Genomic DNA, 55,801 nt, shown 5'->3' on the forward strand with positions numbered 1-55,801 from the left:
CCTCGTCCTCCAACCCGGCGGAGCGTGCCTCCGCGACCCACGCGGCCAGCTTGGCGCGCAACGGGTCCAGGTCCTCGGGGGCGGCGGACCCCAAGGAGGCCTTGACGAAGGTGCCGGAGCCCTGACGGGCTTCGACGAGGCCGGCGAGCTCCAGCTCGCGGTAGGCCTTGAGCACGGTGTTCGCGTTCACGCCACTCGTGGCGACGACGTCGCGGACCGTCGGCAGCCGATCACCCGGCTGCAACCAGCCGAGCCTCAAAGCCTCCCTGACCTGCTGCCCCAGCTGCAGGTACGCGGGAAAACCGCTGCCGCGGTCAACGTGGAACTCGACCACGCACGCTCCCCAGATTGTTCTAGTCAACTAGCACAATAGAACACTTCTCGGAGTGTTGGGAAGCGACCCCGGTGGGGACATGGGGAGGGCCGCCGGGCGCGGGACAGGGGGTTCAGCGCCCGAGCGAGGCGAGGAGCGCACGCGCCTCGGCGTGCGTGTCCGGCAACTGTTCGACCCAGACCTTGGCGGGGCCGACCGGCCGGACGTTGGGGTCGTCGGCGAGCCGGTCGGCCGCCAGGACCCTGAGGTTCGACACTCTTCGCGCGAGCAGTCCGTCGCGCCTGACCAGCACCGCGGCCACGCACGGGCCGAGGGTCGCCAGCGTCTCGCCGCCGTCGAAAACGGTGCGCAACGCGTCCGACACGAGTGTCATCGCGACGACGCGGGACCAGCCCGATGCCCGGTGCACGTCGAGCCTCAGCAGGACGAGGGCGTAGTCGAGGGACGCGACCGGCGTCTCCCGGTACACCTCGCCCAGCCGCGTCCGCAGGTAGGCGGCAGTCGCCAGCCCGGTCAAGGGATCTTCGGCCGCGCAGTCGCCGGCCTGCTTCGTCACCACGTCCGCCCATCCCAGCGCCGTCATGCGCACCATCTGCGAAGGGAGCGCGTCGACGTCCGGCGACACGACGTGCGACGCGTCGGTCAGCACGGCGTGCAGCGCGGCCAGGTCCAGCAGCGTCTCGCTCAGGCCCGCTCCGGCCTCGGCGCGTGCGCGGCCCAGCCGGACCAGCGCGTCGCCGGGGTCGGCGTCCTCCAGCATCGCCGCGCACACGTCGTCGACCTCGGCGAGCGGCCAGTCTGCGGGGAACGCCCAGCCGGCGGCCATGGTGGCGGTCCGCCACCTCGACTTCAGCAGGCGTTCCGCTTGTGCGACACCCACCCGGTCTCCCTTCAGTTCGCCCGATTCCAGGTGGGAGACGCAGCCGTCGCTCATTCGTGACGCAACCCGCGCGGGGGATTGAGATGACTGCGCCAGGCGCCGTAAGTCACACTGGGCGCCGCGTGGGAGGGAAACAAAAACTGTGGCGATCGTTCCTGCAGACGTCCAGGGACCGAGCGACGCGGAACTCATCGAGTCCGTGCGCGGCGGGACCATCGACGCCTACGGCCAGTTGTACGAACGCCACGTCTCGGCGGCCTACAACCTCGCCCGCCAGTTGGCGCGCTCCCCCGCGGAAGCCGACGACCTCGTCTCCGAGGCGTTCGCGAAGGTCCTGGACACGCTCCGCGGCGGCCGCGGCCCCGACTCGGCGTTCCGCGCGTACCTGCTCACAGCGCTGCGCCACACCGCGTACGACAAGACCCGCCGCGACAAGAAGGTCGACCTCACCGAGGACATGACCGACGTCGCGCCGGCCGTGCAGTTCAGCGACACCGCGGTGGCCGGGCTGGAGCGGTCGCTGGCCGCCCGCGCGTTCGCCGCCCTGCCCGAACGCTGGCAGATGGTGCTCTGGCACACCGAGATCGAGGGCCAGTCGCCCGCCGAGGTCGCCCCGTTGCTCGGGCTGACGGCCAACGGCGTGTCCGCGCTCGCCTACCGCGCCCGTGAGGGCCTCAAGCAGCAGTACCTGCAGATGCACCTCGCTGACACGGAGGCGGAGCGCTGCAAGGCGACCGTCGACCGCCTCGGCGCCTGGACCCGCGCCGGCCTGTCCAAGCGCGAGGCGGCCCAGGTCGAGGCGCACCTCGACGAGTGCGGCCGGTGCCGGGCGCTGGCCGCCGAACTCGCGGACGTCAACGGCGCGCTGCGGATCTTCGTCGCCCCGCTGGTGCTGGGCGTCGGTGCCACGACGTACCTGCTGGCCGCCGGCACGACGACAGCCGTCGTCGGCGCCGGAGCGGCCGCGGGTGGTGCGGGCGCCGTGGGTGCCGCGATCCCCCGCCAACTCGTCACGGTCGGTGGTTCCGCGGCCGCCGTGGCCGCGGCCGTGGTGATCGCGCTGGCCGCCGGTGGCGGCGAGCAGCAGGCGCCGGTGGTGCAGGCCGTCCAGCCCCCGCCCGCGCAGACGCAGGTCCAGACGCCGAGGCCACCCGCACCGCCGGTTCCGCCCGCTCCCACCCCCACCACGGAACCGACGCCGCCGACGACCACGACGGAGCCGCCGCCCTCGGTGACCCCGCCCGCTCCACCGGCGCCGGCACCGGAGCCGCCCGCCCCCGAACCGCCCGCGCCCGCGCCGCCGGCACTCACGCCGACCACGCCGAGCGGGTTCTCGCTGACGCCGGGCGAGGAGCCCAAGGACTTCCCGATCACCGTCCGGAACACCGGCGGCACCGCGGCACCGCCCGCGAGCATGGTGCTGAACCTGCCGCCGGGCGTCGTGTCGACGGGCGGGCCGTCGGGCTTCGGTGCCGCGCGCCTGTTGCAGCCGGACGGCGCGACCGACCAGACGGTGAACTGCCCCGCCGGCACCGGCACGATCACGTGCGTGACGCCGCAGGGCATCGCGCCGGGCGGGCAGGCGACGTTCCACTTCCTGCTGAGGGCGACCGACACGGCCGTGCCCGGCACGATCACCGGTGTCATCAGCGCGGGCACGTCGGTCTCGGTCGACATCAGCGTCGAGGTCAACGTGCCGCCGGTGAACGACGACATCGACCTCTTCGTGAAGACGTGGGACCACGTGTGGTGGCACCACCCGCGTGCGGACGTCGAGGTGCGCAACAAGGGCCCGCGCGCGGGCACGGTGAAGCTGGACATCTCGTCGACGAAGGACCTCGTGATCTTCGCGCCGTACCGGCAGTGCACGCAGGTGGACAAGAGGTCGATCCGCTGCCTCGCCGACCTGGACAAGGGCGAGAGGTTCCGGATGTCCTTCTGGGCGTTCGGACGCCGCGGCGGGGACGTCACCGTGACGGCCGCGCTGGGCAACGCGACGAAGTCCGTGACCGTGACGATGAAGGGCTGGCCGGAGCACCCGCCGGGCGAGGAACCGCCGAACCCGCCGACGTCCACCACGACGGTGCCGCCGACGACCACGACCACCGAGCCCACGAAACCGACGCGGCCGACCGACCCCACGAAGCCGACCGAGCCCACCGAGCAGACGAAGCCGACCGTGCCGACCCAGCCGACGGAACCCTCGGAGCCGGAGGCCCCGCCGTCGACGACCCCGCCACCGTCCCTGCCCCCGTCGACGCCGCCGACGACCACCCCACCGACGAGGGAGGAGCCGTGCGAACCGCCGCGCGGCCTGCTTCCGGGGCTGATCGGCGGCCTGCTGGGGCAGCCTTCCTGCGAACCACCGCGAAGTTGATCAGAAGTTGATCTTTGATCGTCACTGAACGTGCAGGTCACGCACCTCTGTGTCGCGGTTGGTAACACCCGGAGACAGCGTCGTGATCTAGATCCGTAAGCTGGCGCGGTGCTGCCAGTCGTTCGCCGCGCCATGAGCCGGCTGCCGGAACCGGTCCAGTTCCTGATGCACAAGCACCGCGAGCTGATCCGGTTCGCGCTGGTAGGCGGCACGACGTTCCTGATCGACAACGGCGTCTGGTACGCGCTCAAGCTCACCGTGCTGACCGACAAGGTCGTCACGGCGAAGGTCATCGGCGTGCTGGTGGCGATCATCGCCTCGTACGTGCTGTCGCGCGAGTGGTCGTTCCACACCCGCGGCGGCCGCGAACGTCACCACGAGGCCGCCCTGTTCTTCCTGGTGAGCGGCATCGGCGTCGCGATCAACATCGCCCCGCTGTGGCTGTCGCGGCACCTGTTCGGCCTGCAGGCCCCGTTCGTCTCGGTCATGACCGAGGAGCTCGCGGACTTCGTCTCGGGCTCGATCCTCGGCATGCTGCTCGCCACCGGCTTCAAGTTCTGGGCGATGCGCCGCTGGGTCTTCCCCGACGCGGGCGCTCGGCCGGACCGGCGTGTTCACCCGATCTCCGTAGACTCGTCCCGTGTCTCTAGCCGAAACAGTGGTCTCCCGGTTCCCGGAACCGATCCGGTCGATCGCGCTGAAGCATCGTGAACTAGTCAAGTTCGCCCTGGTCGGGGGCACCTGCTTCGTGATCGACACGGTCCTGTTCTTCGGGATCAAGATCGTCGTCCTGCCGAACAACCCGGTCACGGCGAAGATCATCGCGACCCTGGTCGCCACGATCGTGTCGTACGTCCTCAACCGCGAATGGTCGTTCCGCACGCGCGGCGGCCGTGAACGGCATCACGAGGCCGCGTTGTTCTTTCTGGTCAACGGCATCGGCATCGTGCTGAACTCGGCTCCGCTGTACATCGCGCGGTACGCGTTCCACCTGCAGGAGCCGCACGTGTCGCGGCTCACCGAGGAGATCTCGGACTTCCTGAGCGCGCAGATCATCGGCACGCTCATCGCGATGGCGTTCCGCTGGTACGGCTACAAGAACTGGGTCTTCCCCGAGGAGAACTTCCGCAACGCCCGGCCGATCGAGGAGGAGAAGGAGCTCGGTCACTCCTAGCGGGGTGTGCTCGGCTTCTTCCAGGAGATCCCCACCACGTCCTGGGCCTTCGGCACCGGCAGGAACACGGCGAACGTCGCCGGCCTCGCCGTGGACAGCTCCAACCGGCCGCCGTCCGCGTCGACCAGCGCCCGAGCGAGCGCCAGGCCCACACCGGTCGAGCCGCCGCCGGAGACTCCGCGTTCGAAGATGTGCGCCGCGAGTTCGTCCGGTACGCCCGCTCCACCGTCGCTGACCTCTACGACGACGGTGCCCTCCTCGCTGCGTGCGGAGACCACGACCGACCCCTCGCCGTGGCGCAGGGCGTTGTCCAGCAGCACCCCGATGGCCTCGCGCAGGCGGGCGGGGGTGGCGCGGGCCAGCAGGCCGTCCGGGACGCGGACGCGCAGCGCCCGGCCCTGGCCCTTGACCTGCTCGCGCCACTCGTCGGCGATCAGGTTGAGCGCAGGCCGCAGTTCCAGCGGTTCGGCGCCGACGGCTCGGGCCGCGCGGGCGGCGGCGAGGAGTTCGTCCAGCACGGCGGCGAGGCGTTCGGCCTGTTCCAGGGCCGCGCGGGCTTCGGCGGCCGTCTCGGGTTCCGGGTGCTCGGCGAGGGCTTCCAGGCGCAGCTGAAGAGCCGTGAGGCGGCTGCGGAGCTGGTGGGAGACGTCACCGACCAGTTCGCGTTCGCGCTGGACCAGGCGGGCCAGGGCCGTGGCGGAGGTGTCGAGGGCATCGGAGACCGCGTCGAGTTCCTCGATGTTGTAGCGCTGCTCGTCGGCGCGGAAGTCGCCGGCACCGAGCCGGGACGCGCGGGCGGCCACGTGCCCCAGCGGGCGGGCAAGCGTTTGCGCCGTCACCAGGGCGACGACGGTGCCGGTGCCGACGGACAGCGCCAGCAGGAGCAGCACCAGACCTGCCACCTGGGCCTGCGAGGTGTGCATCGGGCCGGAGGGGATCTCCAGGCGGACGGTGCCCTGCTGCGCGATCGGCAGTTCGACGGTCAGCGGGTCGTCGCCCGGCGAGGGACCCGTGGACTTGGTGGTGCCCGCCGACACGACGGTGAGACGGCCGTCTGTCGGGATGGCGACCCGGACGGCCTCGATGTCGAGGCTCTGCTGCCTGGCGAGCTGGTCGTCGAACGTCGTCGCGATCCGCTGGGCGCTTTCGCTCAGGTCGGCGCGGGCCGTGTCCTCGACGAGCTGCAGCGCGGTGTAGCCGAGCGGGAGGCCCAGCACGATCCCGGTGACGGCGACGGCGAGCAGGATCGCCCGCAGGATCCGGCGGCGCACTAGTCGGCGTTGAAGCGGAAGCCGCGGCCGCGCACGGTCGCGATGCGCTTCTCCGCGGAGTTCGGGGTGCCGTCGCTGAGCTTCCTGCGCAGCCACGACATGTGCATGTCGAGCGTCTTGCTGCCCTTGAGGTCCGGGTCGTTCCAGACCTCCGACAGGATCTCGTCGCGGCTCACGACCTGACCCGCGCGCTGGATCAGCACCTTGAGCAGCTCGAACTCCTTGTTCGCGAGCTGGATCTCGCCGCCGTCGACGGTGACGCGGCGAGCGGCCAGGTCGACGCGCACGCCGTTGACCTCCAGCGTCCCCGGCGCACGGCGGCGCAGCAGCGCCCGGATGCGGGCCATCAGCTCGGCCAGGCGGAACGGCTTGGCGACGTAGTCGTCCGCGCCCGCGTCGAGCCCGACCACGAAGTCGACCTCGTCGGCCCGGGCCGTGAGCATCAGCACGGGCACGCCCCTGCCGCTCTGGCGCAGCCGCCGGCACACCTCCAGCCCGTCCATGCCCGGCAGGCCGAGATCCAGCACCAGGAGGTCGATGCCCCCGGCTATGGCGGCGTCGAAGGCACTTGGCCCGTCACTGACGACCTGCACCGAATAACCCTCCCGCGTCAAAGCGCGGGAGAGAGGTTCCGCGATGGCCGGGTCGTCCTCGGCCAGCAACACCACGCTCACGGGCCCAGCGTATTCGTGGAACGATCGCCGCGTGTCACGCCACGATGCTGATCTCGAACTGGCCCTCCGCCTCGCCGACGCCGCCGACGCGATCACCGCGACCAGGTTCCGCGCGCACGACCTCGCCGTCGAGCGCAAGCCGGACCGCACACCCGTCACCGACGCCGACGTCGCCGTGGAGGACGCGGTCCGTGCCGTGCTGGCTTCCGAACGCCCGGACGACGTCGTCATGGGCGAGGAGCGCGGCGGCACGCTGGACGCGTCCCGCGTCTGGGTCCTCGACCCGATCGACGGCACCAAGAACTTCCTGCGCGGTGTACCCGTCTGGGCGACGCTGATCGCCCTGGTCGAGGACGGCGTGCCGGTCGTGGGCGTCGTGTCCGCGCCCGCCATGAGCCGCCGCTGGTGGGCGGCCGCGGGCGGTGGCGCGTTCGCGTCGGACGCCTCCGGTGAGCGCGCGATCTCCGTGTCCGGTGTGCGTTCTCTCGAAGACGCCTACGTGTCGACGACCGACATCAAGTCGTGGGTCGAGTACCACTCCCGCGAGGCGTACCTGCGCTTGGTGGACGCGACCTGGGAGAGCCGCGCGTTCGGCGACTTCTACCAGCACTGCCTGGTCGCCGAGGGCGCCATCGACCTGGCGCCCGAGTGCGTGGCGAACCCGTGGGACATCGCCCCGTTCCAGGTCCTGGTGACCGAGGCGGGTGGCCGTTTCACCTCGTTGGACGGCGAGGAGCGCTACGACGGCGGCAGTGTGCTGACGTCGAACGGCCACCTGCACGAGGCGGCGCTCAAGCTGTTGGCACGGTGAGACTTCCGCGCGCGACCTGGGCCCAGGCGAGCCGGCCGAAGAGGTAGTGGCACGCCACGCTCTCGTCGTCGAACCGGGCCCAGTCGTAGCGGTTGCCCTGCTCCTGCCAAAACACCTCGTGGCCCTTGCCGTCATCGTCGGTGAGGAGGCACCAGCGCTGGTCCGCCTCCTCGCCGATGCTGACGACGTCGTCGGGCACGCCGATCCTGGTCAGCCACTCGGGCAGCGACTCGACGTTCATGCGGTGATCTCCGTGAGGTAGCCGAGCGCGACGAGGTCCGCGACGGGGTGGGTGGTGCGGTACCGGCTGCCACCACCGGGCTGGCCGAACCAGGGCGCGCTGATCGTGCGGTGAACCGGCAGGTCCCTGGTGACGCGGTACCTGCGGTACCCCTCGTCCGCCGCCTGGGGCGGCAGGGACCGCTGTGCGAACGGGGTGCCCGCCGCGCTCAGGACGCGGCCCTCCGGCGTGCCGAACCTGTCGAGTTCGGCGCCTGCCTGGAGGATCTCGGGCCGGCTGTCCTCGTAGCCGCCCTCGCGTTCCGCCGGCCAGCGCGGGGTGCCGTCCTCGTGCTGGAACAGGCTTTCCCAGTCGCGTTCGTGCATGCCCGCGAGCGGGTCGTGACCGGCCAGGAGCTCCTGCACGATCGGGTGGTCCTTGCCGAGACCCGCGCCGGGCTGCGCCGGTTGGGCGGAGGACGTGTCGATCGGCTGCGGGTGGTCGTCCGGCGCGAACCTCGGGACGGCCTGCTCCTCCGCCTGCGGGGGCGGCGGGAGCTGGCGAGCCGGCTTCGGAGCGAGGGACGGGGCCCGTCCGGCGCTCAGGAAGACGGCCATGAACCAGCTGCCGGCCGCGGCCGCCGTGTAGGTGTGGCGGGCGATCTCGCCGGCGATGCCGGGATTCGCCAGCGCCAGGTCGTTCCGGTTCTCCAGGCGGTCGCTCAGCGCGTGTGAACCGCCGGGGTCCACCGCCGCCAGCGGGCCCGAGGTGGTGGTCCCACCGGCTCCGAGGTCGACTTCAGCACCGGGCGCGGCCGGGCTGGCGATGGTGTCGCCGACCTGGCGTTCGCCGCGTTCCTCCACGGTCGCGACGTCGCCGTCCAGCAGCGCGTCCGCGGCGTCCTTCGCCAGGTCCTTGGCGGCGGAGTCCTTGGCCGCCACCGACGGTGAACTCTGTGCCTGGGCGGAGACCTGCGTGCCGGACTGGCTGTGACCCGGCGCCTGCACCTGGCCCGGCTGGGTTCCGGTCTGGCCGCCGAACTGGGTGGGCTGGTTGCCCAGCGCCTGGGTCGGTGCCGCACCGGCGAAACCGGTCTTGGCCGCGGCTGCCTGCGCACCCGCCTTGGCCTCACCCGGCTTGACCTCGCCGGACTTGAGTTCGGTGGCCTTCGCGTCCGCTGCGGGCTTGGCGGCCTGCTGGCTCTGCTGAGCGGCCTGAGCGGCCTGGCCGTGCTGGCCGGGCGCCTGCGCGGCACCCTGCTGCCCCACGACGGCACCGACCTGGGACGCCGCCACGGGAACACCACCGGCAGCACCACCGATCGGGCCACCGGCCGGAGCCGCGCCCATCGCCGGGGCGGCAGCGGGTGCGGCCTGAGCGGCGGGGGCCGATGCCTGGGGTGCGGACGGAGCCTGGCCGGGCAGTTCGCCACCCCGGACCAGGGTCGGGTCGAGCACGGCGGCGGACGCCTGGGTCGTGCCTTCGGTGATGGGGCCAAGGGTGCCCGCGACGCTCGGGATCGCGTCGGCCACCGGCTGCGCGACGGGCGCGACGACCTGGCCCACCGCCTGGCCGACCGCGTGGCCCGTGTCGGCCACCAGTCCGGGGATCGGGCCCTTGCCCTCGCCCCGGCCGGAGCCTTCGCCACGGCCTTGTCCGTCACCGTGGCCCTGACCGTCGCCGTCACCCCGGCCGTCGAAGACAGGACCGGTGCCGTCGCGGCCACCGGGTACCGCGTCCACCACCGGCTGCACGACGGCAGCAACAGGTGCGGTCACGGGAGCGGCAGCGTCGAGGACCGGCGCGGCGACCTCGGTCACGGCACCGACGACAGGTGCGAGTGGAGCCGTCACGGCACCGACGACAGGTGCGACCGGGGCGGTCACAGCGCCGACGACCGGAGCGACCGCTTCGGTCACGGGGGCGACCACGGCGGCGACGGGTTCGACGACGGGAGCGACCACACCGGCCACCGGGGCCACCACGCCGCCGACGATGTCCGTCACGGGCGACAGCAGGCCACCGGGGCCGTGGGCGCCGGGTGCGGTGTTGACGGGATTCGTGCCCTGACTCATGTCGATGCCGCTGTCCAGGCGGATCGCGGAGGTCAGCGTGCTCTGGAGGTTCGCGACGTTGGCCGCGGCACCCTTCGTCAACGTGTCGAGGCCGAGCAGCGCGGCGGGGTTGCCGGCGCTGGCCGAGGCCGTCGCGGCGTCGTTGTTCTTGGCCAGCGCGACGAGCTCGCGGACGATCTCGACCTTCGCGGCACCGACCTGCTTGGCGGCGTGGTCGAGACGGTCGGCGGCGGCGTGGCAGCCGCGGGCGGCGCGGTGGAAGTCGCCGTCGGGAGCCACGACCTTGGCCCAGCGACCGCGTGCGGCGTCAGCCGTGCCACCGGACATGCCGCCCAGCGCACGGTTCGCGGCACCGTCGGACGAGGTGCCGAGACTCTTGATCTTGTCGCCCGCCTCGCGCCACGCGGTGGCGCTGGAACGCATGGCGTCCTCGTCGGCCTTGGGCCACGAGACACCGGCCTTGGCCGCGACGGCGGTGAGTTCGGCGGGAAGCTCGATGCCCATGTCAGCCTTCCAACCTTCTCATCCCGGACGCGTTCTGCTCCTCGACGTGCCGGTACGTGGAGGCCGTCGCGGCGAGCTTGTCGCTCACGTCCCCCAACGTCGACGCGAGCCCCGACAACGCCCCGGTGGCGTCCCCGGACGGCCTCTCGTGCGAGGCGGCGAAGCTCTTCCCGACCGCGTCGTCACCCCAGCAGGCACCGAACGAGGCGAGCGCCCGGTCGAGCGACCCCGCGATCTCACCTGCCTGCCCCGCGAACCCCTTGAGCTCGCGAGCCCCGGCGTCCAGCCGCTCGAGGTCGGCCGAGTACCCGGTCATCGGACCCTCCTGTCGATGAGCTCGGAGTCGAGCCAGCTCTCCCGCTGCTCGTTGTCCTCGTCGTCGTCCCTGCGCCCGCGAACGGACTGGTACCCCAGATCAACGGTCTCGGTGTCGTCCACCGCGTACTCCGAGGGCTTGAGATCAGCCGTCCCGGCGACGAGCGCGGCAGGATCCGTGGCGGAGGGCAACACGGCACTCAACGCCTGATACGTGTCCTCGGCGGCACTGGCCGCGGCCGCGGCCACGGTCCGCACGATCAACTCGGCCAGCTGCTCCGGCCGATGCCTGCGATAGGCCGACTCGGAGAGCTCCAGCGCCACGAGCTTGCCGCCAGACCCCACGGTCGCTTGGACCGTCCCGTCAGGACTGGAGGCGCGCCCGGACACGGCGGCCAGCTCGCGCTGCACCGAAGCAAGCTGCTCGCGGCTGCGCCGGTAGTCAGCGAGCAACTCCTCGACCTGCGCACGGTGGTCGTCCACCGAGTCCCCCTCACACGCATAGCCCTGGGCTCGGGCTCTAGGACGCCGTCGCCCCTAGATCGGTTCCCAGCGGATTCAGTTACGTAGAATCAACGAGATGATCGCCTTCGAGGATCTGCCCGCAGGCCGCATCATCCCGCTTGGCGAGGTCACCGTCGACCGGGACGACATGCTGGACTTCGCGAAGAAGTTCGACCCGCAGCCGTTCCACCTGGACGAGGAAGCGGGCAAGAACTCGATTTTCGGCGGTTTGTCCGCTTCCGGCTGGTACACGGCCTCGCTCTGGATGCGCCGCTGGGTGGACGAGGTCCTGGCCGACTCCACCTCGCAGGGCTCGCCGGGCGGTCGCGAACTCTCGTGGCTCGCCCCGGTCCACCCCGGCGACAAGCTCACCTTCGAGGCCGAGGTGCTCACCGCGCGCCGCTCGAAGAAGCGGCCGGACCTCGGCCTGGTGGAGTTCGAGGGCAGGGCGAAGCGGGGCGACGAACTGGTCTACCGGTTCATCGCCACAGGCATGTTCACCGCACGCGGCTGAACGACTTCGCCGGCGCTACTTCGACAGCGCCCGCACCACACGAGAAGGACTGGGCCGCCCCAACTGCTCAGCCATCCACACGGACGTCTCAACCAGCTTGTCCAGGTCGACCCCGGTCTCCACCCCAAGCCCGTCAAGCATCCACACCAGGTCCTCAGTAGCGAGATTCCCGGTAGCCGACTCGGCATACGGACACCCACCCAGCCCACCGGCCGAAGAGTCCACAGTCGTCACCCCACAACGCAAAGCGGCCAGCGTGTTGGACAACGCCTGCCCGTACGTGTCGTGGAAGTGCACAGCCAGCCGTGAAACGTCCCGGAACCCCTCCAGCAACGACTCGACCTGACCGGGAGTGGCAACCCCGATGGTGTCGCCCAGCGACAGCTGGGAACAGCCCATCTCCAGCAACCGCTCACCGACGGCCACGACCTGGGACCGGGCAACGGGCCCCTCCCACGGGTCGCCGAAGCACATCGACACGTACCCGCGCACGTCCAGACCTGCTGCCAGCGCACGGGAAACGGTCGGCTCGAACATCTCGAACTGCGAGTCCAGCGTGCGGTTGAGGTTGCGCGAGGCGAACGTCTCCGTGGCCGAGGCGAAGATCGCGATGTGCGTGACCCCGGCTTCCAGGGCACGGTCCAGGCCGCGCTCGTTCGGCACGAGCACGGGGTAGACGACGCCGGGTCGCGGCGAAAGGCCGGCCAGCAGCTCGGCGGCGTCGGCCAGCTGCGGCACCCACTTGGGGTGCACGAAGGACGTGGCCTCCAAAACGGACAGTCCTGCCGTGGCGAGCCGGTCGAGGAACTCCAGCTTCACCGCCACCGGCACGACGACCGACTCGTTCTGCAGCCCGTCCCGGGCGCCGACCTCCCAGATCGTCACCCGCGAGGGCAGCGATCCGGAGCCGACGACTTCCGGCAGCCCTACTTCACGCGCGCCCATCGACGGTCCCGGGGTAGAAGTCGTCGTCGGGGTTGTCGTTGACCTCTCGGTACAACATCGTGTGCACCTTCTCCACGGACGGGATGTCGTCGAACTCGAGCGGCTCGTCCGAGGCCGACTCGATGATCAGGGTGCCGCAGCCGAGCAGGCGGTCGATGAAACTGTGCTCGAAGCGGACGCTGTTCACACGAGCCAAAGGGATGTCGAGGCCTGTGCGCTTGAACACTCCCTCGCGGTACATCACGCGGTCCGACGTGATGATGAAGTGCGTCGTCCGCCAGCGCACGAACGGCGTCACCGTCAGCCACAGGACCAGCACCGCGCCGACCGCGGCCAGCACGATCCACACGACCGCGGCCCACGACTGGTCACCGAAGAGCCCACCGAGATAGGTGCCGAGCGCGACCACCACCAGCAGCCAGAACACCGGGAAGACCAACATCTTCCAGTGGGGGTGCTTGTGGATCACGACGTGCTCGCCGGAGCTCAGCAGGTCGTCGGGATAGGCCATGGGCCAACCCTAACTACGCAGGGCGCAAATGCACCACGTCACCAGCGGACACGCCGTGGTCGGCCCCGTCGGCGCCGCGCACGACCAGCGTGCCGTCGGCCTCGATGCGCTGCGCCACGCCGAGAAGCTCGACACCGGCCGAGAGTTCGACCCGGACCTGCGAGCCCACGGTCGACGAGTGCTCCTCGTACTCCTCCAGCACACCGGACTCGACCGCGTCGCCGCCGTTCTTGCGCCACACGCCTTCCAGGCCCGCCAGTTCGACCAGCAGCCGGAACGCCAGCTCGCCACGATCCAGCTCACCAGCGCCCAGGTCCTCCAGCGACGTCGGCGCGAGCCCTCCCGGTGCGGGCTGGACGTCGGACGGAAGCTTCGCCACGTTGAGGCCGATGCCGACCACGACCGCGCCGTCGGCGGTGATCTCGGACAGGATGCCCGCCCCCTTGCCCGCGTCGGGGCCCAGCAGCAGGTCGTTCGGCCACTTCAGCGTCGCCTCGACACCAGCCGATTGGGCGACACGAACCAAAGCCAGTCCGGCGATCAGGTTCAGCCACGGCAGCTTCGCGGCGGGCACGCCGACGGGCCGGAACAGCACGCTCACGTAGAGCCCACCCGCGGGCGACGCCCAGGAGCGGCCGCGACGGCCCTGGCCCGCGCTCTGCTCCAGCGCGATCAGCACGGTGCGGTCCGCGGCGCCGGAGGCGGCGAGATCCGCGTTGGTGGACGCCGTGGTCTCCACGACGTCAAGAGCGGCGTACGGGCCGTTGGGTGCGACGAGCCGCGAGCGCAGCTCTTCGGCGTCGAGTGCGGTGGTCATCGCGCCAGGTTATTGGAACGGAAGAGGGTACGTGCGATCGGAGATTGCCGACAGGTTGCCGTGACCTGGACAACTGCACGGGGCAGTTCAGCAATGGTCTCGTTAGGCTGCGAGCCCATGAGCAGTGCGACCGAGCCGATCGGGCACGTCCCCACCGGCGCTTCAGGCGCCCCGGACGTCCACACCACCGCGGGCAAGCTCGTTGACCTCTACCGGCGCAACGACGAGGCGGTTCACGCCGGCTCGGAACGCGCGGTCGAAAAGCAGCACGCGAAGGGCAAGAAGACAGCCCGCGAGCGCATCGACCTCCTGCTCGACCCCGGTTCGTTCGTCGAACTGGACGAGCTCGCCCGGCACCGTTCCACGAACTTCGGGCAGGAGAAGAACCGCCCGTACGGCGATGGCGTGGTGACGGGCTACGGCACCGTCGACGGCCGTCCGGTGTGCGTGTTCTCCCAGGACGTCACCGTCTTCGGCGGCTCGCTCGGCGAGGTCTACGGCGAGAAGATCGTCAAGATCATGGACCTGGCGATCAAGACCGGCCGGCCGATCGTCGGCATCAACGAGGGCGGCGGCGCGCGCATCCAGGAGGGCGTCGTCTCGCTCGGCCTCTACGGCGAGATCTTCTCCCGCAACGTCAAGGCCTCCGGCGTGATCCCGCAGATCTCGCTGATCATGGGCTCGAACGCGGGCGGGCACGTCTACTCCCCCGCGCTGACCGACTTCGTGGTGATGGTCGACCAGACCTCGCACATGTTCATCACCGGCCCGGACGTCATCAAGACCGTCACCGGCGAAGACGTGACGATGGAGGAGCTCGGCGGCGGTCGCACGCACAACACCAAGTCCGGCAACGCGCACTACCTCGGCGGCGACGAGGAAGACGCGATCGCGTACGTCAAGGAACTCCTCTCGTACCTGCCGTCGAACAACCTCTCCGACTCGCCCACGTTCGAGGGCACGCTGACCGAGGGGTCGATCTCCGACGCGATCACGGACTCCGACCGCGAGCTCGACACGCTGATCCCGGACTCCGCGAACCAGCCGTACGACATGCACGAGGTCATCAACCGCGTGCTCGACGACGGCGACTTCCTGGAGGTGCAGTCGCTGTTCGCGCCGAACATCCTCGTCGGCTTCGGCCGCGTGGACGGGCACTCCGTCGGCGTCGTCGCGAACCAGCCCACCCAGTTCGCCGGCTGCCTCGACATCGACGCCTCCGAGAAGGCCGCGCGGTTCGTGCGCACCTGCGACGCGTTCAACATCCCGGTGCTGACGTTCGTCGACGTGCCCGGCTTCCTGCCCGGCACCGACCAGGAGTGGAACGGCATCATCCGGCGCGGCGCCAAGCTGATCTACGCCTACGCCGAGGCCACCGTTCCGCTGGTCACCGTCATCACGCGCAAGGCGTACGGCGGCGCGTACGACGTCATGGGGTCCAAGCACCTCGGGGCCGACATCAACCTCGCGTGGCCCACCGCGCAGATCGCCGTCATGGGCGCGTCGGGCGCGGCGAACATCGTGCACCGCAAGACGCTGGCCGCCGCTGCCCAGAACGGCGAGGACGTCGACGCCCTGCGCGCGCAGCTGCAGCAGGAGTACGAGGACACGCTGTGCAACCCGTACGTCGCCGCTGAGCGCGGCTACGTCGACTCGGTGATCCCGCCGTCGTACACCCGCGGTTACGTGGCGCGCGCGTTGTCGATGCTGCGGGACAAGCGGGAGACCCTGCCGCCCAAGAAGCACGGGAACATCCCGCTGTGACCGCGCCGGAGGAAAAGCCGCTGCTCAAGGTCGTCAAGGGCACGCCGGACGACTACCAGCTGGCCGCGCTGACCGCGGTCATCGCCGGGCTGGCCTCGGCCGCGCCCGCCGAGGACGAGCCGAAGCAGCGTTCGGAGTGGGCGAACCCGGCTCGCCGGGTCCGCCGGCCGTTGCAGCACGGGCCGGGCGCCTGGCGCGCCTCCGGTTTCTCCGGCTGATCCGGCGTCTGCGAGTACCACCGGCTCTGAGCCTGGTGGTACTCGCAGACGCCTTTCAGCAGTCCACGCGGCGGCTGGTCACGTTCAGGCCGACGGCGACCTCGCGGCAGCGGGTCTCGCCGTCGACCTCCAGCCGCAAGGTCCAGAACGCGCTGCCGTAGGCGTTGGTCCGGCGCAGCACCTGCACACCGGCGTGGTCGAGCGGCAGGTTGGCGCGCACAGCGGGCACGATCTGCGTCAGGAGCGCGTTCTCCGCCCGATCGGCGGTGTCGGCGAACGGCCAAATGGGCACTCCATAGCCGATCGGGTCACTCGCGAGCACGCTTCCAACGCCCCACGATCCAATGAGGCCGCCGAGCACGACGAGCAGTGCCGCGATCCGTCTGCGCTTGCCTTCGCGATCGGAGCCGCGTTCGGTGAGGACAAGCACCCAGCGCTTCACTCTTCCGAGAGTGCCGACCGAAGAGGTGATCGCGCATCAGCAGTACTACTCAAACGGACCGTGCGAACTGGCGGACCGTGTACGCGCTGTGCATCGGCTTCTTCATGACGCTGCTGGACACGACCATCGTCAACGTCGCGCTGCCGTCGATGATCACCGACCTGAACGCGTCGCTGAACGACGTCATCTGGGTCGTCAGCGCCTACCTGCTCGCGTTCGCGGTGCCGTTGCTGCTGACCGGGCGGCTGGGCGACCGGTACGGGCCCAAGCGGCTCTACGGCATCGGGCTCGTGCTGTTCATCGGCGCGTCGCTGGCCTGCGGTCTCTCCACGAGCGCGGACGCGCTGATCGCCGGGAGGGTGTTCCAGGGCCTCGGTGCCGCGGCCATGACCCCGCAGACGATGGCGTTCATCACGCACCTGTTCCCGCCGGTCAAGCGGGGTGCGGCGCTCGGCATGTGGGGGTCGGTGGCCGGGCTCGCGACGGTCTCCGGGCCGTTGCTCGGCGGGGTGCTCGTCACGCACCTGGGCTGGGAGTGGATCTTCTTCGTGAACCTCCCGATCGGTGTCCTCGCGCTGGTGCTGCTGTTCCTGTGGGTGCCCGACCTGCGGCCGGACCGCGCACCGAAGTTCGACGTGCTCGGCGTCGTGCTGTGCTGCCTGGGGCTCGGCCTGCTGGTGTTCGGGATCCAGAACGGCGAGCACTACCGGTGGGGCCGGGTCGCAGGGCCCGTCACGATCACCGAGGTCATCGCCGCCGGGGTGCTGTTCCTCGCGCTGTTCGTGCTGTGGCAGGCGTCCTCGCGCAACCCCGAGCCGCTGATGCCGCTGCGGATCTTCCGCAACCGCAACTTCTCGCTCGGCAACGTCGCGAACGTCGCCATCGGCATCACGGTGACCGGGGTGTTCGTGCCGCTGGCGCTGTTCCTGCAGACCGTGCCGAAGCTGTCCCCGCTGATGACGGGCCTGGTCACGGCACCGGCGTCGCTGATGTCCGGCGTCGTGGCGATCTTCGCGGGAAGGCTGTCGAACCGGGCCGACGCCAAGTACCTGCCGATCACCGGGTTCGCCCTGATGGCGCTGGGCATCGTGGTGATGACGTTCCTGCTCGGCGACGGGTCCCAGTGGGTGCTGCTGCCCTCGATGGTGGCTCTGGGCATCGGCATGGGGCTGGTGTTCTCGCCGCTGACGAACATCTCCACGCGCACGCTCGACAGGTCGCTGCTCGGAGCCGGGTCCGGCATCTACAACACCTCGCGGCAGTTCGGGAACGTGCTGGGCAGCGCCGCGACGGCCGCCGTGCTGCAGGTCGTGCTGGCGGCCACGGGCGACTTCACCTCGGCCGTGCGGGCGGCGTTCTACCTGCTGCTGGCGGTGCTGGTGGTCGGCATCGCCGCCGCGTTCGCCTTTCGCCGGGTCGCCGCGCCGGCCGTGACAGACTCGGCGCGTGCGTCTGATCCTGGCCTCCCAGTCACCCGCCCGTCTTAGCGTCCTGCGGTCCGCGGGCATCGAACCCGTGGTCCGGGTCTCCGGTGTCGACGAGGACGCGTTGGTCGCGTCGCTCGAGAACCCGACGCCGGAGGAGACCGTCGTCGCTCTGTCGGCGGCCAAGGCCGAGGCGATCGAGCACGACGACGAGTGCGTGGTCGTGGGCTGCGACTCGATGCTGCTGTTCGAGGGCGAGCTCGTGGGCAAGCCCGGCACGCCCGAGGTCGCGCGTGAGCGGTGGCAGCGGGTGGCGGGCAAGAGCGGCGTGCTGATCACCGGGCACACCGTGCTGCGGGTCTCCGGAGGCGTCGTGGCCGGCCGCGCCTCGGCCGCCGAGTCGACCACCGTGCGGTTCGGCACGCCGTCGGAGGAGGAGCTGGAGGCGTACATCGCGACGGGTGAGCCGTTGCACGTCGCCGGTGGCTTCACGATCGACGGGCGCGGCGGCTGGTTCATCGACGGCATCGACGGCGACCACACGTCCGTCATCGGCATCAGCCTGCCCCTCACCCGCAGGCTGCTCGGCCAGGTGGGCGTTTCCGTGTCCACGCTCTGGTAGCGCTGGTCACAGTTCACCCGATCGGGGAAGACTGCCCTCAACGCCGACGTTGAGGGCAGCGGTGAACGAGTACTTGACGCGTCGCAGGCACATCGACCTGGCACGCAGGACGAGCACGGGCTGTCGGAGCTAACCGCTCCCGACGCCCCCTTTCGCTCATCCCTGCCCAGGAGATGTTCCAGTGTCGTTCGTCCAGACATATCGCAAGCCCAAGGTCTTCGGATTCACCGTTCTAGGCGCGCTCGTCCTCGGTGCGCTCGCCGGCTGGCTCGGCAAGGGCACGTGGCTCGCGCCCGTCCTCGCCAAGATCGGCTCCACCTTCACCGCGCTGCTCCAGCTGACCGTCATCCCGCTGGTGTTCACCGCGATCGTCGTCGGCATCGCGTCGCTGCGGAACCTCGGCGGCGGCCGCACCGCCGCGCGCCTCGGCGGCAAGACGTTCCTGTGGTTCGCCATCACGTCGTTCGTCGCCGTGCTGATCGGCATCGCGGTCGCCACGATCATCAAGCCCGGCGCGGGCCTCCAGATCGAACCCGCAGCGGGTGCAGTCGACAAGCTCGCCAAGCGCGCGTCCGGCTCGTGGCAGGCGCTGCTCGACAACCTGGTGCCCACCAACATCTTCAGCGCGTTCACCGAAGGCGACGTGCTGCAGGTCGTGTTCATCGCCGTGCTCGTCGGCTTCGCCGCCTACGCGCTCGGTGACAAGGCGGCGCCGTTCACGAACCTGGTGAGGTCGTTCTTCGACCTCGTCCAGAAGGTCGTCGGCTGGATCATCCTGCTGGCCCCGATCGGCATCTTCGGCCTCATCGGCAACGCCGCCGCCTCCTACGGCAACTCGTTCGTGAAGCCGCTGTTCTCGTTGATCCTCGCCGTGTACCTCGGCACCGCGCTCGTGCTGTTCGTCGTCTACCCGGTCCTGCTGAAGTTCGTCGGCAAGACCTCGCCGGTCGAGTTCTTCCGCAAGGCAGGCACGGCGCTGCAGTTCGCGTTCGTGTCGCGCTCGTCGGGCGCCACGCTTCCGTTGTCCCGCAAGGCCGCGGCCGACCTCGGCGTGCCGAACGAGTACGCGAACTTCGCCGTACCGCTGGGCACCACGACCAAGATGGACGGCTGCGCCGCGGTCTACCCGGCCGTCGCGACGATCTTCATCGCGAACATGTTCGGCATCCAGCTCTCGGCGTGGCAGTACGTCGGCATCGTGCTCGTCGCCGTGTTCGGCGCGCTGGCGACGGCCGGGACGACCGGCTGGTACACGATGCTCACGCTGACCCTGAGCGTCGTCGGCCTGCCGCCGCAGGTGATCGCGACCGGTGTGGCCGTGGTCTACGCGATCGACCCGATCCTCGACATGATGCGCACCGCGACCAACGTGGCCGGCCAGATCACCGTGCCGGTGCTGGTGGCCCGCAGCGAGAACCTGATCGAGGAGCCCGCGGCTCCGGCCGAGAAGGACCTCGTCAACGCCTAGGAATTCGCGCAAGGGCGCAACTGCGACAACTTCGGCGCCGGTGCGGGCCAGCCAGCGAGCTGCTCCCGCGCCGGCGCCGGCGTCGTACAGCCGATGATCGGCCCGAGCGCCGAGAACACCTGCACGAACGAGTTGTTGCACTGACCGTCGCAGCCGCGCTGGGCCGAGACGACGTCCGCCGTGCCGTCCTCGTTGACGTCGTGCAGCCCGAGGTACCCGGCACTGGACAGATAGGCGGCCTGCGCGCGCGACCACGTGCCGTCCTTGCGGATCAGCACCTCGCCGAGCACCTTGCCGTTCTGCTCGCCCCGTACGAGGCACACGCTGATGGTGGCTTCCGAGCACAGCAGCGACTGGCCGTTCACCGTCGCGCCGGACTCGGCGATGGTCATCTCGAAGACGAACGGGCCCGACTCGCCGGTCACCCTGATCCGCCCGCCGCCCGTTCCGGACAGCAGCTCGACGAGGTCCTTGCCGACCGACTTGCCGATGACGACCTGGCAGACGGTGGTGCCGCAACGCATTCCGGGGTCGATGCCGGACTGACCTGAATCGGTGCCGTTGGGCCTCTGGAAATAGGCGAACACCAGCCCTGCTGCGAAGACCACGGCGGCGACGACGGCGACCACCTGCACGGACCTGGTTCCACCCACATCGCAGATTGTGCTCGATGGCCTCACGATGGATGTGAAGTGAGCCGTCTCTCCCTCTCCGAGCACGTCGATTTCCGTAGACTGCGGCACCAGCCAGAGCCGTAATTGCCGGTCCAGCAGGAGGTACGACGCCGTGTCGCTGCGCAAGGTCCTCATCGCCAACCGCGGTGAGATCGCCGTCCGGGTCATCCGCGCCTGCCGTGACGCCGGGCTGACGAGCGTCGCCGTCTACGCCGATCCCGACCGCGACGCGCCGTTCGTGCGGCTCGCCGACGAGGCGTTCGCGCTGGGCGGCAACACCCCCGGTGAGAGCTACCTGTCGTTCGAGAAGGTGCTGGCGGCCGCCGCCCAGTCCGGCGCCGACTCCGTGCACCCCGGCTACGGCTTCCTGTCCGAGAACGCCGACTTCGCGCAGGCCGTGATCGACGCCGGCCTGGTGTGGATCGGCCCGACCCCGCAGGCGATCCGCGACCTCGGCGACAAGGTGACCGCGCGGCACATCGCGATGCGCGCGGGCGCGCCGCTGGTGCCCGGCACCAAGGACCCGGTCAACGGGCCGGACGAGATCATCGCGTTCGCCTCCGAGCACGGCCTGCCGGTCGCGATCAAGGCGGCGTTCGGCGGCGGTGGCCGTGGCCTGAAGGTCGCGCGCACCCTCGAAGAGATCCCCGAGCTGTTCGACTCCGCGGTCCGCGAGGCCGTCACGGCGTTCGGCCGCGGCGAGTGCTTCGTCGAGCGCTACCTCGACAAGCCGCGCCACGTCGAGGCGCAGGTCCTCGCCGACACCCACGGCAACGTGATCGTCGTCGGCACCCGCGACTGCTCGCTGCAGCGCCGCCACCAGAAGCTGGTCGAGGAGGCGCCCGCGCCGTTCCTGACCGACGAGCAGCGCGCCACGATCCACTCGTCGGCCCGCGCGATCTGCCGGGAGGCCGGCTACCACGGCGCCGGCACCGTCGAGTACCTCGTCGGGATGGACGGGTCGATCTCGTTCCTGGAGGTCAACACGCGCCTGCAGGTCGAACACCCGGTGTCGGAGGAGACCACGGGCCTCGACCTGGTGCGCGAGCAGTTCCGCATCGCCGCCGGCGAGAAGCTGCGTTTCACCGAGGACCCGGCACCGCGCGCGCACTCGATCGAGTTCCGGATCAACGGCGAGGACGCCGGCCGCGGCTTCCTGCCCGCGCCCGGCACCGTGACGACGTTCGTCGCGCCGTCCGGCCCCGGCGTCCGCGTCGACGCCGGTGTCGAGTCGGGTTCGGTGATCGGCGGGCAGTTCGACTCGTTGCTGGCCAAGCTGATCGTGACCGGCGAGACCCGCGAGGAGGCCCTGGCACGGGCCCGGCGTGCGCTGGACGAGATGGTCGTCGAGGGCATGGCGACGGTGCTGCCGTTCCACCGCGTGATCGTGCGCGACGCCGCGTTCACGGCCGAGAAGCCCGAGGGCTTCACCGTCCACACTCGCTGGATCGAGACCGAGTTCGACAACCAGATCGCGCCGTTCGCGGGTGCTGCCGAGGCTGCCGACGAAGAGACGCCGCGGCAGACCGTGGTGGTCGAGGTCGGCGGGCGTCGTCTTGAGGTGTCGCTGCCGGGTGACCTCGCCGTCGGTTCGCGGCCTGCTGCCGCTGCGGCGAAGAAGCCCAAGGCGAAGCGCGCGGGCGGCAGTGGTGCGGCCGTGTCGGGTGACGCGGTGGCGGCGCCGATGCAGGGCACGATCGTGAAGGTGGCCGTCGAGGACGGGCAGACCGTCGAGGCGGGTGACCTGATCGTGGTGCTGGAGGCCATGAAGATGGAGAACCCGGTGACGGCGCACAAGGCCGGCACGGTGACCGGTCTGGCGGCGGCGCCTGGTGACCCGATCACGCAGGGCACCGTGATCTGTGAGCTGAAGGACTGAGCGGGCGGGCTTGCGCGGGGGTCCCCCTGGGTGGTGGGTCCCCCGCGGCCCAACGTACTCAGGGGGTCTGACACTCACGGCGGCGTCGGGGCGGGCTGATCAAGGCGACAGGCCGAGGCGGCAAGCTGGAACGGCCGGTCGAGGCGGCCGGTCGAGGCGGCCGGTCGGGGCGGCAGGCCGGAGCGGCGGGCTGTGCTCTGCGAGCTGAAAGACAGAGCGGGCAGGCTCGCGCAGAGGTACCCCCGCGCAGTGGCTCCCCCGCGACCCAACGTACTCAGCGGGTCCGACACTCGCGGCGGGCCGAGGCGGCGGTGAAGCAGCGGGCCGGAGCGGTGAGCCGGAGCGGTGGCGTCGGGGCGGCGGGCAGTGATCTGCGCGCTGGAGGACTGACCGGCCGGGTCGCTCACCTACGATTGAATGCGTGAGCGACCCGAGCAGGGACATCCGCATCGGTGACACCGAGCGTCAGCAGGCGTTGCAGGTGCTCGGCGAGCACATGAGCGCGGGCCGCATCGACATCGACGAGTACGGCGACCGGTCCGCGAAGATCACCACCGCGAAGACCCGCGGCGAGCTGATGGCCTTGTTCTACGACCTGCCGGATCCGCGGCCGCAGTTCGTCGCGCCCGTGCCGATGTTCAACGAGCCCGCCAAGGCGCCCGCGCGCCGCTGGGAGAGCGCGGTCGTGCCCGTGGTGGGCATCGCCGTGGTGATCCTGTTCTTCGCGCTGGTGAAGAACCCGCTGATCTTCCTCCTCGTCCCCGCCGTGGCGATCCTGTGGGGCCAGTGGAACGGACGCCGGCGCTGAAACCCTTGCTGCTGCTCGATCTCGACGGCGTGCTGCGGTCCTTTCCGCCGCTGCCCGCCGCGCTGGCCGAGGTCGCCTTCGAGCCGTCGTTGCTGCGCCGCGCGATCACCGGGGAGATCTCCGACGAGCAGTGGCGGCAGGCGGTCGGTCCTGACTTCGCGGCCACCTCCGGCGAGGTGATCCCCGAGGCGCTCGCGTTGGTCCGGGTGGCCCGGCGGCAGTGCTTCGTGGCATTGCTGTCCAACGCGACCACGCGGCTGGAGGCGGACCTCGCACTGCTCGGCCTCGACGGCGAGGTCGACGCGGTTTTCAGCTCCGCGCGGCTCGGTCTCGCCAAGCCGGATCCCGCGATCTACCGCAGGGTGCTGGACGAGCTCGGGTACTCGACGGGCGTGTTCTGCGACGACGACGCGGAGAACGCGGCCGCCGCGACCGCGGCGGGGCTGGACGGTGTGCACGTGCCGGACACGGCGGCGTTGCGGACGGCGCTGGCGGTGCGCGGACTGATCCCGCCGACCGTGCTGCTGATCCTGCCGGACCGCGACGAGGCCGAGGAGCTGGCGACGGAGTTGCTGGAGGCCGGCTGGGGGCCGTGCGCCGTGCACAGGGACATGCTGGCGGGCGAGGACGACGCCGAGGACGTGGACTGGGTGGTCGAGCTGACGACCGCGCCGGACGGTCTGCCGGCGTCCGCTCACCGCGCCGCGCTCGACGACCTGGCCGAGCAACACGACGGATTCACGGGCGAGGGTTAGCCTCCTGGCCGTGGAGCCAGTTGAGATCAACGCGGGTGAGTACTACCTGCGCGCCTTTCGCAGCGACGACCGCATCGACGACGTGCCGGTGCTGGCCGAGGCCTTCGCGGACCCGGAGACCAAGCGGTACATGCCCCGCCTGACCGGGGACGACGCGCCGTCCGCGGAGACGCTCGTGCTGCTGCTGACCGACGGCTGGGAGAAGGACTACCGCTGGTCGTGGGCGGTGTGCGAGGCCGTCACCGCCGAGGTGATGGCCGGGATCGTCATCCACAACGTCGACCACCACCTCCTCTCGGCCGAGGTGATGTGCTGGAGCCAGCCGCGGCACCGCGGCAAGGGCGTGCTGCCGGCCGCGCTGAACTCGGTGCTGGGCTGGGTCTACGGCGCGATGGAGATGCACCGGGTCACCTACCGGCACGCGGTCTCGAACACGGCGTCACAGCGAGTCGCGGAGAAGTGCGGATTCACCCTGGAGGGTCGTCTTCGCGAGGAGGCGATCGTCGATGATCAGCGCGAAGACCAGTTGCTGTGGTCACGACTGGCGTCGGACCCCTTCCCAGAGCAGCTACGGTGACCGGCCATGCGGACCACCGGGCTCCTCATCGTCGCGTTGGCGCTGGCCGGGTGCACGGCGCCGCCCCAGCAGAGTTCCCTGACCACCCCGCCACCCCCGCCGCCGTCCCCCACGACGACGCCCTCCGTGCTCGACTTCCCGCAGCGTCCGCGCGCGTTGCCGCTCGATGCGGTCGACCCGTGCGCGGTCCTCAACGCTGACCAGCGCACGTCGCTGAGCCTCGACAACCCGCCCAGCGCGTACGTCGAGCCGAGCTTCGGTGGTGCGCGGGCGTGCACGATCCGCAGCACGACGAGCGGGAACGTGGCGAGGATCGCACTCGTGCTGGTCTCCGGCGCGGACGTGTGGCTCTCGGAGAACGCCCAGGTCGACTACACCGTGAGCGCGATCGAGGGGTACACGGCGATTACTGTCCGCACACCTGACGTGAGCAACGCCTGCAACGTCGAGGTGGACGTCGCCGACGGGCAGTTCCTCGACGTGATGTTCCGCGACGGAGGCAATTCCACTGCGGTGCAACAAGATCATCTTTGCCTCGGCGCCCAGCGGGTGGCAGAGGCGGCGATGGCCAGTTTGCTCCAGAAGCGCTGACCCACACGGGCGGATGTCACTGATCGCACTCCACAGCGTTACCTTCAGTGGTTAGAGTGTCGAAGCGCTTGTAGGCACAACCGCCGGAGGTTTCACGATGCCGCCAGGGGGACGTAGCGGGGCAGACACCTCGCCACCCGGCCAGCACCAGTTGAACGTGGAGCCGGAGGCGATTCCCGCGTTGCGCAACACGTTCTCGGCCGCCTTGATCAAGCTGGACAAGCAGATCGAGATGGCGATCACCGAGTTCCGCGTGCGCCCGTGGGCAGGCGACCCGGTCAGCGCCGAGGCCGCCGAGAAGTTCAACGACCGTTCGATCGCGGACGGTGACTCGGCGCTGCAGGCTCTGCTGAACTACCAGCGCCAGCTCAAGACCGCGATGGACAACCTCAACCAGATCGAGCGGCAGTACAACGTGGTCGAGGGCGACAACACCGGCATGATGAACAAGAGCGGGTGCTGACGATGAGCGATCACCGCTGGCAGGGCTACAGCCACAAAGAGCTGTACGAACGCATCCACTCGGGTCCCGGGGCCTCCGCGTCGTTCGCGTCGATGGAGCGCTGGCAGGGCGTCTCGGCCGCGCTGTCGGAAATCAACGACGACCTGTACAAAGGCATCTCGCTGTCGGGCGCGAAGTGGCAGGGCCGGGCCGCCGACATGGCTCAGGCCGGCCTGAACCCGATCGCGGCCTGGGCGGACGGCGCGCGCACCGGCGCGGACGTCATGCGCTACTCGGCCGAACTGCAGGCCGGTTACGTCTCGAAGGCCCGCGCGGACATGCCGGCGCCGGTCAAGGTGACCGCCGAGCAGCCGGGCGCCCTCGTCACCGGCCTCACGCACCTCTTCGGCGGCCAGACCGACCACGAGAAGCAGGAGGCGGCCCAGGACGCCGCCGAGCGCCGCGCCCGTGAGGTCATGTCGACCTACGCGTCGTCCACGACGGCGAACACCTCGACGCTCGGCCAGTTCACCCAGCCGCCGCAGCTGCAGATCAGCGGCACCGGCCTCGCACAGGGCGGTGGCGCCCAGATCGGCACGGCCGCCGTCTGGGGCATCGGCCCGAACGGAACGGGTGGCAGCGCGACGCGTGGCCGCACCTCGTCCGGCACGCGCGGTTCCGCCGCCGCCCCACCGCCCCGTGGCGGCACGCCGGCGCCGGGCACGACCACGCGGACCTCGGGCACCGGGGCCGGCACCGGTACCGGCGCGGCTGCGCTGAAGGGCTCGCACACCTCGCTCTCGTCGGCGGGCACCACCGGCACCGCCGGGCCTGGCGGCACGGGCACCGCGGGCGTCGGCCTGCCTGGCCAGCGCACGTCCGGCCGTCCGGGTTCGTCCACCGGCTCCGAGACGAAGCAGATGGAGGACGGCGCGACCGCGGCCTCCGGTGCGGCCGCCATGGGCACGGTCATGAACCAGGGCCACGCCGCCGGCGTCTCGGGCGCGGCGGGTTCCGCCATGGGCCCGATGGGCACGGTCGGCGCCTCGAACAACGACCAGGTCCACCGCAGGGCCGTACCGATGCCGCCGTCGTTCGACCCGTTCGGCGGCATGGGCGCGCGCAAGGGAGAGGAAGAGGAGGACTTGGAGCACAAGGCCGCCGACTACCTCCGCGAGCGCGACGACATCTACGGCGTGGGCAGCTACACGTTGCCCGTGATCGGGGAGAGCACGACCGACTGATGACTCTGTTCGGCTTGGACGTCGGGGCGAGCGACACGCGCGACCCGGTGGTCATCTCCACGCTGGAGTTCGACGTCCTCTGGGACCACCTGGGCCTGGAGACGATGCCGCTCGTCCTGAAGGTCCCGTCACCGGGCAAGACGACCGAGGAACGCCGGGCCATCGAGGACCGCGTCTGGCTTCAGCTGGGCGCGCGCGGCCTCGGCGGCCCCCGTTCCCTGGACCCGACCCTCGAAGACCTGCTGCACGTCCTGAACCGCCCGCAACAGGAGATCGACGCCCGCATGTGGCTGCACGAACGCAGCCTCCGCGTCCTGGCCGCGGGCAAGGGCCAGGCAGGCGTCCTGGCGCTCCTCGACGGCGACCAGCTCATCCTGCGCCCGGCAGAGGCCGACGGCCTCCCCCGCGAGGCCCTGACGGCCCTCCCCACCGCCCCGGCGGGCGAGGGCCACTCCATCACCCTGCCGTCCGCGGACCTGGACGCAGCAGCAGCCTCAGCGAACACCCCGGAAGAGCTGGAAGAGGCGCTGCGAGGCACCCTGCGCGCCGACGACGCCCACACCCTGGCCGAGATGATCCGGGACGCCTCGAACCGAGGCCAGTTCGGCGCCGCGGCCCGCGACAAGTGGGGCAAGCGAGTCCGCCCGGACCGCGTGGTCGCGTTCTACGACACCCCGAAGGGCCGCTACCTGCAGATGCGCCGGGCAGCGGAGGGCCAGCCGCCCTGGTCGACCATCACGCCCGTGGACTACCGCCGCATGCACCACCACCTGGTGGAACTGCTGGCGGAGGCCGCTGGCTCCTGACCGGCCGCGTGGTCGCACACTTCCACGACAGAACGCGCCGTCGCGGACGGCAGGCGTCCGCCTGACGGCGTTCCGGAACCACCGGTCAGGTCAGGGCCCGATCCCCTGACAGGGCCGGGTCCGCAGGTCGTTCACGTAGTCATCAGGCGCCCCGGCAGCCTCCGCGGCGTCCGCGACCACCCCGATGTACCGGGCAGACGGCAGCCCGCCCTCGTAGGCGTCCAGCACGTAGAGCCAGGCCACCACAGACCCCTCCAGGGTCTGCACCCGCAGCCGGATCTTCTTGTAGAGCCCGAGCGCGCCCTCCCACCGGTCCAGCCGCGACTCATCGCGCGGGGACACGTCGTAAAGCACGCAGAACGTCTGGTGGTCTGGCTCCTCGACGATCGTCGCGAGGGCGCCCTCCCAGCCGAGGTCCTCGCCACCGAACGTCATGCGCCAACCAACGAGCCAGCCGGTCCCCGCGAGCGGGGAGTACGGGGCTCGCTCCATCATCTGGTTCGGATCCATGTTCGACCCGTACGCGGCATAGAGCGGCACGTCCGACAGCGTAGCGACACGGCGATCAGCTTTCGGTACTGACGACACGGTCGATTCGGTCAACGCGTACGGTTGTGCCGGCCGACAAGCACGCAGAAGGGACTGATCGTGACCCGCATCGTCATCATGGGCGGCGGCCCCGCAGGTTACGAGGCAGCCCTGGTCGCTGCGCAGCACGGCGCGGACGTGACCGTCGTCGAGAACGACGGCGCCGGTGGCGCGTGCGTGCTGTACGACTGCGTGCCGTCCAAGACTTTCATCGCCTCCGCGGGGGCGCGCAGTGCCTTCCGCAACGCCGGTGAGCTGGGCATTCAGACTCACAACGAGCAGGCCGCCGTTGATCTGCCGGTCGTACACGGACGGGTGAAGGGCCTGGCTCTGGCCCAGTCCGCGGACGTCCGGGCGCGTCTGCAGCGCGAGGGCGTGCGGCTCATCAACGGGCGCGCGAAGTTCGTCGACGACTCGCGCGGGCTCGCCCAGCACCAGGTCGTGGCGACCGCCGCGAGCGGTGAGGAGGAAGTCCTCAACGCCGATGTGGTGCTCATCGCAACCGGTGCGACCCCGCGCGTGTTGCAGGGAGCGGAGCCCGACGGCAAGCGGATCCTCACCTGGCGGCAGATCTACGACCTGCCCGAACTGCCCGAACACCTCGCGGTGATCGGTTCCGGCGTCACCGGTGTCGAGTTCGCCAGCGCCTACACCGAGATGGGCGTGAAGGTGACGATGGTCTCGAGCCGGGACCGGGTGCTGCCCCACGAGGACGCCGACGCGGCCGTGGTGCTCGAGGACGTGTTCGCCGAGCGCGGCACGGCCGTCGTCAAGCACGCCCGCGCGGACAAGGTCGAGAACGTCGGCGACGGCGTGCTGATCCACCTGGAAGACGGTCGCACGATCGAGGCGTCGCACGCCCTGATGACCGTCGGTTCGGTGCCGAACACGAACGACATCGGCCTCGACAAGATCGGTATCGAGCTCGGGCGTGGCGGGTACATCCCGGTCGACCGGGTCAGCCGGACCAACGTCAGCGGCGTCTACGCGGCCGGCGACTGCACCGGCGTGTTGCTGCTCGCGTCCGTCGCCGCCATGCAGGGGCGCATCGCGATGTGGCACGCGCTGGGCGAGGGTGTCAGCCCGATCAAGCTCAAGACCGTCGCCGCGAACGTCTTCACCAACCCCGAGATCGCGAGCGTCGGCATCAGCCAGCAGGCGATCGACTCGGGAGAGGTGCCCGCGCGCACGATCATGCTGCCGCTCGCCACGAACCCCCGCGCCAAGATGGAGGGTCTGCGCCGCGGCTTCGTGAAGCTGTTCTGCCGCCCGGCCACCGGCGTGGTCATCGGCGGTGTCGTCGTGGCGCCGAACGCGAGCGAGCTCATCCTGCCGATCGCGCTGGCCGTGCAGAACCAGCTCACCGTCGAGCACCTCGCCACGACGTTCTCGGTCTACCCGTCGCTCTCTGGTTCCATCACCGAGGCCGGCCGCCAGCTCATGCGGCACGACGATCTCGATTAAGCAACGCACGGCAACGATGCCCCGGACACCGACGTGTCCGGGGCATGCGTCCGTTCTGGGTGTTGTTCGCAGCGTTGGTGCTGCTGGCCGGTTGCGCCAGGGCTTCTGACGTCACGCTGCCCACCGCGCCGGTTCCGACCCGGCAGACCTCCACCGAATCGTCCGTTGTGGACAGAGGCCTGCCGCCGTCGGAACCGACGGAGGTGCGCATCCCGAAGATCGGCGCGAAGTCCTCGCTCGTCCCGCTGGGACTCAACCCGGACGAGACGATCGAGGTGCCTCCGGTCGGGCAGCCGATGCAGGCCGGCTGGTACCGGCTCGCCCGCACACCGGGTGAGGCCGGACCCGCCGTCATCCTCGGTCACGTCGACGGCGACAAGCAGCCGGGAATCTTCCTCCGCCTCAAGGAACTGACCGAGGGCGACGAGGTCGAGGTGTCCAGAAAGGACGGAACCACGGCGCGGTTCCGCGTGCGTGCGACCGAGCAGATCGCCAAGAGCAGCTTCCCCACCGAGGCCGTCTACGGCGACACCGGAGAACCCGAGCTGCGGCTGATCACCTGCGGAGGCGGCTACGACCAGGCCGCCCGCAGCTACCGGGACAACATCATCGTCTACGCGACGCTGATCTGAGGGAGGGAATGACCACATGAGGAAAGCCCTGACCACCGCGATCGCGTTGTCGGCGACCGTGGCGTTCACACCGCTCGCGACGGCACAGCAGCAGGAGCCGACACTGAAGATGGAAGGGACCGTGGCGAACGGCAGGACCATCACCGCGCTGGCCGGTCCCTGCAAGACGTACTCCGGGGTCACGTCGCCCGGGCTGGACGGTCCGATCGTGCTCAGCCCGAGCTCGGAGGATCCCGCCAAGGGGTACGGCGTCGGGCGGGTCACCGCCAAGGAGGGCACCTACACCGCGTCCGTCCAGTGCGACGGCAAGACGCTCACGACGCAGTTCACCGTGCTCCCGTTGGTGATCAACTGGTACCTGCACCCGCAGGAGGTCGAGCCGGGTGGCACGATCACCGCGGGCGGCGACATGCACACCGGTTGCAGGGCGTCGGGACCGCTCGAGTCAGCCGGTTTCGCAGAGCCGCTGAGGTTCACCCGCGGCGGCAACTTCGGCCGTTTCAGCGGTGAGACCAAGGCCATCACCACTCCAGGCACGTACGAGGTCGTCTTCCAGTGCGCCGAACGCCCGGAACGCGGCGTGAAGAAGTTCCGGATCCTCGGCACGCCGCCGACCACGACCACACCGCCCAAGCTCAAGCCGAAGCCGGTGGTCAAGCCGAAGGGCGCACCGGAGACGGGTGGAGGCAGCACCGCGCCGTAATGATGATCACGGTTCGGACCTGTCTCGATCGAGCGCGCAACTAACCCACGAGATGTGCGTCAATGGGTTCGTGGGGACTCGTGTCTTGATCGCGGTGCTGTGCGTGGCGCTGGCCACTACCGCCTGTTCGCAGGGACCGGCACCGAAGCCGTCGGCGGCGACGAGCGACAGCGCTCCGCCGCCGGTGGTGTCACCGCTCGGCAAATCCGATCCGATGGAACTGCGGATCGAACGGATCGGCGTGCGGTCGTCGCTGGTCGCGCTCGGCCTCGACCAGCAGGGCGCCGTCCAGATGCCGCCGGCCAACGAGGGCATGCAGGCCGGTTGGTACCAGACGCAACCGCAGCAGTGGATCATCGTCGGCCGGATCGAGAGCAACAAGGCCAGAGGCGTCTTCTACCGCCTGAACGACCTGACCGAGGGCGATGTGCTCGAAGTGTCCAAGAAGGACGGTTCGGTCGCCAGGTTCAGCGTGACGCGCACCGAGCGGATCATCCGCGACGACTTCTTCGCGGAAGCCGTCGCCCGCGACAAGGACGAGCAGGGGCTGCGGCTGATCACCTGCGGCACCCGCGACAACGTGATCGTGCACGCAATTCCAGCCCAATAAGGCCCGCAGGCTCGCGAGGTCGGCGAGCCCACGAGGTTTCGCAAACTCGCGAGTTTTGCGAGTTCGCGCTGGTCGTCCGTCCGCCTCTTCGTCTTGATTCGGCGAAGCCCAATCAGGGCGAAGCGGCGGACGGACGACCAGCTTCCCGGCGAACTCGCCGCCGTCTGCGGAGCAGCGGCCAATAAACACAGCGACCAAAAACTCAGTCCTGCACCCAATCAAACGTCTTCGTCACTGCCTTCTTCCAGTTGGCGTACTCGGACGCGCGGCGGGACTCGTCCATCTGCGGCTCCCACTGCTTGTCCTGCGCCCAGTTCTCGCGGATCTCGTCCTCGGTCTTCCAGAACCCGACCGCCAGACCGGCCGCGTAGGCGGCACCCAGCGCGGTGGTCTCGGCGACGACCGGCCGGATGACCGGAACGCCGAGGATGTCGGCCTGGAACTGCATCAGCAGCTCGTTCACGACCATGCCGCCGTCGACCTTCAACGCGGTCAGGTCGACGCCCGAGTCGGCGTTCATCGCGTCGAGCACCTCACGGGTCTGGAAGGCGGTCGCCTCCAGCACGGCCCGTGCGAGGTGGCCCTTGTTGACGAACCGGGTCAGGCCGACGATCGCGCCACGGGCGTCGGAACGCCAGTAAGGCGCGAACAGGCCGGAGAACGCGGGCACGAAGTACGCGCCGCCGTTGTCCTCCACCGAACGGGCGTGCTCCTCGATCTCGGCCGCCGAGCCGATCATGCCGAGGTTGTCCCGCAGCCACTGCACCAGCGAACCGGTGACCGCGATCGAGCCCTCCAGGGCGTAGACGGGAGCTGCCTCACCGATCTTGTAGCAGACGGTGGTGAGCAACCCGTTCTCGCTCATCACCTTCTCGGTGCCCGTGTTGAGCAGCATGAAGTTGCCGGTGCCGTAGGTGTTCTTGGCTTCGCCGGGCGAGAGGCAGGCCTGGCCGAACGTCGCCGCCTGCTGGTCGCCGAGGATGCCCGCGATCGGCACGCCGGCCAGCGCACCGCGTTCGCGCACCTGGCCGTAGACCTCGGACGACGACCGGATCGCCGGCAGCATCGACATCGGAATGCCCATGTCGGAAGCGATGGACTCGTCCCACTGCAGCGTGTCGAGGTCCATCAGCATGGTGCGTGAGGCGTTCGTCGGGTCGGTGACGTGCACGCCGCCGTCGGTGCCGCCCGTCATGTTCCACAACACCCACGTGTCCATGTTGCCGAACAGCAGGTCACCGGCCTCGGCCCGTTCCCGCGCGCCCTCGACGTTGTCGAGGATCCAGCGGACCTTGGGCCCGGAGAAGTAGGTGGCCAGCGGCAGACCGACCTTCTGGCGGTAGCGCTCCTGCCCGCCACCGAGGTTGCCGAGCTCGGTGACGATCTTGTCGGTGCGGGTGTCCTGCCACACGATGGCGTTGTAGACGGGTTCGCCGGTGTTCTTGTCCCACACCAGCGCGGTCTCGCGCTGGTTGGTGATGCCGACCGCGGCGATGTCCGAAGTGGACAGATCGGCCTTCGCGAGCGCGCCGGCGGCGACCTGGCGGGTGTTCTGCCAGACCTCCTTCGGGTCGTGCTCGACCCACCCGGCCTTCGGGAAGATCTGCTCGTGCTCCTTCTGGTCGACCGCCACCACCCGTCCGGCGTGGTCGAAGATCATGCACCGGGTCGACGTCGTGCCCTGGTCGATCGCGGCCACGTACTGCGTCATGCGAGAAGTCCTTTCAGACCGGGAGAACCAGGAAGAGCAACGCGGCCAGCGCGCCACCCACGAGCGGGCCGGCGACCGGGACCCACGAATAGGCCCAGTTGGCGTTGCCCTTGTTGCGGATCGGCATCATGAACGCGTAGGCGATGCGCGGACCGAGGTCGCGCGCCGGGTTGATGGCGTAACCGGTCGGGCCGCCGAGCGACGTACCGATCACCAGCACGACGAACGCGACACCCGCGTACCCGAGCGCCGAGTTGCCGAACTGCGGGACCCCGTCGACCGACTCCTTCGCGCCGGGCGACAACAGGATCCAGAGGACCAGGACGAACGTGCCGATGATCTCGGAGACGAGGTTCCACGGCGCGCTCGGCACGGTCGGGCCGGTGGAGAAGATGCCGAGCGTGTTCTGCGGTTCGTCGTGCGTGTCGAACTGCAGCTTGTAGGTGGCCCAGCAGAGCATCGCGCCGACGATGGCGCCGACCATCTGCCCGAGGATGTAGACGGGAACGTCGCCCCACGGAGTCTTGTCCGCGACGGCGAGGCCGAGCGTGACGGCGGGGTTGAGGTGCGCCCCGCTGGGGTTGGCGATGCTGGCGCCGGCGAAGACCGCGAAGGCCCAGCCGACGTTGACGAACAGGAAGCCCGTGCTGTTGCCGAGGGTGTTCTTGAGCACCTGGTTCGCGACGACACCGGTGCCCAGGAGGATGAGGACCGCGGTCCCCAGCATCTCCCAGACGAAGATCGAGCCTGCGCTCATCGTCGACCTCCACTCGTTTGCGGCCAGGCAGGACGCGCAAACCCGAGGTCAGGGCCGCGCCGCCCGCCTGCAACGTGCTCGGACGCTATTACCGAGCTGATCAGTTGTCTACGCCAAGTACCTGTCTCAGGCCATTTCCAGGCCGTTCGGTTCTGAGTGCTGCGGCCGCCGGCCGTCACCGCGTCTTCCGGCGCCCGGCAGGACGCCTCGTGGCACCACCCCCACGCCCCCATATGCCCGATATGAGGACGTGGGGGCGGCACCACGAGACGCCCGTCTGAACGGCGGAATACGGGGCGAAGGCCGGCGGCCACAGCACTACCGCGCGCCCGTGGGCGGGAGGCGGTCGCTGAAGGTAGCGTGAAGCGAAGTCGTAGCAGGGAGGCGTCTGTCGTGGCCACGCGCAAGAACGCAGCTGCACCACCACGAACCCATGCCGAGCCGCCGATCACCGGCCGGCTCGGGCCTGCCGAACGCGAGGAAGCCTGGCAGCGGCTGGGGGCCGAGACGTTCGACGTCGTCGTGATCGGCGGCGGTGTCGTCGGCGTCGGCGCGGCGCTCGACGCGGCCACCCGAGGCCTGCGGGTGGCGCTCGTCGAGGCCCGTGACCTGGCGTCCGGCACGTCGAGCCGGTCCTCCAAGCTCTTCCACGGCGGCCTGCGCTACCTGGAGCAGCTCGAGTTCGGCCTGGTGCGCGAGGCACTGCGCGAGCGCGAGCTGATGCTGACGCGCATCGCCCCGCACCTGGTGAAGCCCGTCGCGTTCCTCTACCCGCTGAGCAACCGCGTCTGGGAACGCCCGTACACGGCGGCCGGCCTGTTCCTCTACGACACGATGGGCGGCGCCCGGTCCGTGCCGGGGCAGAAGCACCTCACCCGAGCGGGTGCGCAGCGGCTCGTCCCGGCGTTGAAGCGCGACGCGTTGATCGGTGGCATCCGCTACTACGACGCCCAGGCGGACGACGCCCGGCACACGATGATGGTCGGCCGCACCGCCGCCCACTACGGCGCCGTGGTGCGCACGTCGACCCAGGTCGTCGGGTTCCTGCGCGAGGCGGACCGCGTGTCCGGCGTGCGGGTGCGCGACGTCGAGGACGGGCGCGAGGTCGACGTGCGGGCGCACGCGGTCATCAACGCGACCGGCGTGTGGACGGACGAGCTGCAGCGGCTCTCAGGCTCGCGCGGCCGGTTCCGCGTGCGGGCGTCGAAGGGCGTGCACATCGTCGTTCCGCGCGACCGGATCGTCGCCGAGGCCGGGATGATCCTGCGCACCGAGAAGTCCGTGCTGTTCGTCATCCCGTGGCGCAACCACTGGATCGTCGGCACCACGGACACGGACTGGAACCTCGACCTGGCGCACCCCGCGGCCACCAAGCACGACATCGACTACATCCTCGAACACGTCAACTCGGTGCTCGCGACCCCGCTGACGCACGACGACATCGAGGGCGTCTACGCGGGCCTGCGGCCGTTGCTGGCGGGCGAGTCCGACTCGACGTCGAAGCTCTCGCGTGAGCACGCGGTGGCGCGGGTCTCGCCGGGCCTCGTCGCGATCGCGGGCGGCAAGTACACGACGTACCGGGTGATGGGCGCGGACGCCGTCGACGCGGCGCAGGTGGACATGCCCGGCCGGATCCAGCCGTCCATCACCGACAAGGTGCCGCTGGTCGGCGCCGACGGCTACCACGCGCTGGTCAACCAGGCCGACCAGCTGGCGACCAAGCACGGCCTGCACCCGTACCGCGTCCGGCACCTGCTCGACCGCTACGGCTCGCTGGTGCACGAGGTGCTGTCTCTCGCGGTGGACAACCCGGAGCTGTTGAAGCCGATCCCGGCCTCCCCCGACTACCTGCAGGTGGAGGCGGTGTACGCGGTCTCGCACGAGGGCGCGATGCACCTGGAGGACGTCCTCACCCGGCGCACGCGCATCTCCATCGAGTACGCCCACCGCGGCGTCGACTCGTCGGAGGCGGTGGCCAGGCTGGTCGCGCCGATCCTCGGGTGGGACGAGGACACGATCAAGCGCGAGGTCGAGGTCTACAACGCGCGCGTCGAGGCCGAGCGCACGTCCCAGACCAAGAAGGACGACCAGGCGGCGGACGCGGTCAGGGCCGCGGCGCCGGAGGCACGTCCGCAGTTGACGGAACCCGTGAGCTGACCCGGACAGCACTGTGGCGCGTGCGGAACTGATCCGCACGCGCCACAACACAGCTCAAACCGAGAGGGTTCCGCTCTAGGCGAGAGCAGCCAACGCGGTGTGCACCATGACGCGAACCCCGACGAGGAGCGCGCGCTCGTCCAGGTCGAACGTCGGCTGGTGCAGGTCGCGCTGCTTCTCCTGACCATTCCACACGCCGAGGCGTGCGAATGAACCAGGCACGTGTTCCAGGTACCAGCCGAAGTCCTCGCCACCGGACGACTGCTCGGTGCCCGCGAGCGCGTCGTCACCCAGGGCGGCCTCGATGCCGGCGCGCAGGATCTGGGTTGACTCGCGCTCGTTGACCACCGGCGGCACGCCGCGGCGGTGGTGCAGGTCGAAGCCGACGCCGGTCGGGGCCAGCAGGCCCGTCACGAGGTCCTTGACCAGCGGCTCCAGCTCGGCCCAGATGTCCCGGTCGCCGGTGCGCAGCGTGCCGCGCACCAGGCCGTCCTGCGGGACCGCGTTCGGCGCCTCACCCGCGTGCACCGCGCCCCACACCAGAACGGTGCCGGAGCGGGGGTCGACGCGGCGCGACAGCATCGTGGGCAGGCCGGTGATGACCGTGCCGAGTGCGTGCACCAGGTCCGCGGTGAGGTGCGGGCGCGAGGTGTGACCGCCCGGCGAGGACAGCCGCAGCTCCAGCAGGTCGGAGGCCGACGTGATGGCACCGATCCGCGTGCCGATGCGGCCGACCTGCAGACGCGGGTCGCAGTGCAGGCCGAAGATCCGCTCCACGCCGTCGAGCCCGCCCGCGGCGAGCACGTCGAGCGCACCACCCGGCATGACCTCCTCCGCGGGCTGGAACACCAGGCGGATGCGGCCGGGCAGCTCCGTCGCCGAGGCGAGGGCCAGCGCCGTGCCGAGCAGGACCGTCGTGTGGGCGTCGTGACCGCACGCGTGCGACACACCGTCCACAGTGGATCCGAACGGCAGGCCGGTGTTCTCGTGCAGCGGCAGGGCGTCCATGTCCGCGCGGAGAGCCACGCAGCGGGGGCCGTGGCCGATGTCGCAGATCAGGCCCGTGCCGCCGGGGAGGATGCGCGGCTTGAGGCCGACCTCGCGCAGCAGCTTCGCCACGAGTTCGGTGGTGTTGTACTCGCGCCGGGAGAGCTCGGGGTGGGCGTGGATGTGGCGTCGCCAGGCGACGACGTCGGCGGCGTGCGCCTTCAGCCAGTCGTCGAGCCACGCGGGGCCGCGGCCTTCTCCGAGATCATCCACAGGAGACATGCTCACCCCGGTGGGGTCGACGAGCATCTCAGGGGACGTCTTCACAGTTGAGGAACCCGTTGGCCGGGAGTCCAGAACCGTCATGCCGCACCTCCGCGGGCCAGCAGCCGTGCGCGCTGCTGGGAATCGGTGGCTGTCGCGATCGTCGTCCAGGCCATGGCAAGTGCTCCGTCGAGGAGCGCACGGTCGGCCGACGCCGAGGCACAGGCGGTCGCGAACTCTAGTTGGTGGTTCACCGCGTCTCCGCAGTCGATGGCGATGGTCGGGTGGATGGCGGGCAACACTCTGGTGACGTTGCCCATGTCGGTGCTCCCGATCTTCTCCCGCTGTTCCTGTTCTGGCGAGAGCGGTCGTCTGCCCAGCTCGGTGGCCGCACGCCGGTAGGCGTCCGCGAGCCACGGATCGGGAGTCAACTCGGCGTAGATCGGTGAGACCTGCACGACCTCATGGGTGCAGCCGGTCGCGAGCGCACCGGCTGAGAAGCAGTCCCGGATCCGGTTCTCCAGTCGCTGCAGCGATTCCAGGTTCTCCGCCCTCACATCGAACATCGCCGATGCGCGGGCGGGTATTACGTTCGGCACGGTACCGCCGTTGGTGACGATGCCGCTCACCATCTGGCCGGGCTCGAAGTGCTGCCGCAGCAGGCTGATCGACATCTGCGCGATCGTCACCGCGTCCGCGGCGTTGACGCCCAGGTGCGGGGCGGCGGCCGCGTGTGACGGCTTGCCCTTGTAGTGCACCTCGAGGTCGGTGATCGCGAGCGATTTGGCGGCGCACGACTCGTACGGTGCCGGGTGCACCATCATCGAGAGCGAGACGTCGTCGAACACGCCCCGTTCCAGCATCAGCACCTTGCCGCCGCCGACCTCTTCCGCCGGGGTCCCGATCACCTTCACGGTGACACCCAGCTGGTCGGCGATGTCACGCAGCGCGAGTGCCGTGCCGACGGAGGCAGCGGCGATGACGTTGTGCCCGCACGCGTGCCCGACCTCGGGCAGAGCGTCGTATTCGGCACAAAGTCCCAGGACGAGCTCGCCGTCGCCGAACGTGGCGACGAACGCGGTGTCGAGGTCAGCCACACCGCGGTCGACCTCGAAACCCTCCTCGACCAGCAAAGAGGTGATCTTCTCGACGCTGCGGTGCTCCTCGAAGGCCAGCTCGGGCTCGGCGTGGATCGAGTGCGACAGGTCCAGCAGCGCGTCCGAGTACCGCTCGACGGTCGAGCGTGTGCTGATCTTCAAGTCGGTACCCATTTGCCACCATCCTGCATCACCACCTGTTGGACGCGGTGCGCTGATGATGATCAACCGGACGGCCGGTCGCAGCGCTGCGCCAAGCGGCGAGCGAGTTTCGGTCTGACCGATCAACGATGACGCAAATGGTCGAGAGACACGCTTAACTTTGACTATTACGTCCCACCAGGTGGGACGGCCCGTCTCACGCCGAACGGCCCCCGGCTAGCCCTTCTTGGCAGCCTTCTCCTTGCGCCACTTCGCCCACCGCTTCTTGTTGCGGTAGTAGACCAGCACGAACAGCAGAACGGCGATGCCGCCGATCCACAGCTTGCGCTTGGTCTCCTCACGAGCTTCAGGCGACGGCTCCTGCGGCGCGTTCACGTCGGGAGCCGGATTCACCGTCGTCTGCTGCACAGCCGGCGCAGGCGCGTTCGCCGCCTCTTGCGCGGACGCCACTCCGGCGATCCCGAGAACGCTCATCAGCGAGAACACGCAGGCCAGCAGCAACCTCGACATGGCCTGAACTCTACCTCGAATACCACGATCGAAGGTCACCCAAACTAGCTAAGCGCTCACCGTGAGTCCGATTGGAACGCCTTCAAAATCTGCTCGGCCGCAAGGGTGGCGGTGAGCTCTCCCAGCCGGACCTTCTCTTCGAGAGAAGGAGTAAGAGAACGCACTGCGGTGCTCTCACGCACCTGTCGCCACAGTTCGTCGCGGACCATCATCCAGGTCCATTCGACCTGCTGGCGCCGACGGCGTTCGTCCAGTTCCCCGGCGTCGGTCAGGGTCCTGCGGTGTTCCAGCACTCGGGACCACAACTCGTCGAGACCGGTTCCGGTGAGACCCGAGCACGTGAGCACCGGCGGGTGCCACAGCGCGTCCGGCGGGCGCAGGAGCTTCAGCGCCCCGGCCAGTTCGCGTGCGGCCTTGCGGGCGTCCAGCTCGTGCTCGCCGTCGGCCTTGTTGACCGCGATGACGTCCGCGAGCTCCAGGATGCCCTTCTTGATGCCCTGCAGTTGGTCGCCGGTGCGCGCGAGGGTCAGGAACAGCGAGCAGTCCGTCATGTTGGCGACGGCCACCTCGGACTGTCCGACGCCGACCGTCTCGACCAGCACCACGTCGAAGCCCGCGGCCTCGACCAGCACGATCGTCTCGCGGGTGGCCTGCGCGACGCCGCCGAGCGTTCCCGACGTCGGAGAGGGCCGGATGAACGCCTTCTCGTTCACCGACAGCCGCTGCATCCGCGTCTTGTCGCCCAGGATGCTGCCGCCGGTGCGCGTCGAGGACGGGTCGACGGCGAGCACCGCGACCCGGTGCCCCTGCTCGGTCAGCATGGTGCCGAGTGCGTCGATGAACGTCGACTTGCCCACGCCGGGCACGCCCGTGATGCCGACCCGGATCGCGTCGCCCGACTTCGGCAACAGCTCGACCAGCAGCTCCTGGGCCTTGGCCCGGTGGTCCGCACGCGTCGACTCGACCAGCGTGATCGCTTTCGCGAGCACACCGCGGTTGCCGTCGAGGACGCCCTTGGTGTACTCGGCGACGTCGACCGCCCTAGCCATGGTGCCCGAGCTGATCCGCGAGCTTCACCAGCAGGTCCTTGGCCGCGTCCGCGATCACCGTGCCGGGCGGGAAGATCGCCGACGCACCCGCCGCGTACAGCTCGTCGAAGTCCTGCGGCGGGATGACGCCGCCGACGACGATCATGATGTCCTCGCGACCGAGGTTGGCGAGCTCTTCTTTGAGTGCGGGCACCAGCGTGAGGTGGCCGGCGGCCAGCGAGGACACGCCGACGATGTGCACGTCGGCCTCGACGGCTTGGCGGGCGACCTCGTCCGGCGTCTGGAACAGCGGGCCGACGTCGACGTCGAAGCCGAGGTCCGCGAACGCCGTGGCGATGACCTTCTGGCCGCGGTCGTGCCCGTCCTGGCCCATCTTCGCGACCAGGATGCGGGGACGGCGGCCTTCTTCCTCCGCGAACGCCTCGACGACCTCGCGGCAGGCGTCCACGTTGGACACTGAGCCGACCTCCTGCCGGTACACGCCGGAAATGGTCCGGATCTGCGCGCTGTGCCGGCCCCACACCTTGCCCAGCGCCTCGGAGATCTCGCCGACGGTGGCCTTGGCGCGGGCGGCGTCGATCGCCAGCTCCAGCAGGTTGCCCTCGCCGCTCGCCGCCTTGGTCAGGGCCTCCAGCGCACCGTCCACTGCGGACTGGTCGCGTTCCTCCCTGAGCCTGCGGAGCTTCTCGAGCTGCTGGACGCGGACGCCGGCGTTGTCGACCTTGAGGACCTCGATCTTCTCGTCGGTGTCCACCAGGTACTTGTTGACGCCGATGACGGGCTGGCGTCCGGAGTCGATGCGCGCCTGCGTGCGGGCGGCGGCCTCTTCGATGCGCAGCTTCGGGATGCCCTCGTCGATCGCGCGGGCCATGCCGCCCGCCTTCTCGACCTCGGTGATGTGCTCCCAGGCCTTCGCGGCGAGCTCGGCGGTGAGGCGTTCGACGTAGGCGCTGCCGCCCCACGGGTCGATCACGCGCGTCGTGCCGGATTCCTGTTGCAGGAGGAGCTGGGTGTTGCGGGCGATGCGCGCGGAGAAGTCGGTCGGGAGCGCGAGGGCTTCGTCGAGTGCGTTGGTGTGCAACGACTGCGTGTGTCCCTGCGTCGCCGCCATCGCCTCGACGCACGTGCGCGCGACGTTGTTGAACACGTCCTGCGCGGTCAGCGACCAGCCGGAGGTCTGGCAGTGCGTGCGCAGGCTGAGCGACTTCTGGCTCTTCGGCTCGAAGTCGTTGACCAGCTTCGCCCAGAGCAGGCGCGCGGCCCGCATCTTGGCGATCTCCATGAAGTAGTTCATGCCGATCGCCCAGAAGAAGCTCAGGCGCGGCGCGAACTTGTCGACGTCGAGCCCCGCCGCCCGGCCGGCGCGGATGTACTCGACGCCGTCCGCGAGCGTGTACGCCAGCTCCAGGTCGGCCGTCGCCCCGGCCTCCTGCATGTGGTAGCCGGAGATCGAGATGGAGTTGAACTTCGGCATGTGCTGGGAGGTGTAGCTGAAGATGTCGGAGATGATCCGCATCGACGGCCGCGGCGGGTAGATGTAGGTGTTGCGGACCATGAACTCCTTGAGGATGTCGTTCTGGATCGTCCCCATGAGCTGCTCCGGCTTCACCCCCTGCTCCTCCGCCGCCACCACGAACAGCGCGAGGATCGGCAGCACCGCGCCGTTCATCGTCATCGACACGGACATCTTGTCCAGCGGGATGCCGTCGAACAGCGTGCGCATGTCGTAGATCGAGTCGATCGCGACACCGGCCATGCCGACGTCACCGGCGACGCGCGGGTGGTCCGAGTCGTAACCGCGGTGGGTGGCGAGGTCGAAGGCGACGCTCAGACCCTTCTGCCCGGCGGCGAGGTTGCGGCGGTAGAAGGCGTTCGACTCCTCGGCCGTCGAGAAACCCGCGTACTGGCGCACGGTCCACGGCTGGTTGACGTACATCGTCGGGTACGGGCCGCGCAGGAACGGCGCGATGCCGGGGTAGGTCCGCAGGAAGTCGAGACCCTCCACATCGGACGGACCGTAGACCGGCTTGACCGCGATGCCCTCGGGCGTCTCCCACGACGGCAGGTCCGTCTCGTACTTCGCCTGCGGGAGAGGGCCGAGGTCGATGTCCGCGAAGTTGGGGATCATCGCTCCACTCCCAGGAACTCGAAGGTGCTGTTCAGGATTTCCAGCGCCGGGCAACCCGCGAAGACGAAGCCGTCCACTGCCGCGTCGGTCTTCTTGCCTGCCAGGAGTACCCGCTCGGCACCGGCCTGACGCAGCGCCTCGACGGTGGCGACGGCGTGCTCGGCATAGCTCGCCTCGCTGCCGCACAGGACCGCGACCTTGGCGCCGGACTCCTTGAACTTCTGCGCCACTTCCTCGGCGGTCCTGGTCGGGCCCGCGTTCGGGGTGGCGAAACCGCCGGCGTTGAAGAGGTTCGCGGCGAAGGTGGCCCTGGCGGTGTGGGCGGCGACCGGGCCGAGGGTGGCCAGGAAGACCTGCGGGCGTTCGGGCTGGGCGTCGGCGAGGTCGCGCAACTCTTCGAAGGCCTGTGCATAACGGACCCTCGGCAGCCCAAAATTGTCAGACCTGGTTGAGAAGATTGGGATGGGGGGTGCGTCCCCCCAGGGGGCCTGCGAATCGGAATCGATTCCGGGGGCGGGGTCGCGGACCACGGGCTTCTCGGCGAGGTTCGGGAACTCGCTCACCCCCGTGATCGGGTCGCTGCGATCCGCGAGCCGAGCCGACCGGGCAGCCCAGGTGGCGGCGATCCGAGAGGCGACCAGCGATCCGGCCGAGTCGATCCCACCGGCCCGTTCGATCTCCTGGAACCAGGCCCAGGCCTCGACGGCGAGAGCGTCCGTCAGCTTCTCGACGTACCAGGACCCTGCGGCCGGGTCGATCACCTCACCGAGGTGCGACTCCTCCAGCAGCAGGTTCTGCGTGTTGCGCGCGACGCGCCGGGCGAACTCGTCCGGCAGCCCGATGGCCGCGTCGAACGGCTGCACGGTCACCGCATCGGCTCCACCGAGACCGGCGGCCAGCGTGGCGACGGTCGTGCGCAGCATGTTCACCCACGGGTCGCGGCGGGTCATCATCGCCGACGACGTCACCGCGTGCTGGACCTGCACGGTCTCGACACCGGACACCTCGGCGACCCGTGCCCACAGCCGGCGCGCGGCCCGCAGCTTGGCGATCGTCATGAACTGGTCGGCCGTCGCGGCGTACCGGAACTCCAGCTGGGCGAAGGCCTCCGCGTCCGAGAGTCCGGCGTCGGTCAGCGCCCGCAGGTACGACACCGCCAGCGCGAGAGAGGCGCCCAGTTCCTCGGAGTCGGAGCCGCCTGCGTCGTGGAACGGCAACGCGTTCACCACGACGGTCCGCAGGCCCGGGAACTGTGAGCGCGCCTGCTTGATGACGTCGAGAGCTTCACCCGAAGGTGTCAGAGCCAGGTTGCCGCGCACGTCGGCGGCCAGCACCGGCGCCTGGTCGTAGATCCGCAGCATCGCGCGCGCGGCCTCGACGGAACCGTCGAGCACGATCGGCGCGAGGTCGAGGTAGACGCCGTCCAGCAGGCGCTCCAGCGACGAGGCCGGCACGGCGAGCCACAGCGAGGTGACGCCGCCCTCCAGGTCGTTCATGAGCGCGACCGGGTCGGGGACGGCGTGGCGCTGGCGGACGTCCCAGCCCTGCTTCACCGGGGCGAGCGCGTACGGCTCCAGGGCGTCGTCGAGGGTGTAGAGCGGCTGGAGTTCGATGCCGTCGTACGTCTTCGTGACCAGCGAGTCGAAGCTCGCACCGGTCTTGGAGAGGACAGCGTCGACCAGCTCACGCCATTGCTCCCTCGAAGCGGCGGGGAACTCGTTCGGGCGGAATTCGGCGGGCAAGGCCAACTCCATCATGCGTTGCAGTGTTACCGACCGGTACGTGCACGGCTATGTGAGGTTCACCGCCGTTAACGATGCAGTCAGTGTGTCAGGAACAATCGAGGCGTGGAAAAGGCTGACCTGAAGCGCCTGATCGCGGAGCGGTATCAGTTGCTGCACGTGCTCGGCCAAGGCTCCATGGGCACGGTGTGGGCCGCCCGCGACGAGGTGCTGGGCAGGCAGGTGGCCGTGAAGGGCATCCTGCACACCCCGGGCATGCCCGATGTGGAGGCCGCGCAGCTGCGCGAACGGACCATGCGCGAGGCGCGTGCGGTCGCCGCGTTGTCCCACCCGAACCTCGTGACGCTCTACGACGTCGTCCAGCACGACGGCGACCCGTACGTGGTGATGGAGCTGGTGCCGTCGCGCAGTCTCGGCGAGGTGCTGCAGGAGCAGGGCTGCCTCACCGAGAAGCAGGGCGCGGCCGTGCTGGACGCGATCGCGGCGGCGCTGGAGTCCGCGCACCGGGCCGGCATCACGCATCGGGACGTGAAGCCCGGCAACGTGCTCATCGCCGACGACGGGCGGGTCAAGCTCACCGACTTCGGCATCGCGCGCAACGTCGCCGAGGCCACCATGACCGCGCGCGGCATCACGCTCGGCACGCCCGCCTACATCGCGCCCGAGGTGGCGCAGGGCGGTGACGTGTCGGCGGCCGCGGACAGGTGGTCGCTGGGCGCCACGATGTGGGCCGCGATGGCCGGCGAGCCGCCGTACGTGGGCAAGAACGTCATGCAGACGATCAACGCGGTGATCAACGGCGACGTGCCGGTGCCGGCCGGTGCCGGCCGGCTCGCGCCGGTGATCAGCGGGTTGATGCGCAAGGAGCCGACCGAACGCCTGTCGCTCGTCGACGTGCGCAAGCAGGTCTACCCGCTGCTGCCGGAGCCCGGCACGGACGCGTTCGAGGTCCGCGCGGCGGTGCAGCCGCCGATCGTCGTGCGGCCCAAGCCCAAGATCGAGCCGGACGCGCCGCTCGCCGACGACCCCGGCCCGCTGCCGTTCCTCGTCACGAAGCCGCTCGGTCCCCCTCGGCGGCGAGGGCGGTTGACCTCGGCGTTGGTGCTGGTCGTGGCCGTGCTGCTGTTCGTGGCGGGGTCCGGCGGTGGTTTCGTGCTGACCAGGCTCGCCGCGGGTGCCTCGCTGCTGCCGCCCACCGAGCAGACGCTGCCGACCCTGCCGACGCTGCCCACGTCGGCGACGCTGCAACCCCGCACCGCGTCGGCCGTGCTGGCCAACGGCGACCAGGGCGGCAAGTTCACGCTGCACGTCGAGCAGAGCTGGACGACCTACGCCGAGCAGCGGTCCGGCGACCAGCGGCTGCCTGCCTCGGCGATGGTGCACTTCGTGTCCGGCAGCGGCGCGTACGAGGTGACGGTGCAGCGGTTCCCCGAGTACTACCCGAAGCGCGACATCAAGGTGTACGTCGCCGGGGTGCAGGGGCGCTGGCCCGGCAGGTTCTTCGGTGGCGAGATGGTGCCGACGCCGGACCTGGCGGGGCCGCACAGCGAGCCCAGCGTCCAGTTCATCTACCGGACGGTCGAGGGTGACGAACCCAACGCGCTGCGCAGGACGCACTTCTCGCGCGTGCTGCCGTACGGCACCGACCTGTGGGTGATCGAGGTCGTGGTGCCGACCGAGCAGGAGGACGAGGCGCGCGTGCGGCTGTTCGACGCCATCGCCTCGACGTTCGCACCGGTGTGAGCCGTCTCCCCCGGACAGACCCTCAGGACACGGCTTAAGCTCTCGCGGTGACTCCAGAAGAGGTGGCCGGCAAGGCCGCGGAAGAGATCCAGAGCCGCACCGGCAACACGAAGCACGACATCGCCATCGTGCTCGGCTCGGGCTGGCGACCCGCCGCCGACGTGATCGGCGAGCCGGTCACCGAGATCCCGGTGGGCGAGCTGACGGGCTTCGAGGCGCCGACCGCGCTCGGCCACGGCGGCACCATCCGTTCCGTCGAGGTCGGTGACAAGAAGGTCCTCGTCGTTCTCGGCCGCACCCACGGCTACGAGGGCAAGGGCGTCCAGAAGGTCGTGCACGCCGTGCGCGCCGTCGCCGCCGCGGGCGTGTCCACGGTCGTGCTGACCAACGCGGCCGGTGGCCTGCGGCAGGGCATGGCCGTCGGGCAGCCAGTGCTGATCTCCGACCACCTGAACCTGACGGCGGTGTCTCCGCTGGTCGGCGCGCGGTTCGTCGACCTCACGGACCTGTACTCGCCGCGGCTGCGCAAGGTCGCGCAGGAGATCGACCCGTCGCTGGAGGAGGGCGTGTACGCGGGGCTTCCCGGCCCGCACTTCGAGACGCCCGCCGAGATCCGGATGCTGCGCACGATGGGCGCGGACCTGGTCGGCATGTCGACGGTGCACGAGGCGATCGCCGCGCGTGCCGAGGGCGTCGAGGTGTTCGGCCTGTCGCTGGTCACGAACCTCGCGGCGGGCATCACCGGTGAGCCGCTGAACCACCAGGAGGTGCTGGAGGCCGGCGCCGCCGCGGCTCAGCGCATGGGCACGCTGCTGCGTGAGCTGGTGGACAGGGCATGAGCCTGACGCCGGCACTGCGTGACGCGACGTTCCGGTGGATCGCTGACGACCCGTCCGACGCGACTCGCGCCGAGTTGCAGGGCGTGTTGGCGCGGGCGATGGGCGGCGATGCCGCTGCGGTGGAAGACCTCCAGGACCGCATGGCCGGTCCGCTGACGTTCGGCACCGCCGGACTGCGCGGGCCGGTGCGGGCGGGCACGAACGGCATGAACGTGGCCACGGTCGTCCGCACGACGGCCGGGCTGGCGTCGTGGCTCGGCGCATCTGGTCTGGTGTTCGTCGGGCGCGACGCGCGGCACGGCTCGGAGGAGTTCGCCACCGCCGCCGCCGAGGTGATGGCGGCGGCCGGGTTCGACGTGCGGGTGCTGCCGGGGCCGTTGCCCACGCCGGTGCTGGCGTACCTGGTGCGCGCACATGGTGCGGTGGCGGGGATCCAGATCACCGCGTCGCACAACCCGCCCGCGGACAACGGGTACAAGCTCTACCTGGCCGGTGGTTCGCAGATCGTGCCGCCCTCGGACGGCGAGATCGAGAAGGCGATCGAGGCGGTGCCGGCCGCGGTCTCCGTGCCGCGCAACGTCACGTACACCACCGTGGCGGACGCCGAGGTCGACGCGTACCTGGAGCGGGTCGCGTCGTTGCCGCGCGGGAACTCCCGGTCGCTGAAGATCGCACTGACGCCGATGCACGGCGTGGGTGGCGCGTTCGCCGTCGAAGCGTTGCGGCGCGCGGGTTTCACCGACGTGCACGTGGTGCGGTCGCAGGCGGTGCCGGACCCGGACTTCCCGACCGTCGTGTTCCCGAACCCCGAGGAGCCCGGCGCGTCCGACGAGCTGCTTTCCCTTGCGGCGTCGGTGGACGCGGACCTCGCCATCGCGCTGGACCCGGACGCGGACCGGTGCGCGCTGGGCGTCAAGGACGGCGAGACGTGGCGGATGCTGCGCGGTGACGAGACGGGCGTGCTGCTCGGCTCGCTCGTGTTGTCGACGACCGAGTCCACGGATCCGTTGGTGGCGACGACGATCGTGTCGTCGTCGCTGCTGAAGTCGATCGCGGCCGCGCACGGTGCCCGGTACGCGGAGACGCTGACGGGCTTCAAGTGGCTGGCACGCGCGGGCGAGGGCCTGGTGTTCGCCTACGAGGAAGCGCTCGGCAACTGCGTCGACCCGGAGCACGTGGCCGACAAGGACGGCATCTCGGCCGCGGTCGTCGCCGCCGACCTGGCCGCCGGGCTGAAGGCGTCCGGTCGCACGTTGCTGGACGCGCTGGACCAGCTCGCGGTGGACCACGGCCTGCACCTGACCGACCAGGTCTCCTTGCGGTACACCGATCTGAGCCTGATCGGCGCGACGATGGCGCGGCTGCGCGCCGACCCGCCGGCGGACTTCGCGTCCGAGGACCTGCTGCCCGGCGCGGACGTGCTGCGCTGGACGGCTGACGGTGTGCGCGTGATCGTGCGCCCGTCCGGCACCGAGCCGAAGCTCAAGGCGTACCTGGAAGTCGTCCAGCCGGTCACGGACGGACTGGAGTCCGCCCGTGCGTCAGGCCAGGCCCGGCTGACTGAACTGCGGGAACGGGTGACCGGGCTCGTCAGCTAGCGGATGTCGCGAGCGCGATCGCCAGCGCGATCGCGGCCAGGGCGAAACTCCCGCCGACCACGAGGTACGCCCTTCTGGTCGGCGGGGCCACCGCGTTGCGGCGTCCCTCGGTGACCGCCGCGACGGCGATCCGGCCGAAGATGTACGCGATCGTGCAGAGCCCCACGCCAAGTCCGAACAACATCGTGTTGATGTCCCACGGGCTGTGGTCGAACCCCGGCCACACCGACGCGAACAGAGGCCCGATCCCGATCATCCCGATGCTGACGGCAAGGCCGAAACCCCAGGTGATGCGGCGCTGACGAGGACTGGTGTGCATTAGGGCGGTGGTCTTCATGGTCCCTCCTGTGTACACCCTTCAGGACGTGCTTCCGGCTGCGGGGTTCCGTTTGTTCAGCAACAGGAACGCCTGCGGCCCGCCTTCGTCCACACCCTTCTGACGTTGCAGCCGTGCCACTTCGTTGAACCCGGCTTCGGTCGCGATGGTCACGGTTTCGTCGAGGTCGTGCCAGTGGACGTGGAGGTCCACGTCGTGGCCGTACGCGTGGGTGAGGTGCCCCTTCCGGTCACCCAGTTTGAAGGCGTGCAACAGGTGACCGCCGGGCTTGAGGACCCGGTGGAACTCCCGCCACGGCACCTCGCTCGCCGGCATGTGGACCGTGGAGTACCAGACGACGGCGCCACCGAGGCTGTCGTCCGCGAGGTCCAGCCTCGTCATGTCGCCCTGGGTGAACGTGAGGTGCGGGTACAGCTTTCTCGCCTGGTCGAGCATGCCGTCGGACAGGTCGACGCCGAACACGTCCAGACCCAGTTCGTGCAGGTGCTGCGTGATGCGGCCGGTACCGCAGCCGATGTCGCCCACGGGGCCCGCGGTGAGCTCGGCGAACGCGCGCATGATCGCGGCGTCGAGCGGGCGGCCGTCGTGCGCGTCCGGGAGGAGCCGGGCGTAGCTGGCGGCGACGATGTCGTAGGAGGCGCGGGTCATGGTCATCTATGTTGCCGCCCATGGACTACACCCGGCGTGATCTCGCGCGTCTGCAAGTACCACCAACTCTTGATCGAATCGTCGTCAACTACAGCCAACCTGCTCGCTGTTCGCCGACCCCGCTTCCGTTCCGGTAAGTCCGGTCAACGCTGTTGGCGGCAGGAAAGTGCCTGTTGATGTTGAGTTGGTGGTACTTGCAGACGCCATCACGGCCAGGCGAGGAGGAGCTGACCCCGACTTCGAGTGGTACCAAGAGCGGTCATGAGGCTGCTTCTCGTCCACCACACGCCGTCGCCCGCCCTCCAGGCGATGTTCGAGGCCGTGGTCGCCGGCGCGTCCACCCCCGAGATCGAGGGCGTCGACCTCGTCCGCAGGGCCGCGTTGTCCACAACCGCTGTGGATGTCCTGGAGGCCGACGGCTACCTGCTGGGCACGCCCGCGAACCTCGGCTACATGAGCGGTGCGCTGAAGCACTTCTTCGACACCGTCTACTACCCGTGTCTCGACTCCACGCGTGGCAGGCCGTTCGGGCTTTATGTGCACGGCAACAACGACACGACCGGGGCGGTGCGCAGCGTGGAGACCGCCACGACCGGGTTGGGCTGGGAGAAGGCGGCGCAGCACGTGGTCGTCACGGGCGAGCCGTCAAAGGCCGAGCTTGAGGCGTGCTGGGAGCTCGGAGCCACTGTCGCGGCCCAGTTGTCCACATGAACCCAGAGTTGTCCACAGCCTCTTGTCCCCAACCTGTGGACAACCCTGGGGATACATTCGAACGTATGTTCTAGCGGCCGATCGAGCTCATGTCGGGGTACCGGTCTCCGGCCACCGCCGACGCCGGCACGGCGGCCTCGATGGCGGCCAGGTCGGCCTCCGACAGCTCCAGCGAGGCCGCCGCCACGTTCTCCTCCAGGTACTTGATCCGCTTGGTCCCCGGGATCGGCACGACGTCCGAACCGCGGTGCTGGACCCAGGCCAGCGCGAGCTGACCGGCGGTCACGCCGCGGTCCGCCGCCAGGGCGCGCAGCGCCTCCACCATCTTGAGGTTCGCGTCGAGGTTCGATCCGGTGAACCGCGGCTGCGCGACGCCGCGGAAGTCCCCGGCGCCGAAGTCGGCGGACGACGCGAAGCGGCCGGTCAGCACGCCACGGCCCAGCGGTGAGTACGGCACGAGGCCGATGCCCAGCTCACGGGCGGTGGGCACGATCTCCGCCTCGATGTCGCGCGACCACAGCGACCACTCGCTCTGCAGCGCCGTGATCGGGTGGACGGCGTGGGCGCGGCGCAACGTCTGGGCGCCTGCCTCGGACAGGCCGAGGAAGCGCACCTTGCCCTCGGTGACCAGCTCGGCCATCGCGCCGACCGTCTCCTCGATGGGCGTGTCCGCCGGCACGCGGTGCAGGTAGTACAGGTCGATCACGTCGGTGCCGAGCCTCTTCAGCGAGCCCTCGACCGACGACCGCACGTACTCGCGGTCGCCGCGCACGCCACGACGTTCGCCGTCGCGCACGATGCCGAACTTCGTGGCCAGCACGACGTCGGAACGGCGGCCCGCGATCGCGCGGCCCACCAGCTCCTCGTTCAGGTGAGGCCCGTACATGTCGGCCGTGTCGAGCAGGGTGACGCCGAGCTCCAGGGCCCGGTGGATCACCGCGACCGACTCCGCCTCGTCGCCGGCGCCGTAGAACTCCGACATTCCCATGCAGCCGAGGCCCTGCGGCCCGACCTGCAACGATCCCAATGAACGGCTCACGCCGTCGCCTCCAAGTCACGCTCGACCACCGCGTAGTGGTCGATCTTGTAGTCGAGCACTTCCAGGCACGTCTGCAGCTCCGCGATGCGGGCGCGGACGTCGTTGCGGTGCTCGACGAGGATCTGCTTGCGGCGGCCTGCCGTCAGGTCGCCGCGGTGCCTGAGCTGCGCGAACTCGCGCATCATGCGAATCGGCATGCCGGTCGTGCGCAGGCGCGTCACGAAGGCCAGCCAGCCGAGGTCGTCCTCCGAGTAGCTGCGACGCCCGCCCGAGTCCCGTGCGGGCGGGTCGACGAGCCCGATTCGTTCGTAGTAGCGCAAGGTGTCGATGGACAACCCACTGCGCTGCGCGGCTTGGGCTATCGAGTAACTCACGGGCTCGACGCTATGACCTGGAGTGCACTCTAGGTCAAGCGGAATCCTTCGAGATGCCCCACGCTTCGAGATGGCCGGCCATCTCCGGCACGTCGATCTTGTCGCGGCCGAGGGAGCGGACGAGGTCCAGCGCGTCGTCCTCGTCGGCGTCGATCCAGTAGCCGTTGATGTCGCACATCGTGACGGCGGCGACCCAGGCGAGCCGCCAGTTGCCCTCCACGAGAGGGCGGGTCCGGACGATCGAGTCGAGCAGGGCGGAGGACTTCAGCCACAGCGTGTCGTAAGCCTCCACGCCGAGCACGGTCGCGCGGGGACGGTAAGCCGCCGTGTCCAGCAGGCCGATGTCCCGGACGAGCAGATCGCCACCGGTCACGGCCGTGGCCAGCACCAACAGGTCCCCGGCGTCGAGGTAGGAGATCACGGCATCCAGTTGATCACAGAGGTCTGACAGTTTCAGGAAGATCCGAGCCTATCCAAAAGACCTCGGTACTTGGGCAGGACTCGCCCGAGCACCTCGCCGAGCTTCTCCTCCTGCTGCATGCGCTGGTAACGGTCCGCGATCGCGAGCCGCACGACCTCCTGCTTGGAGCGCCCCTCGGACTGCGCCAGTTCGGCGAGCCGCAGGTTCTCCTCCTCGGTCAACCGCAAGGTCATCGCCATGGAGTGACGGTATCAACCTGATACCACTCAGGCCAGCGGCCGTTAGGATTGCGTGATGCCCAGGCCCAAGACCCACGACGACGCTCTGCGACGGCGGCTGCTCGAACGGGCGGGCGAGTTGCTCAGCACCGAGGGCCCCGCCGCGGTGAGCCTGCGCAAGATCGCCACCGACGTCAACACCTCGACTACGGCGGTCTATTCCCTCTTCGGCGGAAAACCAGCGTTGCTCGAGGCGCTCTACGAGGAGGCGTTCACCCAGTTCGGGACGAGCCTCGCCGCGGTGCCGGTCACCGACGACCCCGCGGAGGACCTCCTGCAGATCGGGCTCGCGTACCGGCGCAGCGCGTTGCGAGACCCGCAGTTCTACTCGGTGCTGTACTCGAAGGTCGTCGAGCACACGTCGGAGATGAGCCGCGCGGCGGGCAGGACGTTCGCGCCGGTGATCAACGCGGTGCGGCGCGCGGTGGAGCAGGGGGTCTACCTCGCGGAGGATCCCGAGCAGATCGCGATGTCCATGTGGGGCATCGCGCACGGCCTGGTGAGCCTGGAGCTCAACGGGAACCTGCCGCCGGGCGTCGACGCGGCCGCCACCTACGAACTGGCGTTGCGCGCGCACGGCAGGGGTTGGCGCACGGATCCGGGAAAATCCCTTTGAACACCACGGAATCCGGGGAGGCGGCCGCCGCGAAACCTCCCCGGACCCGCTGAACTGTCCGGTTAGGACAGTCCGTCTCTGTGGTGCGGCCTTACTTCAGGGCTCCGTCGAGCGCCTTGATCAGTTCACCCTGCGGCGTGTCACCGTCGAGCGACCAGATCATCGCGCCACCGAGCCTGCGGTCGTTGATGTAGCGGGCCTTCCGCTTCATCTCGGTCGCGTCGTCGTAGGTCCACCAGGTCTTGCCGTCGTAGATCCACGCGAAGCCGGCCTTCTCGTCGCGGTAGATCTTGTAGGTGTTGCCGGGCTCGGAGAGCTTCGCCTTGATGCGGTGGAAGTCCTCGTAACCGGCCTCGTACTTGGCGGGCGCCGGCACACCGGTGCCGAACAGACCGTTGCGGGTGCCGGGGGCGACGCCGTCCCAGCCGCGGCCGTAGAACGGCACGCCGAGCACGGCCTTCGACCGCGGGGCACCACGCGAAAGCCACGCGTTGACCGTCACCTCGGAGCTGAACTCGAACTCCGACGGGTCACCCTTCGGCACCCGCAGCGCGGACTGCTGGTTCGCCGGGGCGTCCCAGGCACCGTGGTAGTCGTAGCCCTGCAGAGTGCCGAAAGTGAGGTAGCAGAACACCTTCGAGACCTCGAAGCCCGCATCGACCTGCTTGGGGTCGGCCGGCAGGAACGCGGTCAGGTCCCGGTTCCAGCCCATCTGCCTGCGGTACTCGGCGAGCAGCTTGGTGAAGTTCTGCTTGTCCTCGGGACGCACGACGTTGGGCGGCGCCATGTTGCCGTTGCTGGCGGGCCACTCCCAGTCGAGGTCGATGCCGTCGAAGACGCCCTTGGCGGCACCTTCCGGCAGGCCGGGCAGGTTGCCCTTGATCCACATGTCGGTGCACGACTTGACGTGCGCGGCGCGCGACTCGGGCGTCAGCGCGGCGTTCGAGAAGTAGCGCGAGCCCGTCCAGCCGCCGAGCGAGATGTTGATCCTCAGCTTGGGGTACTTGGCCTTGAGCTGCTTGAGCTGGTTCAGGTTGCCGGCCAGGACCTGGCCGGCCTCGTCCGCCTTGCCGCTCACGGACTGCTCGGCGGTGTGCGGCATCTGCCAGTCCGCCCACGGGTCGGCGCTGACGCACTTGCCCGCCTCGTCGAGGAAACCGAAGGCGTAGTTCAGGTGCGTGAGCCGCGCGGCGGCCCCGCTGTCCACGAGGTTCTTGACCCGGAAGTTCCGGTCGTACACGCCCCACTGGATGAAGTACCCGACGGTGCGGGTCTTCGAGTAACCGTGGTGCCCATTGGTCTCGACGTCGGCGTTCGCGGGCGCAACGGCCAGCGACGCGGACAGGGCGCCGACCGCGAGAGCGGCGACACCCCATCTCCGTCTGGACATGAGTCTCCTAGTTCGTTCGCGGCAGCGGCGATGTGTGGTCCACAGCACGATAGGCCTGAGGTCTAGACCACTGCTACGTCCGATCGGAGGTATGTCCTAAACCGCCCCGTACAGACGGTCACCGGCGTCGCCCAGCCCGGGAACGATGAAGCCGGAGTCGTTCAGCCTCTCGTCCACCGAGGCCGTGACGAGACGGCACGGCAGCTTCGAGTCCTCGAGGTGGTTGATCCCCTCGGGCGCCGCGAGCACGCAGATCGCCGTCACGTCGGTCGCGCCGCGCTGGGTCAGCAGGCGGATCGTGTACGCCATCGACCCGCCGGTGGCGAGCATCGGGTCGAGCACGAACACAGGGCGTCCGGCGAGGTTCTCCGGCAACGACTCCATGTACGGCGTCGGCTGCAACGTCTCCTCGTCGCGTGCCAGGCCCACGAAGCCCATCTGGGCGTCCGGGATCAGCTTGTGCGCCTGGTCCGCCATGCCGAGCCCGGCGCGCAGCACGGGAACGAGCAACGGCGGGTTTGCGAGCTTGTAGCCGGTGGTACGAGCTACCGGGGTGTGCGTGCGGTCCTCCTTCAGCGGCGCCTCGCGCATCGCCTCGTAGACCAGCATCACGGTCAGTTCCTGCAGCGCGGCACGGAATGCCGCGTTGTCCGTGCGCGCATCACGCATCGTTGTGAGTCTCGCCTTGGCGAGTGGATGATCGACGACCAGGACGTCCATGCTCGACACCGTAACCGCTGGGAGGAGCTAGGGGTGTTCGAAGAGATCTACCGCGAGGCACGTCAGCGCGTCGTCGGCCTGACGATGGGCCTGAGCGCCGGCGAGCTGGGGCGAACCGTGCCCGCCTGTCCTGAGTGGACCGTGCACCAGGTGGTCGCTCACCTGTCCGGCGCGGCCTCGGATCTGGTCAGCGGACGCATGGAGGGAGCGCCGTCGGACGAGTGGACGGCGCGGCACGTCGCCGAGCGCGAGAACGTCCCGGTGGAGGAACTGCTGGAGGAGTGGAACGTCGCCGGCGACAAGATCGGCGAGATGCCCCGCATCCCGTTCCAGCTGGCGATGGACACGATCACGCACGAGGCCGACCTGCGCGCGGCGCTCGGCCGCGAGCGCCTGCCGGACACCGTCTGGCAGCCGACGCTGGTGTGGATGACGCCGCGCAGGCTGACCGGCGTGACGGTGAAGACCGAGTTCGGCGACCTGGGCGACGGCCCGATCACGCTGGAGGTCGAGGGCTACGAACTCTGGCGCGCGTTCTTCGGCCGGCGCTCGCGGCGCCAGATGGAGTCGTGGAACTGGTCCGGCCCCGCCCCGATCGACGCGATCCCGTTCTTCCCGCCGCGAGAGAGCGACCTTGTGGAGTAAACGCCGTTAACTGAAGAGGTGTAGGGTCGGCCGCGTGACAGACCACGTGCGCATCGGAGTGCTCGGCGCGTCCATGATCGCGCCGTCCGCCGTCATCCGCCCGGCCCGCTCCTCGACGGTCGCCGAAGTGGTCGCGGTCGCCGCGCGCTCGGCCGCCAGGGCAAAGGCGTTCGCCGACAAGCACGGCATCGCACGCGTGCACGGCTCGTACGAGGAGCTGCTGGCCGACCCGGCGGTCGAC

The 55,801-nt window shown here is 69.9% G+C and carries 60 protein-coding genes (2 of these 60 only partly in view); 30 read left to right on the forward strand and 30 right to left on the reverse strand.

The window, feature by feature from the left end; translation table 11 throughout:
- Window positions 1-334, reverse strand: partial view of a GntR family transcriptional regulator gene (locus SK571_RS21085; protein ID WP_319985810.1) — the 5' portion only. The gene continues 47 nt to the left of window position 1, outside the view; the window shows 334 of its 381 coding nt (coding positions 1-334); it begins with the start codon at window positions 332-334; its stop codon lies off the left edge, out of view.
- A 112-nt stretch (window positions 335-446) separates the two neighbouring features.
- On the reverse strand, window positions 447-1,214 hold the full coding sequence (locus tag SK571_RS21090; protein WP_319985811.1) for a GGDEF domain-containing protein: 768 nt from the start codon (window positions 1,212-1,214) through the stop codon (window positions 447-449).
- Window positions 1,215-1,356: 142 nt separating this feature from the next.
- Between SK571_RS21090 and SK571_RS21095 the strand changes: the two genes are divergently transcribed.
- The 3 genes from SK571_RS21095 (at window position 1,357) to SK571_RS21105 (ending at window position 4,765) form a co-directional block, all read left to right on the forward strand.
- Complete coding sequence (locus SK571_RS21095; protein ID WP_319985812.1) at window positions 1,357-3,591, forward strand: sigma-70 family RNA polymerase sigma factor; 2,235 nt, start codon at window positions 1,357-1,359, stop codon at window positions 3,589-3,591.
- Between the two features lie 111 nt (window positions 3,592-3,702).
- Complete coding sequence (locus tag SK571_RS21100) at window positions 3,703-4,302, forward strand: GtrA family protein (protein ID WP_406602017.1); 600 nt, start codon at window positions 3,703-3,705, stop codon at window positions 4,300-4,302.
- The gene (locus SK571_RS21105; protein WP_319985813.1) at window positions 4,232-4,765 is read left to right on the forward strand and encodes a GtrA family protein; all 534 of its coding nucleotides are present in this window, start codon (window positions 4,232-4,234) and stop codon (window positions 4,763-4,765) included. The genes SK571_RS21100 and SK571_RS21105 overlap by 71 nt, the downstream gene beginning before the upstream one ends.
- Here SK571_RS21105 and SK571_RS21110 read toward each other — a convergent pair.
- Window positions 4,762-6,036 (reverse strand): ATP-binding protein, encoded by a 1,275-nt coding sequence (locus SK571_RS21110; protein ID WP_319985814.1) that lies wholly within the window; start codon window positions 6,034-6,036, stop codon window positions 4,762-4,764. The genes SK571_RS21105 and SK571_RS21110 overlap by 4 nt on opposite strands.
- Window positions 6,036-6,710 (reverse strand): response regulator transcription factor, encoded by a 675-nt coding sequence (locus SK571_RS21115; protein ID WP_090067280.1) that lies wholly within the window; start codon window positions 6,708-6,710, stop codon window positions 6,036-6,038. Before SK571_RS21115 ends, SK571_RS21110 begins: the two co-directional genes overlap by 1 nt.
- A gap of 31 nt (window positions 6,711-6,741) precedes the next feature.
- Here SK571_RS21115 and hisN point away from each other — a divergent pair, with 31 nt between their 5' ends.
- Entirely contained in the window at window positions 6,742-7,521 is a 780-nt protein-coding gene (gene hisN / locus SK571_RS21120; protein ID WP_319985815.1) for a histidinol-phosphatase, read from the forward strand.
- Here hisN and SK571_RS21125 read toward each other — a convergent pair.
- The 4 genes from SK571_RS21125 to SK571_RS21140 are packed head-to-tail and all read right to left on the reverse strand — an operon-like array spanning window position 7,502 to window position 11,118.
- The gene (locus SK571_RS21125) at window positions 7,502-7,762 is read right to left on the reverse strand and encodes a hypothetical protein (protein WP_090094900.1); all 261 of its coding nucleotides are present in this window, start codon (window positions 7,760-7,762) and stop codon (window positions 7,502-7,504) included. The two genes, hisN and SK571_RS21125, sit on opposite strands and share 20 nt — an antisense overlap.
- On the reverse strand, window positions 7,759-10,320 hold the full coding sequence (locus SK571_RS21130) for a TNT domain-containing protein (RefSeq protein WP_319985816.1): 2,562 nt from the start codon (window positions 10,318-10,320) through the stop codon (window positions 7,759-7,761). Before SK571_RS21130 ends, SK571_RS21125 begins: the two co-directional genes overlap by 4 nt.
- A gap of 1 nt (window position 10,321) precedes the next feature.
- Complete coding sequence (locus tag SK571_RS21135) at window positions 10,322-10,636, reverse strand: WXG100 family type VII secretion target (RefSeq protein WP_319985817.1); 315 nt, start codon at window positions 10,634-10,636, stop codon at window positions 10,322-10,324.
- Complete coding sequence (locus SK571_RS21140) at window positions 10,633-11,118, reverse strand: YbaB/EbfC family nucleoid-associated protein (protein ID WP_319985818.1); 486 nt, start codon at window positions 11,116-11,118, stop codon at window positions 10,633-10,635. Before SK571_RS21140 ends, SK571_RS21135 begins: the two co-directional genes overlap by 4 nt.
- Before the next feature lie 97 nt (window positions 11,119-11,215).
- Between SK571_RS21140 and SK571_RS21145 the strand changes: the two genes are divergently transcribed.
- The gene (locus SK571_RS21145) at window positions 11,216-11,653 is read left to right on the forward strand and encodes a MaoC family dehydratase (protein WP_319985819.1); all 438 of its coding nucleotides are present in this window, start codon (window positions 11,216-11,218) and stop codon (window positions 11,651-11,653) included.
- A 15-nt stretch (window positions 11,654-11,668) separates the two neighbouring features.
- On the opposite strand, the gene SK571_RS21150 is transcribed toward SK571_RS21145, so the two are convergent.
- The 3 genes from SK571_RS21150 to SK571_RS21160 are packed head-to-tail and all read right to left on the reverse strand — an operon-like array spanning window position 11,669 to window position 13,926.
- Window positions 11,669-12,598 (reverse strand): hydroxymethylglutaryl-CoA lyase, encoded by a 930-nt coding sequence (locus SK571_RS21150; protein ID WP_319985820.1) that lies wholly within the window; start codon window positions 12,596-12,598, stop codon window positions 11,669-11,671.
- Window positions 12,585-13,109, reverse strand: a complete 525-nt coding sequence (locus tag SK571_RS21155; protein WP_319985821.1) for a PH domain-containing protein — start codon at window positions 13,107-13,109, stop codon at window positions 12,585-12,587. The genes SK571_RS21150 and SK571_RS21155 overlap by 14 nt, the downstream gene beginning before the upstream one ends.
- Window positions 13,110-13,122: 13 nt before the next feature.
- On the reverse strand, window positions 13,123-13,926 hold the full coding sequence (locus tag SK571_RS21160) for a biotin--[acetyl-CoA-carboxylase] ligase (protein ID WP_319985822.1): 804 nt from the start codon (window positions 13,924-13,926) through the stop codon (window positions 13,123-13,125).
- 117 nt (window positions 13,927-14,043) lie between these two features.
- Between SK571_RS21160 and SK571_RS21165 the strand changes: the two genes are divergently transcribed.
- Window positions 14,044-15,690 (forward strand): acyl-CoA carboxylase subunit beta, encoded by a 1,647-nt coding sequence (locus SK571_RS21165; protein WP_319985823.1) that lies wholly within the window; start codon window positions 14,044-14,046, stop codon window positions 15,688-15,690.
- Entirely contained in the window at window positions 15,687-15,908 is a 222-nt protein-coding gene (locus tag SK571_RS21170; protein ID WP_319985824.1) for an acyl-CoA carboxylase subunit epsilon, read from the forward strand. The genes SK571_RS21165 and SK571_RS21170 overlap by 4 nt, the downstream gene beginning before the upstream one ends.
- Before the next feature lie 55 nt (window positions 15,909-15,963).
- On the opposite strand, the gene SK571_RS21175 is transcribed toward SK571_RS21170, so the two are convergent.
- Window positions 15,964-16,350 (reverse strand): hypothetical protein, encoded by a 387-nt coding sequence (locus tag SK571_RS21175; RefSeq protein ID WP_319985825.1) that lies wholly within the window; start codon window positions 16,348-16,350, stop codon window positions 15,964-15,966.
- A gap of 77 nt (window positions 16,351-16,427) precedes the next feature.
- Between SK571_RS21175 and SK571_RS21180 the strand changes: the two genes are divergently transcribed.
- From SK571_RS21180 to SK571_RS21190, 3 genes are all read left to right on the forward strand, one after another.
- Window positions 16,428-17,837 (forward strand): MFS transporter, encoded by a 1,410-nt coding sequence (locus SK571_RS21180; protein WP_319985826.1) that lies wholly within the window; start codon window positions 16,428-16,430, stop codon window positions 17,835-17,837.
- Window positions 17,797-18,396, forward strand: a complete 600-nt coding sequence (locus SK571_RS21185; protein ID WP_319985827.1) for a Maf family protein — start codon at window positions 17,797-17,799, stop codon at window positions 18,394-18,396. Before SK571_RS21180 ends, SK571_RS21185 begins: the two co-directional genes overlap by 41 nt.
- A 181-nt stretch (window positions 18,397-18,577) precedes the next feature.
- On the forward strand, window positions 18,578-19,864 hold the full coding sequence (locus SK571_RS21190; protein WP_319985828.1) for a dicarboxylate/amino acid:cation symporter: 1,287 nt from the start codon (window positions 18,578-18,580) through the stop codon (window positions 19,862-19,864).
- Here the strand turns inward: SK571_RS21190 and SK571_RS21195 are convergent.
- Window positions 19,861-20,517: a hypothetical protein gene (locus SK571_RS21195; RefSeq protein ID WP_319985829.1), complete on the reverse strand. Its 657-nt coding sequence runs from the start codon at window positions 20,515-20,517 to the stop codon at window positions 19,861-19,863. The genes SK571_RS21190 and SK571_RS21195 overlap by 4 nt on opposite strands.
- Before the next feature lie 133 nt (window positions 20,518-20,650).
- Here SK571_RS21195 and SK571_RS21200 point away from each other — a divergent pair, with 133 nt between their 5' ends.
- The 8 genes from SK571_RS21200 to SK571_RS21235 all read left to right on the forward strand — a co-directional run bounded on the left by SK571_RS21200 (window position 20,651) and on the right by SK571_RS21235 (window position 27,640).
- Window positions 20,651-22,417: an acetyl/propionyl/methylcrotonyl-CoA carboxylase subunit alpha gene (locus SK571_RS21200; RefSeq protein ID WP_319985830.1), complete on the forward strand. Its 1,767-nt coding sequence runs from the start codon at window positions 20,651-20,653 to the stop codon at window positions 22,415-22,417.
- A gap of 421 nt (window positions 22,418-22,838) precedes the next feature.
- Entirely contained in the window at window positions 22,839-23,225 is a 387-nt protein-coding gene (locus SK571_RS21205; RefSeq protein ID WP_319985831.1) for a DUF1707 SHOCT-like domain-containing protein, read from the forward strand.
- The gene (locus tag SK571_RS21210; RefSeq protein WP_319985832.1) at window positions 23,204-23,980 is read left to right on the forward strand and encodes an HAD family hydrolase; all 777 of its coding nucleotides are present in this window, start codon (window positions 23,204-23,206) and stop codon (window positions 23,978-23,980) included. Before SK571_RS21205 ends, SK571_RS21210 begins: the two co-directional genes overlap by 22 nt.
- A 10-nt stretch (window positions 23,981-23,990) precedes the next feature.
- Window positions 23,991-24,557 carry a GNAT family N-acetyltransferase gene (locus SK571_RS21215; protein WP_319985833.1) on the forward strand — a complete coding sequence of 189 codons (567 nt, stop codon included), beginning with the start codon at window positions 23,991-23,993 and terminating at the stop codon, window positions 24,555-24,557.
- Window positions 24,558-24,563: 6 nt separating this feature from the next.
- A complete protein-coding gene (locus SK571_RS21220) occupies window positions 24,564-25,148 on the forward strand; it encodes a DUF3558 domain-containing protein (protein ID WP_319985834.1) in 585 nt (194 codons plus the stop codon).
- A gap of 157 nt (window positions 25,149-25,305) precedes the next feature.
- Window positions 25,306-25,611 (forward strand): transcriptional regulator, encoded by a 306-nt coding sequence (locus SK571_RS21225; RefSeq protein ID WP_319985835.1) that lies wholly within the window; start codon window positions 25,306-25,308, stop codon window positions 25,609-25,611.
- Between the two features lie 2 nt (window positions 25,612-25,613).
- On the forward strand, window positions 25,614-26,834 hold the full coding sequence (locus tag SK571_RS21230; protein WP_319985836.1) for a PPE domain-containing protein: 1,221 nt from the start codon (window positions 25,614-25,616) through the stop codon (window positions 26,832-26,834).
- Window positions 26,834-27,640, forward strand: coding sequence for an ESX secretion-associated protein EspG (locus SK571_RS21235; protein ID WP_319985837.1), 807 nt, complete (start codon window positions 26,834-26,836; stop codon window positions 27,638-27,640). The genes SK571_RS21230 and SK571_RS21235 overlap by 1 nt, the downstream gene beginning before the upstream one ends.
- Window positions 27,641-27,730: 90 nt before the next feature.
- Here the strand turns inward: SK571_RS21235 and SK571_RS21240 are convergent, their stop codons facing one another.
- Window positions 27,731-28,180, reverse strand: a complete 450-nt coding sequence (locus tag SK571_RS21240) for a gamma-glutamylcyclotransferase family protein (RefSeq protein ID WP_030478530.1) — start codon at window positions 28,178-28,180, stop codon at window positions 27,731-27,733.
- Window positions 28,181-28,288: 108 nt separating this feature from the next.
- Here SK571_RS21240 and SK571_RS21245 point away from each other — a divergent pair, with 108 nt between their 5' ends.
- From SK571_RS21245 to SK571_RS21260, 4 genes are all read left to right on the forward strand, one after another.
- Window positions 28,289-29,692, forward strand: coding sequence for an NAD(P)H-quinone dehydrogenase (locus tag SK571_RS21245; RefSeq protein ID WP_319985838.1), 1,404 nt, complete (start codon window positions 28,289-28,291; stop codon window positions 29,690-29,692).
- A gap of 44 nt (window positions 29,693-29,736) precedes the next feature.
- Window positions 29,737-30,324, forward strand: coding sequence for a class F sortase (locus SK571_RS21250; RefSeq protein WP_319985839.1), 588 nt, complete (start codon window positions 29,737-29,739; stop codon window positions 30,322-30,324).
- Window positions 30,325-30,340: 16 nt separating this feature from the next.
- Window positions 30,341-31,027, forward strand: a complete 687-nt coding sequence (locus SK571_RS21255; RefSeq protein WP_319985840.1) for a hypothetical protein — start codon at window positions 30,341-30,343, stop codon at window positions 31,025-31,027.
- A 70-nt stretch (window positions 31,028-31,097) separates the two neighbouring features.
- On the forward strand, window positions 31,098-31,637 hold the full coding sequence (locus SK571_RS21260; protein ID WP_319985841.1) for a sortase domain-containing protein: 540 nt from the start codon (window positions 31,098-31,100) through the stop codon (window positions 31,635-31,637).
- A 202-nt stretch (window positions 31,638-31,839) separates the two neighbouring features.
- On the opposite strand, the gene glpK is transcribed toward SK571_RS21260, so the two are convergent.
- Complete coding sequence (glpK, locus tag SK571_RS21265) at window positions 31,840-33,348, reverse strand: glycerol kinase GlpK (RefSeq protein WP_319985842.1); 1,509 nt, start codon at window positions 33,346-33,348, stop codon at window positions 31,840-31,842.
- Between the two features lie 13 nt (window positions 33,349-33,361).
- Window positions 33,362-34,105, reverse strand: coding sequence for an MIP/aquaporin family protein (locus tag SK571_RS21270; RefSeq protein WP_319985843.1), 744 nt, complete (start codon window positions 34,103-34,105; stop codon window positions 33,362-33,364).
- 447 nt (window positions 34,106-34,552) lie between these two features.
- On the opposite strand from SK571_RS21270, the gene SK571_RS21275 reads away from it, so the two are divergent.
- Entirely contained in the window at window positions 34,553-36,262 is a 1,710-nt protein-coding gene (locus SK571_RS21275; RefSeq protein ID WP_319986031.1) for a glycerol-3-phosphate dehydrogenase/oxidase, read from the forward strand.
- Window positions 36,263-36,337: 75 nt separating this feature from the next.
- On the opposite strand, the gene SK571_RS21280 is transcribed toward SK571_RS21275, so the two are convergent.
- The 6 genes from SK571_RS21280 to SK571_RS21305 all read right to left on the reverse strand — a co-directional run bounded on the left by SK571_RS21280 (window position 36,338) and on the right by SK571_RS21305 (window position 44,216).
- Window positions 36,338-37,615: a M20 family metallopeptidase gene (locus tag SK571_RS21280; RefSeq protein ID WP_319985844.1), complete on the reverse strand. Its 1,278-nt coding sequence runs from the start codon at window positions 37,613-37,615 to the stop codon at window positions 36,338-36,340.
- Window positions 37,612-38,784, reverse strand: coding sequence for a M20 family metallopeptidase (locus tag SK571_RS21285; RefSeq protein WP_319985845.1), 1,173 nt, complete (start codon window positions 38,782-38,784; stop codon window positions 37,612-37,614). The genes SK571_RS21280 and SK571_RS21285 overlap by 4 nt, the downstream gene beginning before the upstream one ends.
- 204 nt (window positions 38,785-38,988) lie before the next feature.
- Window positions 38,989-39,282 (reverse strand): hypothetical protein, encoded by a 294-nt coding sequence (locus SK571_RS21290; RefSeq protein ID WP_319985846.1) that lies wholly within the window; start codon window positions 39,280-39,282, stop codon window positions 38,989-38,991.
- 56 nt (window positions 39,283-39,338) lie between these two features.
- Complete coding sequence (meaB, locus tag SK571_RS21295) at window positions 39,339-40,331, reverse strand: methylmalonyl Co-A mutase-associated GTPase MeaB (protein WP_319985847.1); 993 nt, start codon at window positions 40,329-40,331, stop codon at window positions 39,339-39,341.
- Window positions 40,324-42,459, reverse strand: a complete 2,136-nt coding sequence (gene scpA / locus SK571_RS21300; protein ID WP_319985848.1) for a methylmalonyl-CoA mutase — start codon at window positions 42,457-42,459, stop codon at window positions 40,324-40,326. The genes meaB and scpA overlap by 8 nt, the downstream gene beginning before the upstream one ends.
- Complete coding sequence (locus tag SK571_RS21305) at window positions 42,456-44,216, reverse strand: methylmalonyl-CoA mutase family protein (RefSeq protein ID WP_319985849.1); 1,761 nt, start codon at window positions 44,214-44,216, stop codon at window positions 42,456-42,458. Before SK571_RS21305 ends, scpA begins: the two co-directional genes overlap by 4 nt.
- 90 nt (window positions 44,217-44,306) lie before the next feature.
- Between SK571_RS21305 and SK571_RS21310 the strand changes: the two genes are divergently transcribed.
- From SK571_RS21310 to SK571_RS21320, 3 genes are read left to right on the forward strand one after another with little or no spacing between them, the layout of a single operon-like run.
- Complete coding sequence (locus tag SK571_RS21310; protein WP_319985850.1) at window positions 44,307-45,944, forward strand: serine/threonine-protein kinase; 1,638 nt, start codon at window positions 44,307-44,309, stop codon at window positions 45,942-45,944.
- Between the two features lie 47 nt (window positions 45,945-45,991).
- Window positions 45,992-46,783: a purine-nucleoside phosphorylase gene (locus tag SK571_RS21315; protein ID WP_319985851.1), complete on the forward strand. Its 792-nt coding sequence runs from the start codon at window positions 45,992-45,994 to the stop codon at window positions 46,781-46,783.
- The gene (locus SK571_RS21320) at window positions 46,780-48,381 is read left to right on the forward strand and encodes a phospho-sugar mutase (RefSeq protein WP_319985852.1); all 1,602 of its coding nucleotides are present in this window, start codon (window positions 46,780-46,782) and stop codon (window positions 48,379-48,381) included. Before SK571_RS21315 ends, SK571_RS21320 begins: the two co-directional genes overlap by 4 nt.
- Here SK571_RS21320 and SK571_RS21325 read toward each other — a convergent pair.
- Window positions 48,374-48,718, reverse strand: coding sequence for a hypothetical protein (locus SK571_RS21325; protein ID WP_319985853.1), 345 nt, complete (start codon window positions 48,716-48,718; stop codon window positions 48,374-48,376). The two genes, SK571_RS21320 and SK571_RS21325, sit on opposite strands and share 8 nt — an antisense overlap.
- Window positions 48,719-48,739: 21 nt before the next feature.
- The gene (locus SK571_RS21330; protein ID WP_319985854.1) at window positions 48,740-49,366 is read right to left on the reverse strand and encodes a class I SAM-dependent methyltransferase; all 627 of its coding nucleotides are present in this window, start codon (window positions 49,364-49,366) and stop codon (window positions 48,740-48,742) included.
- 261 nt (window positions 49,367-49,627) lie between these two features.
- Between SK571_RS21330 and SK571_RS21335 the strand changes: the two genes are divergently transcribed.
- Window positions 49,628-50,077, forward strand: a complete 450-nt coding sequence (locus tag SK571_RS21335; RefSeq protein ID WP_319985855.1) for a flavodoxin family protein — start codon at window positions 49,628-49,630, stop codon at window positions 50,075-50,077.
- A 70-nt stretch (window positions 50,078-50,147) separates the two neighbouring features.
- Here the strand turns inward: SK571_RS21335 and SK571_RS21340 are convergent, their stop codons facing one another.
- The 4 genes from SK571_RS21340 to SK571_RS21355 are packed head-to-tail and all read right to left on the reverse strand — an operon-like array spanning window position 50,148 to window position 52,150.
- The gene (locus tag SK571_RS21340; RefSeq protein ID WP_319986032.1) at window positions 50,148-51,065 is read right to left on the reverse strand and encodes an aldo/keto reductase; all 918 of its coding nucleotides are present in this window, start codon (window positions 51,063-51,065) and stop codon (window positions 50,148-50,150) included.
- A gap of 47 nt (window positions 51,066-51,112) precedes the next feature.
- Window positions 51,113-51,490 (reverse strand): MerR family transcriptional regulator, encoded by a 378-nt coding sequence (locus SK571_RS21345; RefSeq protein WP_266039213.1) that lies wholly within the window; start codon window positions 51,488-51,490, stop codon window positions 51,113-51,115.
- 34 nt (window positions 51,491-51,524) lie between these two features.
- Window positions 51,525-51,911 carry a type II toxin-antitoxin system death-on-curing family toxin gene (locus SK571_RS21350; RefSeq protein WP_266039215.1) on the reverse strand — a complete coding sequence of 129 codons (387 nt, stop codon included), beginning with the start codon at window positions 51,909-51,911 and terminating at the stop codon, window positions 51,525-51,527.
- Between the two features lie 32 nt (window positions 51,912-51,943).
- On the reverse strand, window positions 51,944-52,150 hold the full coding sequence (locus tag SK571_RS21355) for a ribbon-helix-helix protein, CopG family (protein WP_030478506.1): 207 nt from the start codon (window positions 52,148-52,150) through the stop codon (window positions 51,944-51,946).
- A 55-nt stretch (window positions 52,151-52,205) separates the two neighbouring features.
- Here SK571_RS21355 and SK571_RS21360 point away from each other — a divergent pair, with 55 nt between their 5' ends.
- Window positions 52,206-52,805, forward strand: a complete 600-nt coding sequence (locus SK571_RS21360) for a TetR/AcrR family transcriptional regulator (RefSeq protein ID WP_319985856.1) — start codon at window positions 52,206-52,208, stop codon at window positions 52,803-52,805.
- A 91-nt stretch (window positions 52,806-52,896) separates the two neighbouring features.
- On the opposite strand, the gene SK571_RS21365 is transcribed toward SK571_RS21360, so the two are convergent.
- Together SK571_RS21365 and upp are read right to left on the reverse strand one after the other, a co-directional pair.
- On the reverse strand, window positions 52,897-54,195 hold the full coding sequence (locus tag SK571_RS21365) for a glycoside hydrolase family 18 protein (protein WP_319985857.1): 1,299 nt from the start codon (window positions 54,193-54,195) through the stop codon (window positions 52,897-52,899).
- Between the two features lie 96 nt (window positions 54,196-54,291).
- Entirely contained in the window at window positions 54,292-54,915 is a 624-nt protein-coding gene (gene upp, locus SK571_RS21370; protein ID WP_266039222.1) for a uracil phosphoribosyltransferase, read from the reverse strand.
- A 33-nt stretch (window positions 54,916-54,948) separates the two neighbouring features.
- Between upp and SK571_RS21375 the strand changes: the two genes are divergently transcribed.
- Entirely contained in the window at window positions 54,949-55,560 is a 612-nt protein-coding gene (locus tag SK571_RS21375; protein ID WP_319985858.1) for a maleylpyruvate isomerase N-terminal domain-containing protein, read from the forward strand.
- Between the two features lie 34 nt (window positions 55,561-55,594).
- Window positions 55,595-55,801 carry the start of a Gfo/Idh/MocA family protein gene (locus SK571_RS21380; RefSeq protein WP_319985859.1) on the forward strand. Its footprint extends 786 nt past the window's final position, so 207 of the gene's 993 nt are visible here — the first part of the coding sequence; it begins with the start codon at window positions 55,595-55,597; its stop codon lies off the right edge, out of view.

The sequence above is a fragment of the Lentzea kristufekii genome, from assembly GCF_033949925.1.
Taxonomy (GTDB): domain Bacteria; phylum Actinomycetota; class Actinomycetes; order Mycobacteriales; family Pseudonocardiaceae; genus Lentzea; species Lentzea kristufekii.

Coding starts and splice junctions, on each gene's coding strand:
- SK571_RS21305 (WP_319985849.1), bottom strand. CDS start 44,216: ATGATGGAGTTGGCCTTGCCCGCCGAATTCCGCCCGAACGAGTTCCCC.
- SK571_RS21340 (WP_319986032.1), bottom strand. CDS start 51,065: ATGGGAATGTCGGAGTTCTACGGCGCCGGCGACGAGGCGGAGTCGGTC.
- SK571_RS21150 (WP_319985820.1), bottom strand. CDS start 12,598: ATGGGCGCGCGTGAAGTAGGGCTGCCGGAAGTCGTCGGCTCCGGATCG.
- SK571_RS21145 (WP_319985819.1), top strand. CDS start 11,216: ATGATCGCCTTCGAGGATCTGCCCGCAGGCCGCATCATCCCGCTTGGC.
- SK571_RS21125 (WP_090094900.1), bottom strand. CDS start 7,762: ATGAACGTCGAGTCGCTGCCCGAGTGGCTGACCAGGATCGGCGTGCCC.
- SK571_RS21155 (WP_319985821.1), bottom strand. CDS start 13,109: ATGGCCTATCCCGACGACCTGCTGAGCTCCGGCGAGCACGTCGTGATC.
- SK571_RS21325 (WP_319985853.1), bottom strand. CDS start 48,718: ATGAAGACCACCGCCCTAATGCACACCAGTCCTCGTCAGCGCCGCATC.
- SK571_RS21280 (WP_319985844.1), bottom strand. CDS start 37,615: ATGACGGTTCTGGACTCCCGGCCAACGGGTTCCTCAACTGTGAAGACG.
- SK571_RS21220 (WP_319985834.1), top strand. CDS start 24,564: ATGCGGACCACCGGGCTCCTCATCGTCGCGTTGGCGCTGGCCGGGTGC.
- SK571_RS21335 (WP_319985855.1), top strand. CDS start 49,628: ATGAGGCTGCTTCTCGTCCACCACACGCCGTCGCCCGCCCTCCAGGCG.
- scpA (WP_319985848.1), bottom strand. CDS start 42,459: ATGATCCCCAACTTCGCGGACATCGACCTCGGCCCTCTCCCGCAGGCG.
- SK571_RS21160 (WP_319985822.1), bottom strand. CDS start 13,926: ATGACCACCGCACTCGACGCCGAAGAGCTGCGCTCGCGGCTCGTCGCA.
- SK571_RS21270 (WP_319985843.1), bottom strand. CDS start 34,105: ATGAGCGCAGGCTCGATCTTCGTCTGGGAGATGCTGGGGACCGCGGTC.
- glpK (WP_319985842.1), bottom strand. CDS start 33,348: ATGACGCAGTACGTGGCCGCGATCGACCAGGGCACGACGTCGACCCGG.
- SK571_RS21230 (WP_319985836.1), top strand. CDS start 25,614: ATGAGCGATCACCGCTGGCAGGGCTACAGCCACAAAGAGCTGTACGAA.
- SK571_RS21290 (WP_319985846.1), bottom strand. CDS start 39,282: ATGTCGAGGTTGCTGCTGGCCTGCGTGTTCTCGCTGATGAGCGTTCTC.
- SK571_RS21165 (WP_319985823.1), top strand. CDS start 14,044: ATGAGCAGTGCGACCGAGCCGATCGGGCACGTCCCCACCGGCGCTTCA.
- SK571_RS21360 (WP_319985856.1), top strand. CDS start 52,206: ATGCCCAGGCCCAAGACCCACGACGACGCTCTGCGACGGCGGCTGCTC.
- SK571_RS21355 (WP_030478506.1), bottom strand. CDS start 52,150: ATGGCGATGACCTTGCGGTTGACCGAGGAGGAGAACCTGCGGCTCGCC.
- SK571_RS21285 (WP_319985845.1), bottom strand. CDS start 38,784: ATGGGTACCGACTTGAAGATCAGCACACGCTCGACCGTCGAGCGGTAC.
- SK571_RS21255 (WP_319985840.1), top strand. CDS start 30,341: ATGAGGAAAGCCCTGACCACCGCGATCGCGTTGTCGGCGACCGTGGCG.
- SK571_RS21235 (WP_319985837.1), top strand. CDS start 26,834: ATGACTCTGTTCGGCTTGGACGTCGGGGCGAGCGACACGCGCGACCCG.
- upp (WP_266039222.1), bottom strand. CDS start 54,915: ATGGACGTCCTGGTCGTCGATCATCCACTCGCCAAGGCGAGACTCACA.
- SK571_RS21130 (WP_319985816.1), bottom strand. CDS start 10,320: ATGGGCATCGAGCTTCCCGCCGAACTCACCGCCGTCGCGGCCAAGGCC.
- SK571_RS21320 (WP_319985852.1), top strand. CDS start 46,780: ATGAGCCTGACGCCGGCACTGCGTGACGCGACGTTCCGGTGGATCGCT.
- SK571_RS21365 (WP_319985857.1), bottom strand. CDS start 54,195: ATGTCCAGACGGAGATGGGGTGTCGCCGCTCTCGCGGTCGGCGCCCTG.
- SK571_RS21135 (WP_319985817.1), bottom strand. CDS start 10,636: ATGACCGGGTACTCGGCCGACCTCGAGCGGCTGGACGCCGGGGCTCGC.
- meaB (WP_319985847.1), bottom strand. CDS start 40,331: ATGGCTAGGGCGGTCGACGTCGCCGAGTACACCAAGGGCGTCCTCGAC.
- SK571_RS21330 (WP_319985854.1), bottom strand. CDS start 49,366: ATGACCCGCGCCTCCTACGACATCGTCGCCGCCAGCTACGCCCGGCTC.
- SK571_RS21250 (WP_319985839.1), top strand. CDS start 29,737: ATGCGTCCGTTCTGGGTGTTGTTCGCAGCGTTGGTGCTGCTGGCCGGT.